The sequence below is a fragment of the Enterobacter sp. MF024 genome (genome assembly GCF_005843915.1).
Classification (GTDB): Bacteria; Pseudomonadota; Gammaproteobacteria; order Enterobacterales; family Enterobacteriaceae; genus Enterobacter; species Enterobacter barmai.
Window position 1 is genome coordinate 1 of sequence record NZ_VCBB01000014.1, and the last position, 46,785, is coordinate 46,785.

Annotated in this window: 38 protein-coding genes, 2 tRNA genes and 2 pseudogenes; 12 read left to right on the plus strand and 30 right to left on the minus strand. The window is 54.7% G+C overall.

The features are described 5' to 3' along the window. The 4 genes from FFB58_RS18735 to FFB58_RS18750 form a co-directional block, all read right to left on the minus strand. On the minus strand, positions 1-2,125 hold a 2,125-nt coding region (locus FFB58_RS18735; RefSeq protein ID WP_138370679.1), incomplete at its 3' end, for a cadherin repeat domain-containing protein. Positions 2,126-2,185: 60 nt separating this feature from the next. Next, positions 2,186-3,436 (minus strand): HlyD family efflux transporter periplasmic adaptor subunit, encoded by a 1,251-nt coding sequence (locus FFB58_RS18740; RefSeq protein ID WP_138370680.1) that lies wholly within the window; start codon positions 3,434-3,436, stop codon positions 2,186-2,188. Continuing rightward, complete coding sequence (locus FFB58_RS18745; protein ID WP_138370681.1) at positions 3,426-5,651, minus strand: ATP-binding cassette domain-containing protein; 2,226 nt, start codon at positions 5,649-5,651, stop codon at positions 3,426-3,428. The genes FFB58_RS18740 and FFB58_RS18745 overlap by 11 nt, the downstream gene beginning before the upstream one ends. Beyond that, on the minus strand, positions 5,651-6,838 hold the full coding sequence (locus FFB58_RS18750; protein WP_171029978.1) for a TolC family protein: 1,188 nt from the start codon (positions 6,836-6,838) through the stop codon (positions 5,651-5,653). Before FFB58_RS18750 ends, FFB58_RS18745 begins: the two co-directional genes overlap by 1 nt. Before the next feature lie 883 nt (positions 6,839-7,721). Here FFB58_RS18750 and FFB58_RS18755 point away from each other — a divergent pair. Further along, positions 7,722-8,275, plus strand: a pseudogene (locus FFB58_RS18755) (phage polarity suppression protein). A 352-nt stretch (positions 8,276-8,627) separates the two neighbouring features. Here FFB58_RS18755 and FFB58_RS18760 read toward each other — a convergent pair. The 4 genes and pseudogenes from FFB58_RS18760 to FFB58_RS18775 all read right to left on the minus strand — a co-directional run bounded on the left by FFB58_RS18760 (position 8,628) and on the right by FFB58_RS18775 (position 11,988). After that, positions 8,628-9,287: an HNH endonuclease gene (locus FFB58_RS18760; RefSeq protein WP_138370683.1), complete on the minus strand. Its 660-nt coding sequence runs from the start codon at positions 9,285-9,287 to the stop codon at positions 8,628-8,630. Then, positions 9,271-10,593: an ATP-binding protein gene (locus FFB58_RS18765; RefSeq protein WP_171029979.1), complete on the minus strand. Its 1,323-nt coding sequence runs from the start codon at positions 10,591-10,593 to the stop codon at positions 9,271-9,273. The genes FFB58_RS18760 and FFB58_RS18765 overlap by 17 nt, the downstream gene beginning before the upstream one ends. After that, positions 10,586-11,762: pseudogene (locus FFB58_RS18770) on the minus strand (integrase arm-type DNA-binding domain-containing protein). The gene FFB58_RS18765 and the pseudogene FFB58_RS18770 overlap by 8 nt, the downstream one beginning before the upstream one ends. Positions 11,763-11,912: 150 nt before the next feature. Further along, a tRNA-Thr gene (locus FFB58_RS18775) sits at positions 11,913-11,988 on the minus strand. A 307-nt stretch (positions 11,989-12,295) separates the two neighbouring features. Here FFB58_RS18775 and FFB58_RS18780 point away from each other — a divergent pair. Beyond that, positions 12,296-14,929 (plus strand): EAL domain-containing protein, encoded by a 2,634-nt coding sequence (locus FFB58_RS18780; RefSeq protein WP_286172802.1) that lies wholly within the window; start codon positions 12,296-12,298, stop codon positions 14,927-14,929. 34 nt (positions 14,930-14,963) lie between these two features. On the opposite strand, the gene proA is transcribed toward FFB58_RS18780, so the two are convergent. Together proA and proB are read right to left on the minus strand one after the other, a co-directional pair. Continuing rightward, complete coding sequence (proA, locus tag FFB58_RS18785; protein ID WP_138370685.1) at positions 14,964-16,217, minus strand: glutamate-5-semialdehyde dehydrogenase; 1,254 nt, start codon at positions 16,215-16,217, stop codon at positions 14,964-14,966. A gap of 10 nt (positions 16,218-16,227) precedes the next feature. Beyond that, positions 16,228-17,331: a glutamate 5-kinase gene (proB, locus tag FFB58_RS18790; protein ID WP_039032096.1), complete on the minus strand. Its 1,104-nt coding sequence runs from the start codon at positions 17,329-17,331 to the stop codon at positions 16,228-16,230. Positions 17,332-17,634: 303 nt separating this feature from the next. Here proB and phoE point away from each other — a divergent pair, with 303 nt between their 5' ends. Beyond that, on the plus strand, positions 17,635-18,687 hold the full coding sequence (gene phoE, locus FFB58_RS18795) for a phosphoporin PhoE (RefSeq protein WP_039032095.1): 1,053 nt from the start codon (positions 17,635-17,637) through the stop codon (positions 18,685-18,687). A gap of 66 nt (positions 18,688-18,753) precedes the next feature. Here the strand turns inward: phoE and crl are convergent, their stop codons facing one another. From crl to gpt, 3 genes are all read right to left on the minus strand, one after another. After that, a complete protein-coding gene (gene crl / locus FFB58_RS18800) occupies positions 18,754-19,155 on the minus strand; it encodes a sigma factor-binding protein Crl (RefSeq protein WP_138370686.1) in 402 nt (133 codons plus the stop codon). Between the two features lie 57 nt (positions 19,156-19,212). After that, positions 19,213-20,457 (minus strand): esterase FrsA, encoded by a 1,245-nt coding sequence (gene frsA / locus FFB58_RS18805; protein WP_138370687.1) that lies wholly within the window; start codon positions 20,455-20,457, stop codon positions 19,213-19,215. A 99-nt stretch (positions 20,458-20,556) separates the two neighbouring features. After that, a complete protein-coding gene (gpt, locus tag FFB58_RS18810) occupies positions 20,557-21,015 on the minus strand; it encodes a xanthine phosphoribosyltransferase (protein ID WP_032616685.1) in 459 nt (152 codons plus the stop codon). Positions 21,016-21,275: 260 nt separating this feature from the next. Between gpt and pepD the strand changes: the two genes are divergently transcribed. Further along, positions 21,276-22,733: a cytosol nonspecific dipeptidase gene (gene pepD, locus FFB58_RS18815; RefSeq protein ID WP_138370688.1), complete on the plus strand. Its 1,458-nt coding sequence runs from the start codon at positions 21,276-21,278 to the stop codon at positions 22,731-22,733. 146 nt (positions 22,734-22,879) lie between these two features. Here pepD and dinB read toward each other — a convergent pair whose 3' ends face one another. Then, entirely contained in the window at positions 22,880-23,938 is a 1,059-nt protein-coding gene (gene dinB, locus FFB58_RS18820) for a DNA polymerase IV (RefSeq protein WP_138370689.1), read from the minus strand. Positions 23,939-24,097: 159 nt separating this feature from the next. Here dinB and FFB58_RS18825 point away from each other — a divergent pair, with 159 nt between their 5' ends. Continuing rightward, a complete protein-coding gene (locus FFB58_RS18825; RefSeq protein ID WP_138370690.1) occupies positions 24,098-24,943 on the plus strand; it encodes a glycerophosphodiester phosphodiesterase family protein in 846 nt (281 codons plus the stop codon). A 33-nt stretch (positions 24,944-24,976) separates the two neighbouring features. Here the strand turns inward: FFB58_RS18825 and nqrM are convergent, their stop codons facing one another. The 7 genes from nqrM to FFB58_RS18860 are packed head-to-tail and all read right to left on the minus strand — an operon-like array spanning position 24,977 to position 31,033. Continuing rightward, positions 24,977-25,192 (minus strand): (Na+)-NQR maturation NqrM, encoded by a 216-nt coding sequence (gene nqrM, locus FFB58_RS18830; RefSeq protein ID WP_171029980.1) that lies wholly within the window; start codon positions 25,190-25,192, stop codon positions 24,977-24,979. Beyond that, positions 25,192-26,415, minus strand: coding sequence for an NADH:ubiquinone reductase (Na(+)-transporting) subunit F (gene nqrF / locus FFB58_RS18835; RefSeq protein ID WP_138370692.1), 1,224 nt, complete (start codon positions 26,413-26,415; stop codon positions 25,192-25,194). The genes nqrM and nqrF overlap by 1 nt, the downstream gene beginning before the upstream one ends. An 11-nt stretch (positions 26,416-26,426) precedes the next feature. Further along, positions 26,427-27,023, minus strand: coding sequence for an NADH:ubiquinone reductase (Na(+)-transporting) subunit E (gene nqrE / locus FFB58_RS18840; RefSeq protein WP_039032088.1), 597 nt, complete (start codon positions 27,021-27,023; stop codon positions 26,427-26,429). 6 nt (positions 27,024-27,029) lie between these two features. Next, the gene (locus FFB58_RS18845) at positions 27,030-27,668 is read right to left on the minus strand and encodes an NADH:ubiquinone reductase (Na(+)-transporting) subunit D (RefSeq protein ID WP_032616678.1); all 639 of its coding nucleotides are present in this window, start codon (positions 27,666-27,668) and stop codon (positions 27,030-27,032) included. Then, on the minus strand, positions 27,661-28,455 hold the full coding sequence (locus FFB58_RS18850; protein ID WP_138370693.1) for a Na(+)-translocating NADH-quinone reductase subunit C: 795 nt from the start codon (positions 28,453-28,455) through the stop codon (positions 27,661-27,663). Before FFB58_RS18850 ends, FFB58_RS18845 begins: the two co-directional genes overlap by 8 nt. Then, the gene (locus FFB58_RS18855) at positions 28,448-29,686 is read right to left on the minus strand and encodes an NADH:ubiquinone reductase (Na(+)-transporting) subunit B (protein WP_138370694.1); all 1,239 of its coding nucleotides are present in this window, start codon (positions 29,684-29,686) and stop codon (positions 28,448-28,450) included. The genes FFB58_RS18850 and FFB58_RS18855 overlap by 8 nt, the downstream gene beginning before the upstream one ends. Before the next feature lie 3 nt (positions 29,687-29,689). Further along, positions 29,690-31,033 (minus strand): Na(+)-translocating NADH-quinone reductase subunit A, encoded by a 1,344-nt coding sequence (locus tag FFB58_RS18860; RefSeq protein WP_138370695.1) that lies wholly within the window; start codon positions 31,031-31,033, stop codon positions 29,690-29,692. A 424-nt stretch (positions 31,034-31,457) separates the two neighbouring features. Here FFB58_RS18860 and dpaA point away from each other — a divergent pair, with 424 nt between their 5' ends. Beyond that, positions 31,458-32,198, plus strand: a complete 741-nt coding sequence (gene dpaA, locus FFB58_RS18865; RefSeq protein ID WP_039032084.1) for a peptidoglycan meso-diaminopimelic acid protein amidase — start codon at positions 31,458-31,460, stop codon at positions 32,196-32,198. Here dpaA and FFB58_RS18870 read toward each other — a convergent pair. Both FFB58_RS18870 and lpcA read right to left on the minus strand, forming a co-directional pair. Next, complete coding sequence (locus FFB58_RS18870; protein WP_039032083.1) at positions 32,169-32,936, minus strand: class II glutamine amidotransferase; 768 nt, start codon at positions 32,934-32,936, stop codon at positions 32,169-32,171. The genes dpaA and FFB58_RS18870 overlap by 30 nt on opposite strands. A gap of 45 nt (positions 32,937-32,981) precedes the next feature. After that, positions 32,982-33,560, minus strand: coding sequence for a D-sedoheptulose 7-phosphate isomerase (gene lpcA, locus FFB58_RS18875; RefSeq protein ID WP_039032082.1), 579 nt, complete (start codon positions 33,558-33,560; stop codon positions 32,982-32,984). Positions 33,561-33,798: 238 nt separating this feature from the next. On the opposite strand from lpcA, the gene fadE reads away from it, so the two are divergent. Both fadE and FFB58_RS18885 read left to right on the plus strand, forming a co-directional pair. Further along, the gene (fadE, locus tag FFB58_RS18880) at positions 33,799-36,243 is read left to right on the plus strand and encodes an acyl-CoA dehydrogenase FadE (protein ID WP_039032081.1); all 2,445 of its coding nucleotides are present in this window, start codon (positions 33,799-33,801) and stop codon (positions 36,241-36,243) included. A gap of 111 nt (positions 36,244-36,354) precedes the next feature. Further along, a complete protein-coding gene (locus FFB58_RS18885; protein WP_039032080.1) occupies positions 36,355-37,125 on the plus strand; it encodes an amidohydrolase in 771 nt (256 codons plus the stop codon). A gap of 97 nt (positions 37,126-37,222) precedes the next feature. On the opposite strand, the gene FFB58_RS18890 is transcribed toward FFB58_RS18885, so the two are convergent. Together FFB58_RS18890 and dnaQ are read right to left on the minus strand one after the other, a co-directional pair. Further along, positions 37,223-37,299: transfer RNA gene (locus FFB58_RS18890), tRNA-Asp, on the minus strand. A 130-nt stretch (positions 37,300-37,429) separates the two neighbouring features. Next, a complete protein-coding gene (gene dnaQ, locus FFB58_RS18895; RefSeq protein ID WP_138370696.1) occupies positions 37,430-38,173 on the minus strand; it encodes a DNA polymerase III subunit epsilon in 744 nt (247 codons plus the stop codon). A 145-nt stretch (positions 38,174-38,318) separates the two neighbouring features. On the opposite strand from dnaQ, the gene rnhA reads away from it, so the two are divergent. Then, a complete protein-coding gene (gene rnhA, locus FFB58_RS18900; protein WP_039032078.1) occupies positions 38,319-38,786 on the plus strand; it encodes a ribonuclease HI in 468 nt (155 codons plus the stop codon). Here the strand turns inward: rnhA and FFB58_RS18905 are convergent, their stop codons facing one another. Next, positions 38,787-39,503: a class I SAM-dependent methyltransferase gene (locus FFB58_RS18905; protein ID WP_039032077.1), complete on the minus strand. Its 717-nt coding sequence runs from the start codon at positions 39,501-39,503 to the stop codon at positions 38,787-38,789. Between the two features lie 32 nt (positions 39,504-39,535). Here FFB58_RS18905 and gloB point away from each other — a divergent pair, with 32 nt between their 5' ends. Together gloB and mltD are read left to right on the plus strand one after the other, a co-directional pair. Then, complete coding sequence (gene gloB / locus FFB58_RS18910; protein ID WP_039032076.1) at positions 39,536-40,291, plus strand: hydroxyacylglutathione hydrolase; 756 nt, start codon at positions 39,536-39,538, stop codon at positions 40,289-40,291. A gap of 71 nt (positions 40,292-40,362) precedes the next feature. Next, a complete protein-coding gene (mltD, locus tag FFB58_RS18915; protein WP_039032075.1) occupies positions 40,363-41,730 on the plus strand; it encodes a murein transglycosylase D in 1,368 nt (455 codons plus the stop codon). Between the two features lie 53 nt (positions 41,731-41,783). Here the strand turns inward: mltD and FFB58_RS18920 are convergent, their stop codons facing one another. From FFB58_RS18920 to FFB58_RS18930, 3 genes are all read right to left on the minus strand, one after another. Then, positions 41,784-42,554, minus strand: a complete 771-nt coding sequence (locus tag FFB58_RS18920; protein ID WP_138370697.1) for a class I SAM-dependent methyltransferase — start codon at positions 42,552-42,554, stop codon at positions 41,784-41,786. A gap of 76 nt (positions 42,555-42,630) precedes the next feature. Continuing rightward, a complete protein-coding gene (locus FFB58_RS18925) occupies positions 42,631-43,431 on the minus strand; it encodes an endonuclease/exonuclease/phosphatase family protein (protein ID WP_039032074.1) in 801 nt (266 codons plus the stop codon). Between the two features lie 139 nt (positions 43,432-43,570). Continuing rightward, the gene (locus tag FFB58_RS18930) at positions 43,571-44,746 is read right to left on the minus strand and encodes an MFS transporter (RefSeq protein ID WP_138370698.1); all 1,176 of its coding nucleotides are present in this window, start codon (positions 44,744-44,746) and stop codon (positions 43,571-43,573) included. 104 nt (positions 44,747-44,850) lie between these two features. On the opposite strand from FFB58_RS18930, the gene yafC reads away from it, so the two are divergent. Next, entirely contained in the window at positions 44,851-45,753 is a 903-nt protein-coding gene (gene yafC / locus FFB58_RS18935) for a DNA-binding transcriptional regulator YafC (RefSeq protein ID WP_039032072.1), read from the plus strand. 30 nt (positions 45,754-45,783) lie between these two features. Here the strand turns inward: yafC and dkgB are convergent, their stop codons facing one another. After that, on the minus strand, positions 45,784-46,587 hold the full coding sequence (gene dkgB, locus FFB58_RS18940; protein WP_138370699.1) for a 2,5-didehydrogluconate reductase DkgB: 804 nt from the start codon (positions 46,585-46,587) through the stop codon (positions 45,784-45,786). Between the last annotated feature and the right edge of the window lie 198 nt (positions 46,588-46,785).

Genomic DNA, 46,785 nt, shown 5'->3' on the forward strand with positions numbered 1-46,785 from the left:
ATTTGCTCTCAAAGTCCGGATTGCCGGTCAGGGTGACCGCGCCGGTGGTCGCATCAATCGTTAGCCCTGCGTCGCTGCCCGCTTTCAGTGAGAAGGTGACGCCATTGCTGATATCCGCCGTGTCGGTGGCGGTCGCGGTGTAGATCACCTGCCCTGCACCGCTGTTTTCGTTAATCGCGGTGGCGGTTGTGCCGCTGGTGATCATCGGGGCGACTTCGTCGAGGTTGTTGATATCCAGCGTCACGGTCTGATCGCTGGCGTTGCCCGCCGCATCGGTAGCCACAACGGTGAAGCTGTAGCTGGCTTTGCTCTCAAAATCCGGATTACCGGTCAGGGTGACCGCCCCGGTGGTCGGGTCGATGGTCAGCCCCGCGTCGCTACCCGCTTTCAGTGAGAAAGTCACGCCCCCGCTGATATCGCCGGTGTCGGTGGCCGTGGCAGTGTAGATCACCTGCCCTGCGCCGCTGTTTTCGTTGATCGCCGTGGCGGTGGTACCGCTGGTGATCGTCGGGGCGGAATCGTCGAGGTTGTTAACAGCCAGCGTGACCGTCTGGCTGCTGGCGTTGCCTGCGGCATCGGTGGCGACAACGGTGAAGCTGTAGCTGGCTTTGCTCTCATAATCCGGATTGCCGATCAGGGTAACCGCGCCGGTGGAGGCATTGATGCTGAACAACGCGCTATCACCGGCGGTGCTCAGGCTGTAGCTAAACTGGCTCGGGTCGGTTGCGACCGCAGTCCAGACCACCTTGCCTGCCCCGATGTTCTCATCCACGCTGGCCGCAGTGGCGCTGGTGAAGACAGGAGCATGGGTGTCAATAATAAGGCTGAGGCCGCCGGAGGTGTCGGTGGCGGCGGCTGCGCCTTTAATCAGCAACGACTGCGCCTCATCGGACAGACTGATGGTGCTGCCGAGTGTGATCCCGGCAGTGACGGCGTCAAGGATGGTCTGGGTGGATGCACTGGCGTTGGCTTCCGCGCCGGAGAATGCCGCCAGCAGGAGACCATATTTTTCACCGGCACTCAGGCCGTCGGTCGCGTTATAACTGCCACCGTTGGTTGCGACGACCGTGGTGTTCAGAATGTTATCCACGCCAAACAGGCTGCCGATAGCGGCGGAGGTGTCGGCCACCTGCGTCGCACTCAGGGTGGCTGGGCTGTCAGCCGTGCCGCCGAGGGCTTCCTGCGCCTTGTTATAGGCGAGCGTGGTCAACACGTTAATATTGAGAACGAGGGTACTGTTGTCTCCGTAGATAACACCCATGCTCCAGAGCTGGGCAGAGAGGTCTTTACCCGCGCCCGTCGCTTCGTCCAGGTAGTCAGCAGCGCTGCCGCTGTTGACGAGCTTAACAATCACCACGCCGCTGTAGCTGCCCGCAGACAGGGTTACCGAGCCGTTGGGCCCCAGCGTCCCCGTGCCAATCAGCGTTTTGCCATCGGCCTGATAGATCTCCACGTTCAAATCGTTGCTGCTGAGCGCCGGGCCGCCGACAAAATTAAGCTCGACGGCGTTTTCTACAGCGGGTACTTCCCCACCGTTATCGTGCTTGCCGCCGTTGTCGCCCCCACTATGGCCACTCGCCGCGGCAACCCCGACCACGCCCCCCAGTCCGAGGGCGCCCGCGAGGTAGCCCACGTATGAGTGCGATTGAGGAAGGTAGGTTACCGGATGGCCAGACACCACTGACCCATTCTGCACGCCAGCTAAGATATTCTCTAACCCCGGGTGGCCTGAGGTCATGCTGGCCAGCGCATCCGCAGAACCGTGCGCATAGAAAACATGGCTGCCGTCGGCCAGCGCCGCCCCTTCGGTGCTGTCGGGGGTCATCACCTGGGTAGAGGTGCCATCAGCAGGCAGGGTTACGCTGGTATCGCTTTGCGTAAACCAGTCCTGCAGGGTCAGCGTGGTGCCATCGGCATAGTCCAGCTGCAAATCTTGTCCGTGACGCGAAGCGACGACGTCGTCGGCCAGCGTGTCCTGGTCCTTTTCGCCCTGGCGCTTGAGAACCCGGTAAGTTTCACCCGGCGCGGCCTTGTGAATGTTGGTCTGCCCGGCCTGCAGAGTGATACGGTTTTTACCGGTATTGAGCGTGTATTGGCTTGGCTTCATCTGGGTCTCGGAGTTCATTGTGTGTTGGTTCCATTTGGGGCGAACAGGAAAATCGGGTTGCAACGACCACCTGCGGTGTCATCGCTCCTGGAATGATTCACTGAGTGTTTTACGCAAAGGTTTTAGTAAGAAGTCCATCAGCGTGCGATCGCCGGTACGGATGTCGAGCTGCGATGTCATGCCCGGCAGGATGTCCAGCCGACGCCCTGTCGTACTGCGCACAAACTGCCCCTCTTCCTGAGGGTCTGAAAGGTCTTCTGCATGGCTTTTCAGACGAACATGGACGCGGTAGTAGATCTCCTCGCCACGTGGGGTGTTTTCTTTGAGGGTGTCAGCCGACACATAGATCACCTCCCCCTGAAGTGCGCCATAAATGGTGTAATCGAAGGGATCAAGGCGTACAGTGGCCGGCAAGCCAACCTGAACGCGGGCAATATCCGCAGGCAGAACCTTGGCCTCAATAATGAGGGCATCATCTGACGGGACGATCTGCATGATCTCGTCCCCGGCACGTAATACCCCACCCAGGGTGGTGACGCGGACGTTTTTGACTATCCCCGGCCCCATGGCCGTAAAGACCGTATCGTGCACCTGCTGGCGACGGCCGGCCATCTGCTGCAGCGTCTGGCCCAGGTCATCTTCGGCTTTGGTGAGATCGGCGCGTGCGTCATCCAAAAACTTATTGCGCCGACCCAGCAGGCGTGCACGGGCTTCATTGAGATCGCGCTGGGCGTTAAGCCGCTCGCTGGTGCTGACATCGCCAGAACGTTCAAGCCCGTTGACCAGGTTGAGCTTCTGACTGGCTAAATTCACGGCGGTTTGCAGTGCGCTGATATCTTCCTGCAGGCTCTGACGACGTTGCACAAACAGGGCGCGCTCAATGTCTGCCTGCTCGCGCAATGCCGGGGCGGGATCGGAAGGGAAACGGGGAGTTGACTGTCCCGTTGATTCCGCGCGAAGTCGGGCAATACGCGCCCGGAGACCGACGATGCGCGCGTCCACTTCACCCGCCGCTGCCTCAACGCGGGTTGGGTCGAGGCGAGCCAGAACCTGCCCGGCCTTAACATGGTCACCCTCTTTGACATGCAGCTCGGAAAGTACGCCACCGTCCACGGTCTGGATTATCTGCACCCGGCTGCTGGCGATAACTTCACCGTGTGCCCGGGCGACTTCATCAATGTGAAAATACATAGCCCATATGACAAAACCCAGCACCAGGGCGACGCTGCTCCAGATCAGCCCGGCTGAGAGTCGGCTACGGTGGTAGTTTTCCAGCCGTTGCACGCGAGCGGCGTCAGCGACCTCGTCGTCAAACAGTTCAACGGCCATTTATGACTCCTGCTGTATTGGATGCTTCTGGCATACGGGGTTTGACATTCATGACTTCAACGGTAGGCCGCGAGCCTGCGGCGCGGGCCATCATTCCTGGCAGCAGCTTGTCTGGCGTACCATCACGCACGATGGTGCCTTCCTGCACGACCAGTACGCGGGTGGCTAAGTTAATAGCCGCCATCGGACGGTGAGTGGCGACGATGAGAATATCTTCTGGCTGTAGCCGGGCCTGTAATGCTTTCCAGACACGGGCCTCAGCTTCGCCATCCAGCGAGGCCGTCGGTTCATCCAGTAGCCAGATACGGGGACGAGACATCAGCACACGCGCCAGGCCGACCAGCTGGCGCTGACCGCCAGAAAGACCCGAGCCACCTTCACTGATAGCCATATCCATACCCAGCGGATTACCGGCAGCCACCTGATCCAGCGCCAGATCGCGGGTGACGTCCGCAAGCGTGGTGTCACTGACGGCACCGGCGAGCATAAGATTGCTTCGCAGCGTACCTTTGAAGAGCTGCACCGCCTGGGGCAGATAGCCAACCTGAGCGCTGACCAGCTGGGGATCAATCTCCCACAGATCGACATCGCCCAGGCGCACGCGTCCCTCACCGGGGCGATAGAGCCCGGCCAGGATCTTCAGCAGCGTCGATTTACCGCCGCCAACGGGCCCTAACAGCAGGACGCGTTCACCGGCGTTAAAGCGGAGTGCGGGAATATTGAGTTGTTGCACCGGAGACTGCGGAAAGGCGAAGCGCAGCTTTTCCACACTGATATGTTCTGGCAGGCGATCGGGCAACAACAGCGTCTGCCCAGGGCGGCGCTCCGTCGGTTTGCGCAGCAGGTTGTTCACCATATCCAGCGCTTCTCTGACCTGCTGCCACTGCATCAGGTACTGAACGCCCTGACTCACCGGCCCGATAACACGTCCCCCCAGAATACTGCAGGCGACCATGCCCCCGGTGGTCAAATATCCGGCCTCGACGCCCCAGACGCCCACCACGATCCCCATGACATACGCCAGCGTCGACAGACTGCCGGTGGTGTTAGTACAGAACTGGCTGAGCGATTTTTGCTGAATACTGTAGCCGGCGATGGAATTGCTGAGCGTCTGCCAGTCTTGTGCAAAACGCCAGCCCGCATGGCTGGCCCGCAGCGTCTCGGCGCCGCGAATGCTGTCCACCAGCAGGCCCAGACGCTCATTGCTGCGAAGCATCTGCTGGCGCGTAAGACGGCGTAAGCGCAGACGGGTGAACAGGCCAAGCGCCAGCGCGACAGGCAGCATTCCGAGGTAAACCCAGCCGACGGGCCCGCCGATCAAACCAATCAGCCCGATAAACAGAAAGGCAAACGGCAGATCCACGATACCGAAAACCAGACCGGCAGAGACAACCTGTCGCACCGAATCCAGGGCTCCCACCTGTGCGGCCAGCGTGCCCAGACTGCCGGGCTGCTGGTCGAGCTGCAGGTGCAGCAGGTGTTCATAGACATGCTGGGAAAGGCGTTTATCCACGCTGCTGGCAACGCTGTCCATGACGCGGGCACGCAGTGTTTTGAGCAGCCAGTCCAGCCCCACAACCAGCACCATCCCCACCACCAGGGTGGTCAGTGTGGCCCAGGCCAGGGTGGGAACCACGCGATCGTAGACCTGCATCGCGAAGAGCGATGTGGGAATGGCCAGCAGGTTCACCAGCAGCGTGGCGGCAACGACCCGAAATACCCAGCGGCGGTCGCGCAACAGTTCTCGCCAGACCAGGCGCATGGCCGGGTTTTCGCTATCAGCGAGGTTTTCTGACTTTACCGGTGACGCCAGGCTGAACCAGAGTACAGCCGTTTCGTCACCCGCAGCCGCACCCGGCGCACCGGTCACGATGTCGTCTGGCGTCAGCGTTCGGGACTCGGCACCTTCATGGCTCAGCGTAAGGGTATCGGTATTCCCTCCCTCACTGTGCCGCTCGGCCAGCCACCATGACTGTTCGTGCCACATCAGGGCCGGGAGCTGGCGGGGATCAAAACGCCGCCAGGGAAGCAACGCCAGCCGGACATCTTTCATCCCCGCGTCCGACAGTAAATTACGCACATGATCCTGGGGGCGATCGGTCAACGGAGGAGCGGCCTGCGCACGCGCCCAGGCTTGGGTTAAAGCCGCTTTATTCACCGGGGCGTGTAGCTTGTCCAGCAGGGCCAGTAATGCAGAGAGGGTTACAGGTGTCATCAGGGTTGGCTCGCAGACGTGTTAGCTAATTGTGTGCCCGTGGGCAGGGCGCCAGAGGTGTCGTCCATACGACCCGTGCGTGCGGCGAGGCGCAGGCAGTCAACCCGCCATGCCGATCGCACCGCTACCAGCGCTTGTTGTTGTTCGGTTAATTCGCGCACGGCGTTGAGGACATCCAGCCAGCTCTTGTAGCCCGATTCGTACTGGCGGCGGAAGGATGCCAGCGTGTCGCTGAGTTCAATGACGGACTGCTCATAACCCGCCATCAGCATCTGATTAGCATCACGCTGATCGAGTAGCTGGCGCGTCTGAATGTCTTCGCTGTGGCGTTGTTGGGCCAGATCCTGACGTGCGGACTCCACGCGTTCCAGAGCGGCGTTTTTAAGGCCGCGGTTCACCAGCCCCAGCCCTTCCATCGTGCCGGTGACCACCACATTGATCGTGTTGTCATTTCTCTGGTTGGGGATGCCGGAGTAGTCGTTGCGAGAGGCCTGCAGGGAGACGGTCGGCATGGTTGAGGTGCGCTGGCGTTCCACATCCGTTTCGGCAAGGGTGACCCCCGCTTCGCGGGCACGCACGGTGGCACTCTGCGCAAGAATTTGTTCCTGTACAGACCGATCGGCAGGCAACTGGAGGATGCTGCCGGGAACCGGCAGGTCGCTGGCGATCGGCTCCTGGGTCAGGGATAACAGCGTGGATTCGGCGGTAAGCAGGTCCGATTTGGCCTGTTCGAACGAGGAGCGTGCCTGTAACAACCGGGCCTTCGCCAGGCTGACATCAGCGGAAGACGCCAGTCCCCCCTGCGCACGGCGCTGAATTTGTTCCTGCAATGCCTGATGGTTGGTCACATTCGATTGTGCAACGGCAAGACGCTCGCGAACACCCTGCACATTTGCATAGGCCACTGCGGTCTCTTCCAGCAGTTCACGACGCGTAGCCCAGGCCGTAGCTTGCTGGGCAAGGGTGTCACTGTCGGCGTAGTCAATGGCGCTGTCGATACGCCCAAAAGCCCATAACGGCTGTGATACGCTCAGCGTGGTCGAGCTGGAATCATTGTAACCCGAAATTTGCCCCGCTCCCGCGCTGGCCCCAAGCGTAGGCAGACGTGCCGCGCGTGCGCTGTCGGCGCTGGCCTCTTTGGAACGCACAAGCGCCTGCTGACTGGCCAGACCGGGGTGATGGAGCATTGTGCTGCGCAGTGCGGCAAACAAACCGCCTGCCGGGGTGTCGTCAGAAACAGAGTGCGAGGAGGACGAAAGGTCCCTCGCCTGAGTCGTCGTCACAGAAATGACAAAGGGTAAAGAAAGTATGATTGCAGGAAGGATGTTGCAACCGCGTCGACCTGGAAAAATCCCCATCGTCTGAAGAGCCCTGTATTGAAGAAAGAGTAAATGGCCCACCGATCACGATTTTTCTCAGGTTATCCCGACATAACAATGATTTGATAAATGGCACGGCCGGAATAACGAGTAAGAAATAAGAATATGCTTATTGTTTTACGCAATAATTACCGATCGGCAACATTAGTGTCAATATGTGTAATCGTGTAATAAAAGCTGTAAAAGAGGGCTATTTGAGAAGATAAGTTCACTTAAGCCAAATATATCCTGCATTAACAGAAACATTATTAAATAAATATATGATAAGGCAGTGGATAATTTTGCTTAACCAAAAAGCAGGAGCGGGAGGTGTTGATTGTTTGGTTGCGAAAGAGAATGTTGCTGGTCGTGAGAGGGGGCGGCGATTCAGGGCAACGCAAGGAGGTTATAACCCGTTATCTGATGGATTATCTGTTCGCCCCGCACATGAATACGAACAGGACATCCATCCCGACGGCCCGATACAACTTCCATCAGGAGATGCGCGAGCGAGAGTTAGACCTGAAAGCGTGGGGACTGCTGTCATGATGCGCTGTCTGCTCGGCCGCCTTTCCCACGCAGGAATCCCTCGACAAGGTGATAAGCCCTCCGGCAGAGAAAGAGGAGGAGATACCGGTTCAGGTAAACCTCGCAGTAACACCTCGGATTGCAGACCGTGCACGCTCGCCCGTGCGCCAGTGAGGAAAACATGATAAGTGAGATAATACTGGCGCAGGCTTATGAGGTCTGCCATAAAAACAAAAGCACTTGGCTCGCCCGTAAAAGTTAACTGGCGGAAGCTAAGCGGGAATATCAGGAAATATTTGCGACCGGGAATGACAGTCTTTCCCGGTCACTGCAACTGCTGCGCGATATCATTGATGTGAAGAAATGAGAGGTGAACCAGAGCGCCGGGCGCTATATCCGATATGCAGCGCATCAGTATCGTAACCGGCTGGATGATTTTACGATGTCGCACGGTGACGAACTGGCCGCCACGCTGGCACCTGAGCTCATGGGTTATAACGGGCAGCACAGCGCCGTAAAACAACGCGTCATGCAGCATACTGTTCAGTATCTGCGTGAAGCCCTCGTGGCTTGGTTGGCCAGAGGCGAAAAATTAATTATTCAGGACAGGACATTGAATTATTACCGGCTGCCGGATTAAGGCCTGACGCGGCTTCGCGGGCTAATAATCGTGATAAATTCACCACTGCGCAAAATCATAATTACGTGATTAAACGCGCTGACCTGGCCGCCCGGTAATTTACAAAAAATAACCAAAAATCCCGCCATTTTTTCATTGAATAGCCATACACACATCAGGCGCATGATTTTGCATGCATTTTTGCCCCCTCAAAATTCTCTCCTGCGCCAGCCCTGCTGCGGGCTGAACCCGCTAATGCACCTGCATTAAAAGCTCCCCATTAAGCGGGCAGGCGTGGCGGGGAGAGCATTGCGCGCAAAGGATTTAAAGAATATATTTGATATTTATCATATAAACCATAATAGATAAGAAAATCTTAACCATATGAATCGAGCTTAAACATAAAAATCAAAATAAAAATAAACAACCAACAAAACCCTATCAATAACATATTGTTATTGATAGGAGGGGTTAAAAATTATTTAACAAACTTCTAATGCCATTAAGGATGGTGTTTTTTTTCAACACATCACCTTCATTTAAATACTTACTCATAAGCTCTGTAAGGTCTGCCTCATTTACATATACATCATCTATATCAAACTCATGAAAAAATCTATTCAACTTACATACATGAATCGTATAACTTCCTTTTTTTGTACGATCTACATATATTTTATTAAATTTCTTTATATGCCTATCCCATTTGTCATAATGAGGATGATAGATCAAAAACCGTTCAGATGCCCCCGGGTATTTTACAGCTTTCCCTTTAACTACCTTCGGTATTTCACCTACAATTTCTTGAGCCCTTTTTATTTCATTACAATCAGCGCAAAGAACGCATAAATTCTTTGGTTCGAACATGAAGCTTATATTACCAGATTTATGTATTAAATGTTCTATATCACAATTTCTAGCTGATTGCAATGAAAGGGGAGCTTTACAGAAAGCACATGCCCCTTTTTGTACTTCACGATAATACTTCCTAATATTTTTACGCAGATTTAAAAGTTCATTGCTTGACCAAATATCATGATCAAAATCAGGGCGACTTTTCAATTCATCAATAAAAGCCAACTCTTCCTTTGAAAACTCATATGGCACGTTGATATCAGGAATAGAAGTCATACATTTCCTCCAATGAGGTTATCAACTCATATACAGGGTCCTCTTTTTCTAAATAGACTTTAAATTCTTTCAGTTTATTAATAGCAATAACATCGTCATGATCAAATATTTTTTTTGATTTCACTTTTGCAAAAACATTTAAAGCAACCCTAGTGATGTATTCATTTTTGTATCCCGGACTATCAAAAATCTCAGCTAGCAAGAAATCTGAAGATTTCTTCACGAAATGCTCTGCATTAAATAGTTTATTGAGATGCAGAGATAGTACATAACTGTTTTTAGATTTTAAGCGAGAAATGATTTGGGGGGAATGCGAAGCTATTATAAAATGACACCCTTGATAATGAGAAAATACCTCAGATAATATTTCAATATATTTCTCCTGCCATTCTGGATGAAGGCTTATTTCTGGTTCATCAATGACAACTAATGCACCATCTTTGATGCTTCCAGCAATTGAAAACAATGTAGAGAACATGCACTGCTCGCCTGAACTCGCTCGCTTCAATGAAACACTACCTATTTTTTTCTTTAAGATGTTCACATCGAAAATTGATACGATATTTAGATTAACAAGTTTGAGCAATTTAGTTAGGATAACATCCTCAACTTCAACTCCTTTAACGCTGCATTTTTTCTTAGAGTTATCAAAGTCTAATATCCACCGAATGTCGCTTCTCTTTTCGAAGACATCTGAAAATAAAAAATAATTAGATATTTCTTCCAAGCAAACGATCATCTCCTCTGCTTCTTTCCTTGACCAAACTAATTCTACCAGGCCACCAAGCCTAATTACCTCATCATTATTTTCATTTAACTGCTCCATTAAATTTTTAATACGATAATGATGTATTCTGAATGCCAAGCTAAATTCATCTTTGAACTCTAAAAAATTAAATATCTGTGCAGTATTTTCCCTATCAGTTTCGATACTATTTAGGAAATTATTTACCAGCGCTCCTCCGACACTATTTATGAGTTTCATGACACCACTGCCAAATTGACTCCTTACGCCACTATAAACATAAAAATGATTCGAGATGGAAGTTGATGCGCGTGGTCTATTAAGTAACGGGAAACGATCAAATACACTCGTCGACACGGCAATTATTTTTGTTGGGAATGCTGACTTTACACTTTCTTTCTTGTTACTTAAATGGGCATTAATAACGTCATTTAATAATCGGGATTTCCCAACACCATTCTTACCGACAATAATAGTAAATGCGTTGTTATTATCATTTTCATTGTCCATTATAAACTGAAATTCTTTACCTAAAGAGTCAGAGTAAAAATTACTAATCATTATCATCTCCAAGAATTATATTACTGTAAAATTGCATTATATCTCTACGATTGTCAATATAACTTGCATGATTATATGTTCCATGAGTGATATTTTTATCAATGTGAGCTAGTTGCATTTCAATCCACGTACTTTCAAAAGCATGCTCATGTAACATTGTTGATAATGTATGTCTGAATCCATGACCAGTTAACCGTCCCGCATAACCTATTCGCTTGATAACCTGATTTACGCTCGCTTCACTCATACACTTATTCGGATCATTCCGCCCCGGAAAAACATAGCGATCATTCCCTGTCATAACTTTGAGTTCATGGAGTAAATCTAACGCTTGAGTTGATAATGGCACAAGATGTGGCCTGGGCATTTTCATTCTTTCAGCAGGAATTTCCCAAATAGCGTTAACCAGATCAAATTCTTGTCATAATGCCGCGCGTAATTCGATGGTTCGTACGCCTGTAATCATCAGTAATTTCGTGGCTATCTGGACAAGCTTACTCTCGGGTAACCCTCCAAGGCACGCAGAAAATCAGGTATCTCATCAGATTTGAGGAACGGGAAGTGATGAGATTGATGTACTTCGAGGACACTGGAGAGATCAGCCGCAGGATTGTACTCCGCCCTACCCGTTGCAATTGCGTAGCGAAACACTTCGGAGCAACGTTGCCTCACTTTGCACATTTTCTCCAACGCACCACACTTCTTAATATTACGCAGCATATTGAGCAGTTCTAGCGGTTTGATTTCACCTACTTGTCTCATACCCTTATTTGGAAAAATGTCGTTCTTAACGCTTCCATAACGTCTGAGGCATGTCTTGCTGACTATTTGCAAGATTTAAGTTGATGCCACACTCTGGCTATATTTGCGAAGGCCTGCTCTGATTCTGTTTGCATAGCCAGCTTTTCCTCTTTTCGAACCTCACTAGGGTTATTTCCTTCGAAGACCAGTTTTAGGGCATCGTCACGACGAGAACGGGCATCTGTAAGTGTGATCGTAGGATACACATCAAGCGAGATCATTTTGGTTTTACCGGCAAAACGATAACGGAACCGCCAGCTCTTGCTCCCATTAGGTTCTATTAGCAATGACAGTCCTTACCCATCTCCAAGCGTATAGGCTTTAGCTTCAGGCTTAGCGCGGCGAATTTGCATATCATTTAAAGGCATATGCATAGGAATCCAAGACCGAACAGGGACATATACATATTCAGTGTCGGATTTTACTGGATGGTTACGGACAACAATGGATTGAAAAGCATTAAAATCGATACTAATCAGTAAGTTAGGGATTAATACTCACGTTTGGAGAAGTTGAAATGGTGCCGATAATAGGAGTCGAACCTACGACCTTCGCATTACGAATGCGCTGCTCTACCAACTGAGCTATATCGGCTTTCAGGAGGGGTGCTTCGGTGTAAAAGGGTAAGAAAAAGCGCCCACCCCGTCAAGCCTTCGCCTTTTGGTTGTTGTTTTTTGCAGCACCATGAACAAAATCAACACAAACCGAAGGGTTACTGCCCTCTTTTGGCTTTTTCAACCGCTTCGCTGGCGACTATTTACCCACACTGCCTGCCCCCTCTCCCCGCATCTTTCCAGGATCGTCTATCTTCAGTTTTAACTTATTAAAATCAAGCCCCGCCAGAACAGGTCGATACTTACAGAGACCGGAACGAAGAAAAGCCTGAGAGAGTGGGTGAATAATGCATAAATTTTTTGTCTCCGATGACGTAGCCGGCACGGACCTTGAGCCGAAAAGAACCGCCAGCTTTATCAAACGCGCCCTGCTGGTGATGGTGTCTCTGCTGGCGATGCTGTTTATCATCGCCATCATCGCGTTGCTGACCATCGTGCGCAATATCAACGAAGACAGCGATAAGCACAGCGCCATGCTGCTGCAAAAGGCGATCTATAACCGTGTCGATACGCTCACGACCCACATCAAAGACTATGCCTGGTGGGGCGAGGCCTACCAGCATCTTCACCCCAGGGTGGACACTGACTGGGCCTATACCCGCCAGAATATGGGCGCTTCGCTGTGGCGCGATTTTGAGTACGAAGGGGTGTTCGTGCTCGACGGTAGCGGGCAGACTCGCTACAGCGTGATTAACGGCAAGCTGGTGGCGCACTCCCTGCAATCCTGGCTGGGTGACGATCCCTTGCCCGATCTGACGCAAAAAATAGATAAGCCTGACGCCATGCCAGTGGCGAGTACGGTGGTGATGAAGGATGGCCATCCGGCACTGGTGGCGGCAGCGCGCATCACCACGGGTGATGACTCAAGCATTAATGTTGCTCCTGGTTCCGCCTCGGTGCTGGTGTTTGTGGACGTGCTGGATGCGCGTAAGCTCATCGCGCTGGGTGAGGAGTACGGAATCGCCGAGACACGCGTGCAGCATAAGGGCGCGCCGAAGCTGGCAGGTCGGCGCGGGACGGCGACGCTCCCGGTTGATGGTCAGCAGGTCACTTTTGAGTGGAAAAGTGAGGATCCGGGGCGGGAGCTGATGCGCTATATCCTGCCGCTGCTGATCCTGCTCGCGCTCTGCACCGCTGTTCCCGGCGTGATACTGGGGCGCAACGCGCTGAAAAAGGCACGTATGTATGACGAAAATACCTGGCTGCTGGCGCAGAACCGTCTGGCGCTGACCGCCAGCGAAAGACGTTTTCGTGACGTCGCCGAGGCCACCACGGACTGGATCTGGGAGACGGACACCGAACTGCGTTTCACCTGGCTTTCTGAGCGTTTTCCGGGGATCACGGGGCACAGTATCTCGTCCTGGATCGGCCGCCCGCTCAGCGAATTTATGGAGGCAGAAAACCAGTCGCTGGCGGAGTGGATCACCCTGCCCGGCCAGACGGGCCATCGCCGCCTGCTGCACTGCCGCTATCTGTCGGCGATGGGCCACCAGCGCTACTGCCATATTGCGATCAAACCCGTTGTCGCGCCGGAGGGGATCACCGGCTACCGCGGCACCGCCACGGATGTCACCCTCGAAGTCGAGGCCCAGGCGCGCGTGGAGTACCTCTCCCGACACGACGATCTCACCGGGCTGCCCAACCGGGTGCGCATGCGCGAGTTTCTGGAGGGCAAGCTGCGGGCACAGCCTACCCAGATGCACCCGCTGGCGATGCTGAGTCTCGATCTCGATAAGTTTAAGCCGGTCAACGATCTGTTCGGCCACGGTGCCGGTGATAGCGTGCTGCATGAGGTCTCGGCCCGGTTACGGGCCTGCATCCGGGATTACGATCTGGTGGCGCGCCAGGGCGGGGACGAGTTTATTCTGATCATCTCCGACATTCACGACCGGCGCTACATTGAGACCCTGTGCGAACGCATCATCACCGAGCTGACGCGCCCTTTCCTGATCAACGGAAATGAGATCGTGATTGGGGCCAGCATCGGGATCGCCATGGCACCGCATGATGCCGTCGACGCGGGCGAGCTGCTGCGGTTCTCCGACATTGCGCTGTACCGGGCCAAAACCACCGGGCGTAACAGGTGGATGTTCTACACCCCGGAAATGGCAGAGCAGATTGTGCAGCGCCGGGAGATGGAAGAGAGCCTGCGCGAGGGCATCAAAAAAGAGCAGTTCAGTCTTGTATACCAGCCGCGCTATGGCCACAACTCATCACGGATCATCGCCGTGGAGGCACTCATCCGCTGGCATCATCCCGAACTTGGTCTGATCATGCCGGATCAGTTTATCTCCCTCGCCGAAGAGACCGGGCTGATTATCCCGCTCAGCGACTGGGTGCTGAAAACCGCCTGCCGGGATGCGCAGCAGACGCTGCATGGCCTCTCGGTATCGGTGAACATCTCTGCGGTCGAGTTCCGATCCTGGCAGGTGGTGGATCGCATCAGGGAGGCGCTGCAGGAGTCGCAGCTGGATCCGGCCCGGCTGGAGATCGAAGTGACCGAGAATGCCACGCTGTGGAACCCGGAGAACAGCCTCGAAATCATGCTGGCGCTGAAGAAACTGGGCGTGAAGCTGCTGATGGACGATTTCGGCACCGGTTACTCCTCCCTGAGCTACCTGCGCAATTTCCCGTTCGATGGCATCAAGCTGGATAAATCCTTTATCGACGGCATGCCGGGGAGCGACAGCGCCAACACCATCGTCGAAAATATTATCGGCCTCGGCAAAGCGTTCTCGCTGAGCATTACCGCAGAAGGGGTGGAAACCGAAGAGCAGCTGCAAAAGCTGATGATGATGGAGTGCGATGAAACCCAGGGGTATTTAATCAGCAGGCCGCTTAGCCTGACGGCACTGAAGGAGCAAATCGCCGCGCTGGACTCGGCGGCACAGGAACGGGCAAGCCAGAATAATCAGGGATAGCGCGGGCAACAGCGGTTGCTGCCCGCGCAGGGGATTACGCGCGAATAGTATCGTCGCCGAAGCCGATCCACTTGTAGGTGGTGAGCGCTTCAAGCCCCATCGGGCCGCGGGCGTGGAGCTTCTGGGTGCTTACCGCCACTTCGGCGCCCAGGCCAAACTGGCCGCCGTCGGTGAAGCGGGTAGAAGCGTTGACGTAAACCGCAGAAGAGTCCACTTCGTTGATAAAGCGATTCGCATTGCTCAGGGTGCGGGTGAGGATCGCATCGGAATGCTGGGTGCCGTGTTCACGAATGTGGGCGATGGCGTCGTCGAGATCGGCAACCACCTTCACGTTCAGATCCAGCGACAGGAACTCGTCGTCGTACTGCTCCGCTTTCACCGCTTCAACCTTCGCCGGACCGCTCTGCAGCTGTGTCAGCGCGTTGGCATCGGCATGCAGGGTGACGCCGCTTTCCGCCATCTGCTTGCTGAGCGCTGGCAGGAAGGTGTCGGCGATGTCCTGATGCACCAGCACCGTCTCCACCGAGTTACAGGCACTTGGACGCTGGATTTTGGCGTTGACGATGACCTTAAGGGCCGGGTCGACGTCGGCGGTGTCATCCACAAAGATATGGCATACGCCGATACCGCCGGTGATCACCGGGATCGTCGACTGCTCGCGGCACAGCTTGTGCAGGCCTGCGCCACCGCGCGGGATCAGCATGTCGATGTATTTGTCCATACGCAGCATTTCGTTGACCAGGGCACGATCCGGGTTTTCAATCGCCTGAATCGCCCCGGCCGGCAGGCCGCACTCTTCCAGCGCCTGCTGGATCACTTTTACCGTGGCGGCATTGGTGCGCCAGGTCTCTTTCCCGCCACGCAGGATGGCGGCGTTACCGGTTTTCAGGCACAGCGAGGCAACGTCCACGGTCACGTTGGGACGGGCTTCGTAGATCACGCCGATCACCCCCAGCGGCACGCGGCGACGTTCGATGCGCAGGCCGCTGTCCAGCAGTCCGCCGTCAATCACCTGCCCTACCGGATCGGCGAGGCTGCATACCTGACGCACGTCGTCGGCAATGCTTTTCAGGCGCGCGGGGTTTAATGCCAGACGATCGAGTAGCGCCTCGCTCAGGCCATTGCGGCGGGCTTCCAGCAGATCCTGCTCGTTAGCGAGCAAAATCTCGTGGGACTGGGCTTCCAGATACTCTGCGATTTTTTCCAGCACGCGGTTTTTCTCGCGGCTGGAAAGGAGCGCCAGTTTGTACGAGGCGGCTTTGGCAGCGGCGCCCATTTGTTCCAGCATGTCCTGCTCCTTAACGGGTGATCATGTCGTCGCGATGGACAGCAACCGGGCCGTACTCATAGCCGAGAATGGCATCGATCTGCTGTGAATGGTGGCCTGCAATGCGGCGCAGCGCGTCGCTGTTGTAGCGGCAGACGCCGTGGGCAATGTCGCGCCCTTCCTGATTGCAGATACGAATCACTTCACCACGGGAGAAGTTACCTGTCACGCTTTTAATTCCTTTTGGAAGCAATGAGCTGCCTCTTTCCAGAATCGCAGCGGTCGCGCCTTCATCCACAATAAGCTCGCCGGCTGGCGGCGCGCCGAAGATCCAGCGTTTGCGGTTTTCCAGCGGGGTGGCTTCGGCATGGAAACGGGTGCCTACCGAAATGCCTTCCACCACGTCGCCGATGACGCCCGGACGGCTGCCTGCGGCAATGATGGTGTCGATCCCGGCGCGGCAGGCCACGTCGGCCGCCTGCAGCTTGGTGCCCATGCCGCCGGTGCCGAGGCCAGAGACGCTGTCGCCTGCAATGGCGCGCAGCGCGTCGTCGATGCCTTTCACATCGGTGATCAGCTCAGCCTGCGGGTTGGTGCGCGGGTCGGCGGTGAACAGACCCTGCTGATCGGTCAGCAGCAGCAGTTTATCCGCGCCTGCCAGAATGGCGGCCAGCGCGGAGAGGTTATCGTTGTCGCCGACTTTAATTTCTGCGGTGGCGACCGCATCGTTTTCGTTAATCACCGGAACGATGTTGTTATCCAGCAGCGCGCGCAGGGTGTCGCGGGCGTTGAGGAAACGCTCCCGGTCTTCCATATCGGCGCGGGTCAGCAGCATCTGCCCGACGTGAATGCCATAGATAGAGAACAGCTGTTCCCAGAGCTGGATCAGGCGGCTTTGCCCTACCGCCGCCAGCAGCTGCTTGGAGGCGATGGTGGCGGGAAGTTCGGGGTAGCCCAGGTGCTCACGCCCGGCGGCGATCGCCCCGGAGGTGACAATCACAATACGGTGCCCTGCGGCGTGCAACTGCGCGCACTGGCGCACAAGCTCAACAATGTGGGCGCGATTAAGGCGGCGCGATCCGCCTGTTAACACACTGGTACCGAGTTTTACCACCAGCGTCTGGCTGTCACTCATGATTCTCTGCCGTTCAAAATAGGGGAAATGATATCAATCAGACTTTTTATCAGGACTGGGGCCTGTTGCCAACCGCCTTAGCACTAAGGCCACCACTTTGTTGCGCGGGATCAGGAAGCGTAGCGGCAAACTTTGACACTTTTATTACTGAAACAGAAAAATACATTTATTTAAAATTATTCTGAGATTGTCATAAAACGTTCATTACAGAAAGTTAAAACCCTTCCTGTTTTTTCACGGAACATAAGCATCAGCTGACTGTTCAGCGAATATTAGCGCGTATATATAAAACCAGGATTGAAAATGAAAAAGAGTACTCTGGCATTAGTGGTAATGAGCGTTGTGGCAACTTCATCTGTACAGGCAGCCGAAGTATTTAATAAAAACGGCAATAAACTGGACGTGTACGGTAAAGTAAAAGCCATGCGTTATATCAGCGATGATGATGCTAAAGATGGTGACCAGACTTACGTGCGTTTCGGCTTTAAAGGCGAAACGCAGATCAACGAACAGCTGACCGGCTATGGCCGCTGGGAAGCAGAATTCTCCGGCAATAAAGCCGAAAGCGACGCAACGCAGAAAACCCGTCTGGCCTTCGCCGGTATTAAGCTGAAGGACTTTGGTTCAATCGATTACGGTCGTAACCTGGGCGCGCTGTATGACGTTGAAGCCTGGACCGATATGTTCCCGGAATTCGGCGGTGACTCTTCCGCGCAGACCGACAACTTCATGACCAAACGCGCCAGCGGTCTGGCAACCTACCGTAATACCGACTTCTTCGGCGCCATTGATGGCCTGGATCTGACCCTGCAATATCAGGGTAAAAACGAAGGCCGCGAAGCCAAAAAACAGAACGGCGACGGCTTTGGTACTGCGCTGACCTATGATTTCGGCGGCAGCGATTTCGCTATCAGCGGCGCTTACACCAACTCTGACCGCACCAATGCCCAGAATCTGCTGGCACGCGGCGAAGGTGAAAAAGCAGAAGCCTGGGGCACCGGTCTGAAATATGACGCGAACAACGTTTACCTGGCAGCCATGTACACCGAAACGCGTAATATGACGCCAATCTCTGGTGGTTTCGCTAATAAAGCGCAAAACTTCGAAGCCGTTGCGCAATATCAATTTGACTTTGGTCTGCGTCCATCCCTGGGTTATGTCCAGTCTAAAGGTAAGGATATTGAAGGTATCGGTGATGAAGATATCGTGAAATATATCGACGTCGGCGCGACCTATTATTTCAACAAAAATATGTCGGCGTTTGTTGATTATAAAATCAACCAGATTGACGACGATAATAAACTGGGCGTGAGCAGCGATGATATCGTTGCGCTGGGTGTGACCTACCAGTTCTGATTTATGCAAATAAAAAAAACCCGGCTCGGTGCCGGGTTTTTTATTGTCTGTTTTTCGCGCCAGACGTTATGCCGTTAATTTCACCGGCTCGTTGGTGAAATCATCAGCAGGCTCGAGTTTAAGATCGAACGTTGCCAGCAGCGCACGGGCTTTTTCATGGAATTCACGCAGGGTGTGCTCAAGGCGCTGGACCACTTCCGGATCCTTAATGGCCGTCGCCTGCCAGTGACCCTCTTTATCGAACAGGCCAAACTGGTAGTTATAAGTGAAGCGTGACTCTTCGGCTTCCATTTCCATCCACCATCCCCAGAATTCGCGCTTCTCCGGCGCTGGCTTTACGTTAACGCACACGGCCAGGCAATCGAAAAAGAAACGATTCTCTTCGCACTGCTCTTCGCGGATGTAGGGGCCAAGAGCCATAAACTTCTTGATCATTCTACTTTTCGGATGTCCACTCGGTAACGTCATTGCGATCTCCTTTTGTGAAGCCACTGTTTTACCAAACCTCAAAAAATTAGCAATCTCTTAACTCAATCTCTGATGGATCCAGCGCGTGATCTGCTGCAAGGCTTTGTCAAAATTCTCATACACCGGGCTGAACGGCACCTCCAGCAGCTTGCCATCCACAGATGATGAGGTGATTAAGCGGGACTCCTCTTCCGGGCTGAACGGATCGTTTTTCCAGAAACCAGAGAGCATTGGCGTAGGGCAACGGCGGCCCAGCAGCCCCTGCATTTTCAGGGAGTAGCGATTGAGCTCCACGCGCAGCGCCTCGTCCGAGGCATCGTGCATACCCAGTCGGCTGGCCAGCACATCGAGATACATCTCCGGGACGCTGCCCTGACGGGCGGGTTCACTTAACAGGGCGTGAACCACCGGCCCCAGACAGGCCACCGCCTTCAGGCGTGATGATTCCAGATAGGCCAGACGAACGGCGACATTGGCGCCAAAGCGGAAGCCAAACGCCGCCACCCGGGTGTGATCCACCCACGGATTCTGTTCCAGCGCTTTCAGGGCATGCTGGTGGAGCAAGCTGGAATCCTGCGTCAGTTTCCATTTTGACGAGAAGCCAATCGACGGCATGTCGAGGGTCAGCATCGCCAGCCCTTTCGGCGCCAGGTAGCGCTCATACAGGCTGTAAAAATCGGTTTGCAGGGAGTCGAGGCCGCCGCACATCATCACCGTCGGGAAAGGGCCGTCGCCTGGGGGCATATGCAGGAAGCCGGTCACCGCCGGGCCGCCGGGGATGGTAAAGCTGATTTCGCGCATCCGGCCAGGCAGGTGCTGGGCCGCTTCCTGGTAGGCGCGGTTCGCCAGGGCCTGGGCCTGCTCCGCCAGTTCATCGCCTTTCAGGTGCGGGTATGCCGCGATGCTGTAGAGGTTACAGGCGTGCAGCCAGTGCTGGCCGCTAAGCAGAGGATCTTCCTCCTGGCTGGCCTTCTGCTGCCAGAGCATCGCCTGTTTTGCCCATTCGTAAATCCAGTTGCCGCCGCGATAGCCTACCACCGTATCGTACAGATCCTCGTCGGTACGTTCGGCCTGGCTCATGACGATACGCGCCTGCACGTCGAGAATTTCACGGGGATCGATGCCGCGCCAGATCCACATCAGACGGTTCACCATGCGGTACCAGTGCGGGATGTTTTTGCCATCCAGCGCCGATTGCACTGAGGGTTGTACGCCGCTGTTAAAACGACGAACCAGCGTCGAGGTTTCCGGGTGCTTGAATTTGGGCTTGAAGAGAATTTCGCTGAGATTCGCCTGGGACATTGCGCGCTGCCTCTATAGATACGTCAGAGGGCATCATTGTAACGCGACAGAGGCGAAAAAAATAACGCCCGGCATCACCGGGCGTTAAAAATGTATTTATTAGCGGCCTGAAATAGGTGGGACGAATACGACGCCCATATCCCATGGCTGTTCGATCCAGGTATCCTGCGGGATATCAATGACATAATCGTCAACCAGCGGCTTACCGGCCGGTTTAGCGAAGATGGTAACGAAATGCGCTTTTGGATACATTTCGCGGATAGCGACTGCCGTACCGCCGGTATCAACCAGATCGTCAATCACGATGAAACCTTCACCATCGCCTTCAGCGCGTTTCAGCACTTTCAGCTCACGCTGGTTGTCGTGGTCGTAGCTGGAGATGCACACGGTATCGACATGACGAATACCCAGCTCACGTGCCAGCAGCGCCCCTGGTACCAGACCGCCGCGGCTGACAGCGATAATGCCTTTCCACTGTTCGGATGGCATCAGGCGTGCAGCCAGTTTACGTGCATGAATCTGCAACATGTCCCAGGTGACGATGTATTTTTCGCTCATGTGAATTGTCCCAGCCTGTGTTTATACGGCTTAAAAAGTGTTCGAGGGGGAAAATGGTTGCGCGAGATTATAGAGATCTGAAGCACTAAAAACCAGTGCTAAGCGGTTACAGCGGGAGTTTTTACTTGCTTACCCCTACCAGCCGACAGAGAAAGTGGTATTCTCAAACCCACCTCGCAAGTCTGACTTGTGGTAACTCTTAACCTGCTAACCCCGTGACCTGCAAGATTGTCTGCAGGAGATCGACAAGGAGACTTACTGTGTCTGAACTGTCTCAACTATCACCACAACCGCTGTGGGATATTTTTGCCAAAATCTGCTCCATTCCTCATCCGTCCTATCACGAAGAACAGCTTGCCGAACACATTATGGGCTGGGCGAAGGAAAAAGGGCTGCACGCCGAACGCGACCAGGTTGGCAACATTCTGATCCGTAAGCCTGCTACCGCAGGCATGGAAAACCGTAAACCTGTTGTGCTGCAGGCTCACCTGGACATGGTGCCACAGAAGAACAACGACACCGTTCACGATTTCACCAAAGACCCGATTCAGCCGTACATCGACGGCGACTGGGTTAAAGCCCGCGGCACCACCCTGGGTGCGGATAACGGCATCGGTATGGCCTCTGCGCTGGCGGTGCTGGCTGACGACCGCGTTGAGCATGGCCCGCTGGAAGTGCTGCTGACCATGACCGAAGAAGCCGGTATGGATGGCGCATTTGGTCTGCAGGCGAACTGGCTGCAGGCGGATATCCTGATCAATACCGATTCCGAAGAGGAAGGCGAAATCTACATGGGTTGCGCGGGCGGTATCGACTTTATCTCCACGCTGCCACTGACCCGTGAAGCGATCCCGGCAGGGTTCCAGACCTTCAAGCTGACGCTGAAAGGGCTGAAAGGCGGCCACTCCGGCGCTGACATTCACTTAGGTTTGGGCAATGCCAACAAGCTGCTGGCCCGTTTCCTGGCCGGTCATGCTGCGGAACTGGATCTGCGTCTGGTGGATTTCAACGGTGGTACGCTGCGTAACGCTATCCCGCGTGAAGCCTTCGCGACCCTGGCCGTTGCCGCAGACAAAGCCGATGCGCTGAAAAAGCTCTCCTCCGTTTATGTGGATATCCTGAAAAACGAACTGGAAGCTAAAGAGAAGAACCTGACCATAGTTCTGGAAGCAATCGCCAGCGATAAAGCGGCGCTGACTGAACAGTCACGCGATCGTTTTGTTCAGCTGCTGAACGCCACGCCAAACGGCGTGATCCGCAACTCCGACGTGGCGAAAGGCGTGGTGGAGACCTCCCTGAACGTCGGCGTGGTGACCATGGGTGACGACAGCGCAGAGATCATCTGCCTGATCCGCTCCCTGATCGACAGCGGTAAAGACTACGTGGTGAGCACGCTGGAATCTCTGGGCAAACTGTCTGGCGCGAAAACCGTCGCCAAGGGCAGCTACCCGGGCTGGCAGCCGGATGCAAGCTCTCCGGTGATGGCGCTGGTGCGTGAAACTTATCAGCGTCTGTTCAACAGCACGCCGAACATCCAGATTATTCACGCAGGTCTGGAATGTGGTCTGTTCAAAAAGCCGTACCCGGACATGGACATGGTGTCCATCGGGCCAACCATTACCGGTCCGCACTCTCCGGATGAGCAGGTTCATATCGAAAGCGTGGGTAATTACTGGACCCTGCTGACCGAACTGCTGAAAGCGATTCCGGCTAAGTAAGGTGCGGTCTGATGCCCGGCGGCACTGCGTTTGCCGGGCCTACGGACAGTGCCATACGGATTAATGACCTTTGTAGGCCCGGTAAGCTTCAGCGCCACCGGGCAGTAGTTTGTAGGCCCGGTAAGCGTCAGCGCCACCGGGCTTTTTTACAGCCCCAGCACCAGCTGTCGTTCCAGCTGCGGATCCAGCAGCGTGACGTGTAACCCCACCAGCCGAACCCCGCGCCCTGCCCGACGCTCTTCCCAGGTTTTCTTCGCGGTCGCAATCAGATCCTCTTTGTTGAGACGCGGCCAGACGTGTTCCTGCGTGGTTTGCTGAAAGTCGTTAAACTTCAGCTTCACTCCCTGGCGGGCGATCAGCAGATCCGGTTTGACCTTCGTAAGCCGCCGCTCCAGTTCAGGATAAAGCTGTTCAACAATGATGGCTTCGCAGGCGGCCCACTCGTGGATATCCTCGGCCAGCGTCCGTTCCACACCAACCGATTTACGCAGCCGCTCGCTGTTAACGTTGCGCTCGTCAATGCCCTGGCTGCGCTCCCACAGCACGCGGCCAAACTTACCAAAGCGCTTGAGCAGCATCGCCAGATCGCTTTTTTGCACATCTTCGCAGGTGCGCAGCCCCATGCTCTCCAGCCGGGAGGCGGAGACTTTACCCACGCCCGGGATCTTGCCGAGCGGCAGCGTTTTGATAAACGCCGGAACCTCGTCAGGGGTGATCACATACTGGCCGTCGGGCTTATTGAGGTCCGAGGCAATTTTGGCGAGAAATTTTACCGGCGCGACGCCCGCCGAAGCAGTGAGCTGCAGTTCATTGAAAATCGTCTGGCGGATCTCCTGAGCCATCAGCGTGGCGGAGCCGTGACAGTGCAGGCTATCGGTAACGTCCAGATAGGCTTCGTCCAGCGACAGGGGTTCAATCAGGGAGGTGTAGCGGGAAAAGATTTCGCGGATATGGTGAGACGCTTCTTTATAGGCATCAAAGCGCCCCGGCAAGAGGGTAAGATGGGGGCAAAGTTTTAACGCCATCGCGGTTGGCATGGCGCTGCGCACGCCAAACTTGCGCGCCGGATAGTTAGCTGTACTGATCACGCCACGCCGTTCGCGACTGCCGCCAATGGCAATGGGGATATCCCGCAGCGCCGGGTTGTCCCGCATCTCCACCGCAGCAAAAAAACAGTCCATATCGACATGGATGATTTTGCGCATCGTCTTCACCATACCTGTAATTACATCCAGTATAACAAAGTACAAAAAATGCGTCAGCAGTTTTACTGTCTCAATTCTGTCACTAAATCGTGGTACAAGATCCCGTCAATAAATCGTTAAAATTCATTAAGTTAAAATATTTTAAATGGAAAATTATTCATGAAAAAGATGATTATTGCTTCACTGCTGATCGCCACTCACGCCTGGGCGGACCCACAGATTATCGCCCACCGTGGTGGAACCGCAGACGCACCAGAGAATACCCTTCCGGCGATCGCGCTGGCGCTGGAAAACCACGCTCAGGCTATCTGGATTACCGTACAGCTCAGCCGTGACGGCGTGCCTGTCCTGTATCGTCCCAGCGATTTAAGTGCGTTAACCACGGCGCAGGGAAAAGTGTCCCGGTATACCCAGGCGGAACTCGCGACATTTAATGCAGGCGCGAAATGGAAAGAGAATGTCGCCGGTGCCACGATCCCGACGCTGAAAGCCGTGCTTGAACGCTGGCCTGAGACTCCGTTCTACATTGATATCAAATCCCCTGACGCGGACCCGGCAGAAATGGGCAAACAGCTGCTTACCGTGCTGAAAGAGACCAATAGCCTGAAACGCGTGCGCGTGTACTCAACGGAAGATCGCTATCTGGATGCTCTGCCAGCTGAAATTTCACGCTTTGTCACCCGGAGTGAAACCCGTACCCGGCTGGCAAATATCTCGCTGAACCACGTGTGCCAGACGCCAGCAAAGAAAATGGAGGCGTACTGGTACGGGCTGGAGCTGAACCGCAAGGTGGAAGTGGTGGAAAAGTTTACCCTTGGCGAGGGGGTCTCTCCGGCAACCCTGACCTGGGATAAAGAGGCGATGGACTGTTTCCGCTCTCAGGGTAATGGACACATTATCCTGCTGGGAGTGAATTCCGCAGAGGATTACCAGAAAGCAAAAGCCCTGGGAGCAGACGGCGTGATGGTCGATTCTCCCGCTCAGGCGCGAGAGTGGCTGAAGTAAAAAAATCAGGCCGCTATTTGCGGCCTGTTTATTTCAGAGGATCCTGTTTTGCTGGCGCTGTGCATCTCGCTCCATGCGCTTTTTGCGCGCATCGCACGGCTCAGGACAATCGCAGACTTTCTCCATCCCCAGGGAGGAGATGCCGCCGCAGCTGCCCTGAATGCTTTTGCGCTTAATCAGCCAGCCGAGGGACATGCCAAATATCACCAGCACGAAGATGGCAAAGGTCAGCACGAAGGTCATCATCATCAGCCTCCAAAATCATCCAGCATGATGTTCTCATCTTCCACGCCCAGATCCTGCAGCATTTTAATGACTGCGGCGTTCATCATTGGCGGACCGCACATGTAGAACTCGCAGTCTTCCGGTGCGGCGTGGTGCTTCAGATAGTTTTCATACAGGACGTTATGAATGAAGCCGGTATAGCCGGTCCAGTTGTCTTCCGGCTGCGGATCGGAAAGCGCAATGTGGAAGCTAAAGTTCGGGTTATCCCGCGCCAGCTGCTCAAACTCCTCCTGATAGAACATCTCGCGCAGGGAGCGGGCGCCGTACCAGAAGCTGATTTTACGCTGGCTGCCGAGACGCTTAAGCTGGTCGAAAATGTGCGAGCGCATCGGCGCCATTCCGGCTCCGCCACCGATAAAGACCATTTCGGCGTCGGTCTCTTTGGCAAAGAACTCACCAAACGGCCCGGAGATGGTGACTTTATCCCCCGCTTTCAGCGACCAGATATAGGAAGACATGATCCCCGGTGGTGCATCCGGCACGCCTGGCGGCGGCGTAGCGATACGCACGTTAAGCATAATGATGCCCTTCTCTTCCGGGTAGTTAGCCATGGAGTAGGCGCGAAGCGTCGGCTCTTTGACCTCAGAGACAAAGCGGAACAGGTTGAATCTGTCCCAGTCGCCGCGGTACTGCTCAGGCACATCAAAATCTTTATAGGCGACAGTATGTTCCGGGCACTCGATCTGAATGTAGCCGCCCGCACGGAACGGCACGTCTTCGCCATCGGGCACGCGCAGCTTCAGCTCTTTAATAAAGGTGGCTTTGTTATCGTTGGAGATAACCTCGCACTCCCACTTCTTCACGCCGAAGATCTCCTCCGGCAGTTCGATCTTCATGTTCTGGCGCACCGCCACCTGGCACGCCAGACGACAGCCCTCTTTCGCCTCACGCTTGCTGATGTGCGACAGCTCGGTCGGCAGGATATCGCCACCGCCCTCTTTAACAGTGACCCGGCATTGTCCGCACGAGCCGCCGCCGCCACAGGCAGAGGAGATAAAAATGCCGTTGCCAGAGAGCGTGTTCAGCAGTTTGTCGCCCGCAGGCGTCCGGATCTGCTTGTCTGACTCATCGTTAATCTCAATGATCACATCGCCGGAATTGACCAGCTTTGATCGCGCTACCAGAATCAGCCCCGAGAGCACCAGCACGATCAGCGTGAACATCACCACGCCAAGAATAATTTCCATACAATTTGCCCTTACAGCTGCACACCGGAGAAGGACATAAAGCCCAGCGCCATCAGACCGGTGGTGATAAAGGTGATCCCTAAGCCGCGCAACCCGGCCGGCACGTTGGCATACTTCATTTTTTCGCGCAGACCCGCCATCGCCACGATAGCCAGCATCCAGCCAATACCGGAGCCGAAGCCGTACACCACCGACTCGGTAAAGTTATAATCACGCTGCACCATGAACGACACGCCACCGAAGATGGCGCAGTTCACCGCAATCAGCGGCAGGAAGATGCCCAGCGCGGTATACAGGGACGGGAAGTACTTATCGAGGATCATCTCGAGGATCTGCACCAGCGCGGCAATCACCCCAATGAAGGTAATGAAGTTGAGAAAGCTCAGATCAACGCCCTCAACCAGCGCGCTGTCGCGCAGCACCAGATTAAAGACCAGGTTATTGATCGGCACCGCCAGACCCAGCACTACCGTAACGGCAACGCCCAGGCCAAAGGCCGTCGACACCTTTTTCGACACCGCGAGGAAGGTACACATCCCGAGGAAAAACGCGAGCGCCATGTTTTCGACAAACACCGCGCGCACAAACAGACTAATGTAATGAGCCATTGTCGGTTACTCCTTTTCCTGCTGTTCAGGACGCCAGGTTCTCACCGCCCAGATCAGCAAACCGATAATGAAGAACGCGCTGGGCGCCAGCAGGAACAAGCCGTTTGGCAGATACCAGCCACCGTTCTGTACGGTGTCCAGCACGGTGATACCAAACAGTTTGCCGCTGCCGATAAGCTCGCGCAGGAAACCGACCGTCAGCAGGATCACGCCATAGCCAAGACCGTTGCCGATCCCGTCCATAAAGCTGGCCAGCGGCGGCATTTTCATCGCATAGGCTTCTGCACGCCCCATCACGATGCAGTTGGTGATGATCAGGCCCACAAAGACCGACAGCTGTTTTGAGGTTTCGTAGGCAAACGCCCGCAGCAGCTGATCCACCACGATCACCAGCGAAGCGATGATCGCCATCTGCACGATAATGCGCACGCTGTTCGGGATATGGTGGCGGATCATCGAGATAAACATGCTGGAAAACGCCGTCACCAGCGTCACCGCCAGGGTCATCACCACCGCGGTTTCCAGTTTTGTCGTGACCGCCAGCGCCGAACAGACACCCAGCACCTGCAGGGTAATCGGGTTATTGGCGATGAGCGGCCCGATAAGAACCCGTTTAACTTCTTTCAGTTCGCCCGCATCAGCCATTGTTCAGCTCTCCTTCACGTACCTTCTTAAGAAAAGGACCAAAACCCATCTCGCCCATCCAGAAATCAAAGCTGTGCTGCACGCCGTTTGAGGTCAGCGTGGCGCCCGACAGGCCGTCGACAGCGTACTCATCACCCTGACGCGCTCCACCTTTCACCACTTTCAGCGCTGGCTGTCCGTTGTCATCCAGCACTTTTTTGCCGATAAACTGCGCGCGCCAGGCCGGGTTTTCCACTTCACCGCCCAGCCCCGGGGTTTCGCCCTGATCGTAGTAGGTGATGCCCTTAACGGTGCGGCCATCGGTATTCAGGGCCACAAAGGCATACATCATCGACCACAGGCCGTTGCCGTAGATCGGCAGGACCAGCTCCTGAACGCGCTGTTGTTCATCGCGCACCAGATAGATCTCCGCCGTATTGCTGCGGCGTTTGATACCTGCCGGATCCTGGCTGGCATCCAGTTCGGTGCTGCGCTGCGGATCTTTCAGGGCCTTAGCCTGGTTATAGCCAGACGGGTCGGTCTCGAGCAGTTCGCCGGTATTGAGATCCACCAGACGCGACGTGATGCGTGAGGCAAAGGTCTGCGCCACGTCTTCAGCGCTCATTTCACCGTTCATCAGCCCCGCTACGGCCAGGATGTTCCGTTGTTTATCGAGGGCGCGTTGCTCTTGCTGACGGGACTTAAGTCCCACCGCAGATCCTGCCACCACAATGGAGCAGACCAGGCAAAGCACCACCACCACCATCAGCGTCTTGCCGATGCTGTCATTATTTTTAATCTCAGCCACGCGCCTTCCTCCGCTTGATGTTGGCACGCACCACCAGGTAATCGAACAGCGGCGCAAACAGGTTGGCGAACAGGATCGCCAGCATCATCCCTTCCGGATAGGCCGGGTTAACGACACGGATCAGCACGCACATCGCGCCAATCAGCGCCCCGTAATACCATTTTCCTTTATTGGTAAAGGACGCCGAAACCGGGTCGGTAGCCATAAACATCATGCCGAAGGCGAAACCGCCCAGCACCAGATGCCAGTACCACGGCATGGCAAACATTGGATTTGTCGCCGAGCCAATCAGGTTAAACAGCGTTGCGGTGAGGACCATGCCGAGCATGACGCCCGCCACGATGCGCCAGGAGGCGACGCGGCCAAACAGAATGATGGCCCCGCCAATCAGGATCATCAGCGTGGAGACTTCACCTATTGAGCCTGGAATGTTGCCGATAAAGGCATCGAACCAGCTGACCGGCTGTCCGGTGGCGTTATTGACCAGCGCTTCCCCGCCGCGGGCAGCCCACTGGGACAGAGGCGTCGCGCCGGAAAAACCGTCCGCGGCCGTCCAGACCAGATCGCCGGAGATCTGCGCCGGATAAGCAAAGAACAGGAACGCGCGTCCGGCAAGAGCCGGGTTAAGGAAGTTGCGCCCGGTGCCACCGAAGATTTCCTTCGCAATCACCACGCCAAAGCTGATCCCCATCGCCGCCTGCCATAGCGGTAACGTCGGCGGCACAATCAGGGCGAACAAAATCGAGGTAACAAAGAAGCCTTCGTTGATCTCGTGCTTGCGCACGATGGCGAACAGCACTTCCCAGAAGCCGCCGACCAGAAATACCGTCATGTAGATGGGCAGGAAGTAGACTGCCCCCAGCGTCATCATGCTGATCCAACCGGCATCCGCGGCAAAGCTGACGCCCAACATCTGCGCCACCCGGTAGTGCCAGTCGCCCGCGATGATCTGCTGCAGCTGCTGTGCATCATAAAGATGGTTCAGCGCCGGAATGGTTTGCAGCCCGACGTTGTACATGCCCCAGAACATTGCCGGGAACACGGCGAACCAGACGAGGATCATCATGCGCTTGAGGTCAATGGCATCACGCACGTGCGCGGCGCCTTTGGTAACCTGCCCTGGCGTATAGAGGAGCGTCGCCGTCGCTTCAAACAGCGGGTAGTACTTTTCCAGCTTGCCGCCGTGGGTAAAGTGCGGCTCTATTTTTTCAATGAGATGTTTCAGGCCCATCAGTTATCCTTCCTGCTCAATGCGGGTTAACACCTCGCGCAATACGGGTCCGTATTCGTATTTTCCGGGGCAAACGTAGGTGCAGAGCGCCAGGTCTTCTTCATCCAGCTCCAGGCAGCCCAGCGCCTGTGCGCTATCGGTATCACCCGCCAGCAGATCGCGCAGCAGCATGGTCGGCAGAATATCGAGAGGCATCACCCGCTCGTAGTTGCCGATAGGCACCATCGCCCGCTCGCCACCGTTGGTATCCGTTGAGAAGTTAAACAGCTTGTTGCGCAGGAAATGGCCCAGCGTCGTGCGGGTCACGGAGAACTTCTCTTTGCCCGGCATCACCCAGCCAAACAGCTCTTTCTCACGCCCCTCTTTCACCACGCTGACCTGCAAATGGAAGCGCCCGAGATATGCCTGGGTGCCCACCGCATGCCTGCCGCTCAGCACAGAGCCCGAAATATGACGGTTTTCACCCTCGAGGGTTTCGTCCACCAGCAGCTCGTTGATGTCGGCGCCCATACAGGTGCGCACCAGACGCGGATTGCGCATCTGCGGGCCGCCCAGGGCGATCACCCGCTCGGTACAAAGCTGGCCGGTGGTGAACAGCTTGCCGATGGCGATAGCGTCCTGGTAGTTCAGATGCCATACCTGTTTGGTCAGGCTGACCGCCTCCAGGAAATGGATGTGGGTGCCTGGAAGGCCTGCCGGATGCGGCCCGGCAAAGGTGTTGAAGGTCACTTGCCCCTGCGGATGCCCGCCCAGTTTGCCGCCGCTCGCCTGGCAGACATGCACCTTGCCCTCCGTCAGGCGCGTAAGCACGGTCAGCCCGGCATCAAAAGCCTGACGCTCGGCCAGAATGATGGGCTGTGGGTCGGCGCTGAGCGGGTTGGTGTCTATGGCGGTGACAAAGATAGCCGCCGGGACGGTGTCGGGCACCGGGGTTTTGCTGAAGGGGCGGGTACGAAATGCCGTCCACAGCCCCGATTCCAGCAGTTGCGACTGTACGGCCTGGCGGGTGAGCGTGGCGAGATCCAAAGATTCGTGGCGGGTAAACTCGCGCTCACCCTCCCCTTCAGTCCGGATCACTACCGACTGCAATATCCGGCGCTCGCCACGGTTGATGGCGACCACCGTCCCGCTGGCGGGCGCAGTAAAGAGGACCCCAGGATTTTTTTTATCCTCGAATAACGCCTGCCCCTTGATGACGCTGTCGCCTTCCTGAACCAGCATAGTGGGACGCATGCCCACGTAATCATCCCCCAGAATCGCAACGTGGCGGGGCGGCGCGCAGGGAGAAATCTGCTGTTCTGGAATGCCGGAAATCGGCAAATCAAGTCCTTTTCTGATTCTAATCATAGTGTTAATTGATATCCATGAATAACCGTTCCGGCCAGCAAGCCGGACAAGTCAGAAGTCGTTGCACAGGAAAAGAAAGGTGGCGAGAAGTCGCTGATGTGACCAGCAGGATCGCGGATGATCCTGAAAAAGCTCCCTTTCTTGACCTTCGGTCGTAAGACGCGCGCAGTGTACCATTTTCCACCATCATGAGGCAGAGATAACGCAGCGGCGGGTGCTAAAATGCGACCGGTTACGCAAAGTTCTCAATGCCAGCGGAGTCAATCCAGGTTATAAGGTAAAACTATTTTGTAAACCCACGCGCCGACGCTTGCGAAAAAATGCAGTGGTGCTAATGTGAGCGCTCCTAATACAGATAATTCTGAGTTCGGGTCTCTTTTGCCGTCCTGGCAAGTTGGTTAGGTTTTATCAAGGAACATGTAGTATGCGTAAAATCGCATTGTTCATTGCGATGCTTCTTATTCCGTGCGTTTCGTTTGCCGGGCTGCTCAGCAGCAACAGCTCAACAACGCCGATTAGCAAAGAATACAAACAGCAGTTGATGGGCTCTCCGGTCTATATCCAGATCTATAAGGAAGAGCGCACGTTAGACCTGTTCGTGAAGATGGGTGAGACGTATCAGCTGCTCGACAGCTATAAAATCTGTAACTACTCCGGCGGCCTCGGCCCGAAACAGCGTCAGGGCGATTTCAAAAGCCCGGAGGGGTTCTACAGCGTTCAGCGTAGCCAGCTAAAACCCGACAGCCGCTTCTATAAAGCCATCAACATTGGTTTCCCGAATGCCTTTGACCGTGCGCATGGCTATGACGGGAAATACCTGATGATCCACGGTGCCTGCGTGTCGGTGGGTTGCTACGCGATGACGGACAGCGGTATTGATGAGATCTTCCAGTTTGTGACCGGCGCGCTGGTGTTTGGCCAGTCTGCCGTGCAGGTGAGCATCTATCCGTTCCGCATGACCGATGCCAATATGCAGCGTCACAAGAGCTCATACTACGCCGATTTCTGGAAACAGCTGAAGCCGGGTTATGACTACTTCCAGCAGACGCATAAGCCGCCGACCGTTTCGGTGGTGGATGGACGTTACGTGGTCAGCAAGCCGCTGAGCCACGAGGTCGTCCAGCCACAGCTGGCGTCAAACTACTCTCTCCCCGAGACAAAATAAGATCCACTCGCCTGGCATGATTTTTTGCCAGGCTTCATTGCCCGTCAGCGGCTGAGTAGCGATAACCGTGACCACATCGTTGGGTGTGGTTTCGGTCTGAAAATCAATTTCCACATCCTGATCCAGCAGTTTTGCCACACCAAAGGGCGCCCGCCGGGTGATCCAGAACAGGTTCGTCGAGCAGAACGCCATCACATAACGCCCGTCCGACAGCAGCATATTAAAGACACCTTTCTCCCGCAGCTCCGCCGCCAGCGAGGCGATGTATTTAAAGACCGCGGTCATGTTGCCCGGCGTGCGCGGATAGCGTTCGGTCAGCTTGTGTAGCAGCCAGCAGAAGGCCTTTTCGCTGTCGGTTTCCCCCACCGGACGGAAGTTGCCCGTCTCCAGTGATTTATAACCGCTCAGCTGGCCGTTATGGGCGTAGGTCCAGTTGCGTCCCCACAGCTCGCGGGTAAACGGGTGGGTGTTTTCCAGCGCCACTTCACCCCGGTTGGCCTGGCGAATATGCGCCACCACCGAGCAAGATTTAATGGGATAGTCCTGCACCAGTCTGGCAATGGGGGAGTTGAAGCTGGGTTGTGGATCCTTGAACGTGCGACAGCCTTTTCCTTCGTAGAAGGTGATACCCCAGCCGTCTTTATGCGGCCCGGTTCCTCCACCGCGCTGCACCAGCCCGGTGAAACTAAAGCAGATATCGGTTGGCACATTGGCGCTCATCCCGAGCAGTTCGCACATACATCACCTCCACAACAGCGGGGGCATATTGCCCCCAGCGAAGTCTTACTTAACCATCTCTTTTTCGATCAGTTGAATCAGGATATGAATCACTTTGATGTGAATTTCCTGAACACGGTCAGCGTAACCGAAATGCGGCACGCGGATTTCGATATCCGCAGAACCGGCCATTTTGCCGCCATCTTTACCGGTCAGGGTGATCACTTTCATCCCTTTTTCACGTGCAGCTTCGATCGCTTTGATCACGTTGGCGGAGTTGCCTGAGGTGGAAATCCCCAGCAGAACATCCCCTTCACGGCCCACGGCTTCAACATAACGCGAAAAGATGTGATCGTAACCGAAGTCATTGCCCACGCAGGAGATGTGGCTGACGTCAGAGATCGCAATCGCCGGGTAGCCCGGACGGTTTTCGCGATAACGGCCGGTCAGCTCTTCGGCAAAGTGCATGGCATCGCAATGCGAACCGCCATTGCCGCAGGAGAGGACTTTACCGCCCGCTTTGAAGCTGTCGGCCAGCAGGACCGCCGCGCGCTGAATAGCGTGGATATTGGCTTCATCTTTCAGAAAGTTGGCCAGCGTTTCCGCCGCTTCGTTCAGTTCGTTACGAATAAGATCCTGGTACATGAGGATAATCCTTCAGTATTGATGAAATAACAGAGCAAGTTTACCGGATAGCGGTAAAAGCGAGAAGCTAAAGCCGCGCGAATCGTCGGGCGTTTTGCTTTTTTGTGCCGGGTAAAACCTGAACAATGTGAACCAGGTTGTAATTATTTTGTGAATGCATTGCTAAAAGAAATAACATCCACTACAACCATATCATCACAAGTGGTCAGACCTCCTACAAGACAGGGAGCAATTCTTTATGATGATTTTAAGTATTCTCTTAACCGTTGTTCTGCTCGGGGTGTTGTTCTATCACCGGGTCAGCTTAATTCTGAGCAGCCTTATCTTACTGGCCTGGACCGCTGCGCTGGGCGTAACCGGCATCTGGAACACCTGGGTGCTGGTTCCGCTGGCGATTATTCTGGTGCCGTTCAACGTCACTTCCATGCGTAAATCGCTGATTTCAGCACCGGTATTCCGTGGCTTTCGCAAAGTGATGCCGCCGATGTCGCGTACCGAAAAAGAGGCGATTGACGCGGGCACCACCTGGTGGGAAGGCGAGCTGTTCCAGGGCAACCCAGACTGGAAAAAGCTGCATAACTACCCGCAGCCGCGCCTTACTGCTGAAGAACAGGCGTTTATTGACGGCCCGGTTGAAGAAGCCTGCCGCATGGCGAATGACTTCCAGATCACCCATGAGATGGCCGATCTGCCGCCGGAACTGTGGGCATTTTTAAAAGAGCATCGCTTCTTCGCGATGATCATCAAGAAAGAGTACGGTGGGCTGGAGTTCTCTGCTTACGCCCAGGCTCGCGTGCTGCAAAAACTGTCTGGCGTCTCCGGGATCCTGGCGATCACCGTCGGCGTGCCTAACTCCTTAGGCCCGGGTGAACTGCTGCAACATTACGGTACCGAAGAGCAAAAAAATCACTACCTGCCGCGTCTGGCGCGTGGCCTCGAGATCCCTTGCTTTGCACTCACCAGCCCGGAAGCGGGTTCCGATGCGGGCGCTATTCCGGATACCGGCGTGGTCTGCATGGGCGAGTGGCAGGGCGAGCAGGTTCTGGGTATGCGTCTGACCTGGAACAAGCGTTACATTACGCTGGCACCCATTGCCACCGTGCTGGGCCTGGCGTTTAAACTCTCTGACCCGGACAAACTGTTAGGCGGCGAAGAGGATCTGGGCATCACCTGTGCGCTGATCCCAACCAGCACCCCTGGCGTTGAGATTGGTCGTCGTCACTTCCCGCTGAATGTGCCGTTCCAGAACGGCCCTACCCGCGGTCAGGATATCTTTGTGCCGATTGATTACATCATCGGTGGCCCGAAAATGGCCGGTCAGGGCTGGCGCATGCTGGTGGAATGTCTGTCCGTTGGCCGCGGCATTACCCTGCCGTCGAACTCCACGGGCGGTCTGAAATCGGTAGCAATGGGGATTGGCGCTTACGCTCACATCCGCCGTCAGTTCAGAATCTCTATCGGTAAGATGGAAGGGATCGAGGAGCCGCTGGCCCGTATCGCAGGCAACGCCTACGTGATGGATGCCGCCGCTTCCTTAATTACCTACGGCATCATGCTGGGCGAAAAACCGGCCGTGCTGTCCGCTATTGTGAAGTACCACTGTACCCACCGTGCACAGCAGTCCATCATCGATGCGATGGATATTGCCGGCGGTAAAGGCATTATGCTGGGTGAAGGCAACTTCCTGGCGCGTGGCTACCAGGGCGCACCGATTGCCATCACCGTTGAAGGGGCGAACATTCTGACCCGCAGCATGATGATCTTCGGCCAGGGCGCAATTCGCTGCCATCCCTACGTGCTGGAAGAGATGGCTGCCGCCCAGAACAACGATGTTGATGCGTTCGATAAGCTGCTGTTTAAACATATCGGTCACGTCGGCAGCAACAAAATGCGCAGCCTGTGGCTGGGTCTGACCCGCGGCCTGACCAGCGCCACGCCAACCGGCGATGCGACCCGTCGTTACTACCAGCATCTGAACCGTCTGAGTGCCAACCTTGCGCTGCTCTCTGACGTGTCGATGGCGGTACTGGGCGGTAGCCTGAAGCGTCGGGAGCGTATTTCTGCCCGTCTGGGTGATGTGCTGAGCCAGATCTTCCTCGCCTCGGCAGTGCTGAAGCGCTATGACGATGAAGGCCGTCATGAAGCGGATCTGCCGCTGGTGCACTGGGGCGTGCAGGATGCGCTGTATCAGGCGGAACAGGCTATCGACGATCTGCTGGTGAACTTCCCGAACCGCTTTGTGGCGGGCGCCCTGCGCGTGGTGATCTTCCCGACCGGCCGTCACTATCTGGCACCGTCCGATAAGCTGGATCATAAAGTTGCGAAGATCCTGCAGGTTCCGAGCGCCACCCGCTCACGTATCGGGCGCGGTCAGTATCTGGCCCCGACCGAGCATAACCCGGTCGGTCTGCTGGAAGAGGCGCTGCTGGACGTGATGGCTGCCGATCCGATTCATCAGAAGATCTGCAAACAGCTGGGTAAAAACCTGCCGTTCACCCGTCTGAACGAACTGGCTAAAGAAGCCCTGGCGGGCGGCATCATTACTAAAGATGAAGCAGACCTGCTGATCAAAGCGGAAGAGAGCCGTCTGCGCAGTATTAACGTTGATGATTTTGACGCTGAAGAGCTGGCGACGCAGCCGGTAAAGCTGAAAGAGATAGTGCGTAAACCTGAAGCCGCCTAACCCGTTTCAGTACGCAAAAAACCCCGCCTAGTGCGGGGTTTTTTATTGCCACCCGTTTCTGTGATTGTCGTGCTACAGTGTCAAAATGGGGTTATTCGAGGAGTCTTAACTGTGCCTGGTTTGAAGATTACGCTTTTGCAACAACCGCTGGTGTGGATGGATGGTCCGGCCAACCTGCGCCATTTTGATCGTCAACTGGAAGAGATCGCCGGACGCGACGTCATTATCCTGCCGGAAATGTTCACCACCGGGTTTGCCATGGAAGCGGCTAAACAGTCCCTGCCACAGGACGAGCTGATCGCCTGGATGCAGGCCAGAGCGCAGCAAACCCAGGCATTAATTGCTGGCAGCGCCGCGCTGCAGACCGAGCGCGGGCCGGTTAACCGTTTTCTGCTGGTAGAGCCCGAAGGCAAGGTGCATTTCTACGACAAGCGCCACCTGTTCCGCATGGCGGACGAGCACCAGCATTACGAAGCGGGTAACGAGCGCGTCGTATTTGAGTGGCGCGGCTGGCGCATCCTGCCGTTGGTCTGTTACGACCTGCGCTTCCCGGTGTGGTCGCGTAACCGTAACGATTATGATCTGGCCCTGTATGTCGCTAACTGGCCTGCCCCACGCTCGCTGCACTGGCAGGCGCTGCTGACGGCACGGGCGATTGAAAACCAGGCCTATGTCGCTGGCTGCAATCGGGTTGGTACCGACGGCAATGGTCATCACTACCGTGGCGACAGCCGGGTGATTAGTCCGCAGGGCGAGATTATTGCCTCCGCTGAGCCGCATCACGCCACACGTATTGATGCCGAGCTGTCGCTGACCGCGTTGCGAGAGTACCGGGAGAAGTTTCCTGCATGGCAGGATGCCGATCCGTTCAGTATCGGTTAACTGTGTACCGGGTGGCCTTGAGGTTGCCCGGCAAATTTTACCTGGCGAATAAAATGAGAAAGGCCTGAGTCATTGCTGACTCAGGCCTTCTGAATAGTGGCGGAACGGACGGGACTCGAACCCGCGACCCCCTGCGTGACAGGCAGGTATTCTAACCGACTGAACTACCGCTCCGCTGTGTTCCCTTGGGAACGAGGCAGATATTACGGTTTGCCCTCGATCCCGTCAATGCTTTTTCTCAGTTTTTGAATCGCTTGCTGCAAAAACGATCCGAACGGTCATTTTACCAGCGTTTCAGCCACTTTTATCCGCGCCAGAGGCAGCTTCCGCCCTTCTTCTGCACCAGATCGAGACGGGATTCATGCGCCATTAACTCCTCATCGCTGGCAAGTATGACGCGCAGCGCACTGGACTGACGAATAACGCGCTGAATTTCGCTTTCGCCGGACTGCTGCTGTGCATCGCTATCGGAACTAAATGCCAGGGCGGTCTGGCCGCCCGTCATGATCAGATAGACGTCTGCCAGGATCTGGGCATCGAGCAGTGCCCCGTGTAGCGTTCGTTTGCTGTTGTCTATTTCATAGCGTGAGCACAATGCATCAAGGCTGTTCCGCTTGCCGGGGAACATCTTCCTTGCCATCGCCAGGCTATCGGTGACCTTGCAGAAGGTGTCTGTCTTCGGCAGGCCTCGGTTGAGCTTGCTGAATTCATAATCCATAAAGCCGATATCGAACGAGGCATTATGAATGACCAGCTCGCCGCCTTTGATATAGTCGATGAATTCATCGGCGACGTCAGCAAAGGTGGGTTTATCCAGCAGAAATTCATCGGCAATCCCGTGAACCCCAAAGGCTTCCGGGTCCACCAGCCGGTCTGGCTTCAGGTAAACGTGAAAGTTATTGCCGGTAAGACGGCGGTTAACCACCTCCACCGCACCGATCTCAATGATCTTATGCCCTTCATAATGGGCACCGATCTGGTTCATACCGGTGGTTTCGGTATCGAGGACAATGATCCTGTCGGCGTTATGTGTGTCTGCAATACTCATTCTGTCAGCCTGTTCGTTTTAACGACGACATTGTAAACAACCTGACCAGGCGTTCAAAGGCTAATTCACAGGGACTTTATTTTGCAGTGCTGATGGCGACCATTTATGTCAGACTTACCGTTTTGATTACAGGATGTCTGCCAGGATGCGTAAACAGGTAGAGATTTACACCGACGGATCGTGCCTCGGCAACCCGGGGCCGGGCGGCTACGGTGCGATTTTGCGTTATCGTGAACACGAAAAAACCTTCAACGAAGGTTTTCGCCTGACGACCAACAACCGTATGGAGTTGATGGCCGCGATTGTGGCTCTCGAGGCGCTGAAAGAGCACTGTGATATCGTGCTGAGCACCGATAGCCAGTATGTACGCCAGGGGATCACCCAGTGGATCCATAACTGGAAAAAACGCGGCTGGAAAACCGCAGATAAAAAACCGGTCAAGAATGTCGATCTCTGGCAACGCCTGGATGCGGCGCTTAGCCAGCATAAAATCCAGTGGGAATGGGTGAAAGGCCACGCCGGACATCCTGAAAACGAACGTTGCGACGAACTGGCGCGCGCTGCCGCAATGAATCCTCAGCATGAGGATGTAGGATACAAACCGGAAGCCTGATCAGGGCTTTCGGTACTGTCGCGTGGCGCCGACGGCGGCACGCAACCGCGTTTTTGCCTTGCTTTGCTTCATGGGATTTAGCGTCAGAGGGATCGTTCTCTTACGTGCCACAATCAGTTGCATACAGCCCAGCGCCGGAAAATGGGTGCTGAGCATCTTCCCCCCCTGCCGCGTCCAGGGTATCACCTGAAAACCGCTCTGGTACATCACCTCATAATTGAGCAGCGAGAGCCAGTCCAGTTGGCGCATCAGGGTAAACATGCGGCTGTTATACGGCGGGGTGCGGCGCAGCACCGGCACCAGCTTTCGGAGCCCCATCAGGCTCATCGGGTTAAATCCGCTGATCACGAGCCAGCCGTCGTCAATCAGCACCCGATCGGCTTCCCGCAGCAACCGGTGCGGATCATCGCACCAGGGCAGCGAATGCGCCAGCAGGCAGGCATCAACGGATTTCTCAGCAAACGGCAGCTGTAACGGGTTGGCCTTCACCTGAACGGGCTCACCGCCCAGAGAAACATTGACCTGATGCGAAATCGCGCAGCTTTCAGAGTTGATTTCCGCGCTCAGATTGCCAATCTTAAGCAGGTGAAAACCATACATTTTCGCAAACCATGGCTTAAGCTGCTGCTCAAGCGCTTCACGATAGTATTCACCCCAGGGCAACTCCGCCCAGTGTTTCGGTGCGGTAACAATCTGAGGTATCCTTGCCGGTTTCATCAAAACACCCGCCACGCTATGAGAGGTAATGTATGAATCTTAACAGTATTTCTGCTTTTCAGGACAATTACATCTGGGTTTTGAGCAATGATGATGGTCGTTGTGTGATTGTCGATCCTGGCGAGGCTGAGCCGGTGTTGAAAGCCATTGAGCAAAACCAGTGGCAGCCGGAAGCGATTTTGCTGACGCACCACCATCATGACCACGTTGGCGGCGTGGCGGCTATCTGCGCAAAATTTCCGCATCTTGTGGTATACGGTCCCGCAGAGACACAAAATAAGGGAACAACGCGCGTAGTCAAAGATGGCGAAAAGATCCTCATTCTTGGGTTGGAATTTTCTGTAATTGCCACACCTGGTCACACTTCCGGACATATTTCGTACTTCAGTTTTCCTTATCTTTTCTGTGGGGACACAATGTTCTCTGGCGGCTGCGGAAGGCTGTTCGAAGGCACGCCATCCCAGATGTATCAGTCCTTTAAGAAAATTGACGCCCTGCCCGAAGATACTCTGATTTGTTGCGCACATGAATACACTTTAGCGAATATGAAGTTTGCGATGCACATCCTGCCAGAGGATACAGCGATTCAGGAATATTATCGCAAAGTGAATGAGTTACGCGCAAAAAACCAAAAAACACTCCCCGTAACTCTGAAAAATGAACGTAAAATTAATTTATTTCTCAGAACAGATGATGTTGATTTAGTTAAAAAAATTAAAGAAGAAACAAATATGTTACAACCTGAGGATTGTTTTGCATGGTTAAGGTCAAAGAAAGATGACTTCTGACAATTGCGGGTTGCCTTTTTAATTATTCGTCGTTATCATCGCTCGTCTTTTAAGCAACTATTGACACACACATGAAGGCAAAAGCGATATTACTCGCCTCTGTCCTGCTTGTGGGTTGCCAGGCGTCTCAGAACACTGGCAACGTACAACAGCACGCACAGAGCCTTTCTGCAGCTGGTCAAGGGGAAGCAGGGAAGTTTACAAGTCAATCGCGATGGGCAGACGATGGGACGTCTTTCGCACAGGATCAAGACTTGTGGGTCTCTATTGGCGACGAGCTAAAGATGGGAATTCCGGAAAACAGCCGGATTCGCGAACAGAAACAGAAGTATTTAAGCAATAAGAGCTATCTCCACGATGTAACTTTACGGGCAGAGCCGTATATGTACTGGATAGCAGGGCAAGTTAAGAAACGTAACATGCCCATGGAACTGGTACTACTACCCATAGTGGAGAGCGCTTTTGACCCACACGCAACGTCTGGCGCCAAGGCCGCAGGTCTTTGGCAGATCATACCGAGCACAGGGCGAAATTATGGTTTAAAACAGACCCGCAACTACGATGCGCGTCGTGATGTAGTCGCTTCGACGACTGCCGCTCTCGACATGATGCAACGTCTGAACAAGATGTTCGACGGTGACTGGCTGCTGACGGTCGCTGCTTATAATAGCGGTGAGGGTCGTGTACTGAAGGCAATGAAAGCGAATAAAGCACGGGGTAAACCTACCGACTTTTGGTCGCTTCCACTGCCACGGGAAACCAAATTATACGTACCTAAAATGCTGGCTTTGAGTGAAATATTCAAAAACAGCAAACAGTACGGCGTGCAGTTGCCGACCTCAGACGAAAGTCGTGCGCTGGCGAGAGTGCGTATCAACAACCCTGTTGAACTGAGACAGGTTGCGGATATGGCAGGTATCTCGGTGACCAAACTGAAAGCCTTCAACGCAGGTGTTAAAGGCTCTACGCTTGGTAACAGCGGACCGAAGTACGTTCTGGTGCCGCAGAAACACGCTGAACAGTTACGGGTATCTCTGGCGGCGGGTGAAATTGAAGCGGTTCAGTCTACGCTGATTGCGGATAACACACCGCTTAACAGCCGTAGCTATCAGGTACGTACAGGTGATACGCTTTCAGGCATCGCATCACGTCTCGGCGTGAGCACTAAAGATCTGCAGCAGTGGAACAAGCTGCGCGGCTCTAGCCTTAAAGTGGGCCAGAACCTGACGATTGGCGCAGGTAACAGCGCGCAGCGTCTCGCCAATAACAGCGATAGCATTACCTATCGCGTACAAAAAGGTGATTCGCTTTCCAGTATTGCTAAGCGTCATGGCGTGAACATCAAAGATGTGATGCGCTGGAACAGCGATACGGACAATCTGCAGCCTGGCGACCGGATAACGTTGTTTGTGAAAAATAACGCCACCCCGGACTCCTGATTTCAGAGACCAGCTGTGAAAAAGGCACCGATTCCCCTCGGTGCCTTTTTTGTTTATCCCGCCTTTTGGGCTTCCGCCAGAATGGTATCGCTGGTAAACGAGCCCTCTTCCTTCAGCTCAAAGTAGGCTTTGACCTCGGCAGAGGCGCTATCCTGATACAGGCGAATCGCCTGGCTCAGAGCCTCTGGGGTGCGCATACGGGCGATCCACGAAGAAAACTCCAGCGTCAACCGGTCAGTCTGCAACGATCGCGAGATCAGCCCCGCCTCGGTTAACATGGACAACCACTCGCCGCTGGAATAGTTGCGGACATGCGAAGTATCCCGCAGCGCTTCCACCGTCTGTAACCAGATATCACGTACCGGGTGGCCCGGCGACATGATATCCATGATGATAACCAGACCACCCGGCTTCAGTACCCTTTTAACCTCGCGCAACGCCTGGCCGACATCATGCCAGTGGTGCGCCGAATAGCGGCTAATCACAATATCAAACGTTTGATCGTCAAAGGGTAAGGATTCCGCATAGCCCTGACGGGTGGTGATATTACTTAATCCCTTCTCACTGGCCGCGACTGATACCACCTCCAGCATCTGGCTGGACAAGTCGTATGCGGTCACATGCGCCACCTGCTGCGCCGCCACGAAGCTGGCATGACCCGCCCCGCAGCCTAAATCAAGGACGCTGGCCTCAGGAAAATCGGCCAGACGTTCAGCCAGCCGCTGCAAATCGCGCCCGGATGCGTGCACCGCGCTCGTCAGATAGGCCTTAGCCTGGGAGCCAAACTGTTTTTCTACGTTGTCATGATGGGATTGTGTTGTCATTTTGCTGTCCTTCGGTTGATGAAAAATAAAGGGCAGCACCCGCGCAGGCCTGCCCCACGGCAGACCTGACGCACCTCTATCTCTCAGGTTTGCCGGGACTGAATTCAACTAGTAGCGGATTGTGATCGGACGCGCGAGTCACCAGCACAGAGGCTTCGCTCACGTTCAAACCACGATAGAAGACAAAATCGAGGGGGCGACCAAAGGCCTTGCGCCGCTGGTCATCGGTAAAGCGTACTTCGCGCAGCGACATCTCACGCGCAAAGCGATACAGCGCATTCATTCGCGGGCGGCTCCAGGCATTGAAATCACCGGCCATCACCACCGGGCCGCTGTGATGCGCAATCTGATCGCCAATAGGCAGCAACTGCTTACTGTACACATCCACGCCGAGACTGAAGTTGACCGCGTGGATATTCACCACCATCAGCAGACGGGTATCCGGCAGCGGATAGACGGTGACGAGGGCGGATTTCGCCAGGCGCAGAAGCGGTTCGCGTTCGCGCAATGGGCAGCAATAAACGGGATGCGCAGCAGAAAGCGTCATTACTCCTGATGGATGCTGGGGTAAGACAAACGCCGGAACCTGGTCGGCAGCGAGATAGTTGGTGGTTGCAAACCTGACCAGTTCAGGCGTGGTTTGCGCCTCCTGCAACAGCACCAGATGAGCATCTTTGCCAAAATTCTGCAGGACAGATAACCATTCAGCACGTTGCTGTTTGAAGATATTCCATACCAGCACGCGAATTTTTTCGTCGCTGCTTAAAGGCGCCCCCGCAGGTAATGCCTGGCCAATGCTCGCAAACGACCCCGGAGGTAAGATCCTCTCCGCGGGTTGTCCGGCAACATAACGCATGGCATAGGTATTTTTTCGCACGGTGTGAAACGACCTCTATCAACAAGAACCCGTCCAGAATCAGGAGCGGGTTCTAATGTTATAGGGTTTTCAGCTCACACTTTCAACGCAATTACTAAGAAACTCCTGAGTAGTTTTGTCAGTAAGTACTTACATTAAGCTATCCCAGAGCGACGCGAGCAGGCTTATCCAGGCGGCCACTAAGACCAATCAACAGAAAGGCGACCAGCACAATTATCGCCCCAATCCACGGTGTTTGTGACAGACCGAAATGCTCTACCGTCTGCCCACCGATAATCGAACCCAGCGCGATACCGACGTTAAACGCGGCGATATTCAAACCGGAGGCCACATCCACAGCGTTGGGCGTATACAGCTCGGCTTTCTGCACAACGTACACCTGGAGACCCGGTACGTTGCCGAAGGCGAAGATCCCCATCACCAGTACCGTCGCCAGCGCGGCATACTGCATGGAAGCGGTAAACTGGAAGACCATGAGCAGCACAACCAGGGCGGCAAAGATAATTTTCAATGCCGGGACTGCACCATGCTTATCCGCCAGCTTGCCACCCCAGATATTGCCAATCGCCACCGAAACACCATAGCCCAGCAGGATCCAGCTGACGGCGCTCGGTGAGAACCCGGCCAGGTCCTGCATCATGGGTGCCAGGAAGGTAAACGCGGTAAAGACCCCGCCGTAACCCAATGCCGTAATAGCATAGATCATCAGCAAACGAGGATGTGTCAGTACCTTCAGTTGATCGCGCAACGTCGCTGCCGCACGCCCCGGAATATTGGACGGGATCAGTACCAGACTGCTAATCAGCGCAATCACGCCCAGCAGTGAGACCGCAAGAAAAGTTTCGCGCCAGCCAAAATGCTGCCCAATAAAGGTGCCTAGCGGAACCCCTGTGACCAGCGCGACGGTTAAACCACCAAACATAATGGCGATGGCGGAGGCGGCCTTCTCTTTCGGCACCAGACTTGTGGCAATTGTTGAGCCGATAGAGAAGAAGACGCCATGAGCAAGACCCGTCAGCAGGCGGGCAATGACCAGCGTCGTATAATCCGGTGCCTGCCAGGCAAGAATGTTGCCCGCGGTGAACAGCACCATCAATGCCATCAGCAGCTGCTTACGCGGTAGACGGCCTGTAAGCGCGGTCAGCACCGGCGCGCCGATTGCCACGCCAAGAGCATAGATAGAAACCAGTAGACCCGCTGAAGGCAGCGAGATAGCAAGTTGGTCAGCAATCGTTGGAACCAGACCTACAATAACAAATTCAGTCGTGCCGATTGCAAAGGCACTGATCGTCAGGGCAAGTAGCGCCAGAGGCATAAAAAACTCCGTCTCATCAGGATTAAGATGACACGAAGTATGCGCCAGTGTTTAAATAACAAAAATGCTCAAAGTATCAATAAAATTTTGCGGATAAAGCAACAATGAAAGCAACCTCTGAGGAGCTGGCGATATTCGTCGCCGTCGTTGAGAGCGGCAGTTTTAGCCGTGCGGCTGAACAGCTGGGACAGGCCAATTCTGCCGTCAGCCGCTCGGTCAAAAAGCTGGAGATGAAGCTGGGCGTCAGCCTGCTGAACCGGACAACCCGCCAGCTCAGCCTGACAGAAGAAGGTGAACGCTATTTCCGGCGCGTACAGTCCATCCTGCAGGAGATGGCCGCCGCCGAAACAGAGATCATGGAAACGCGCAGCACACCGCGAGGACTATTACGTATCGATGCAGCGACCCCCGTTGTGCTGCATTTCCTGATGCCTCTTATTAAGCCTTTCCGCGAACGTTATCCGGAAATGACGCTCTCACTGGTCTCCTCAGAAACCTTTATCAATCTGATCGAGCGCAAGGTGGATGTCGCGATCCGCGCCGGGACATTAACGGATTCCAGTCTGCGGGCTCGTCCTCTGTTTACCAGCTATCGCAAAATTATCGCCTCTCCGGACTATATTGCCCGCTTCGGCAAGCCTGAGACGATTGATGAGCTGAAGCAGCATCTGTGCCTAGGCTTCACGGAGCCGGTATCGCTAAATACCTGGCCCGTTGCCTGCCACGATGGCCAGCTGCATGAAGTGGTCTGCGGTTTATCATCGAACAGCGGCGAGACGCTCAAACAGTTATGCCTGGAAGGAAATGGGATTGCTTGCCTGTCGGATTATATGATTGATAAAGAGATCGCGCGGGGTGAATTAGTCGAGCTGATGGCGGATAAGCGCCTGCCGGTTCAGATGCCCTTCAGCGCGGTCTATTACAGCGACAGAGCGGTGAGTACCCGGATCCGGGCCTTTATTGATTTTCTGAGCGAGCATGTAAAACAGCTCCCGAAGGAGCTGTAAGAGGGTTTGGAGTACAGAGGGTGGGTTAACTTAATCCCAGTTCGGTGCCAGGCCTTCTGGGCTAACCAGACGATCGTTGCAATTGAGCTCAGCGATCGCTTTTTTGTCATCCTGATCCAGCTTCAGATCCCGCGCCAGCAGGTTGCTCGCCAGGTTTTCACGTTTAGTTGAAGACGGGATCACCGCATAACCTTCGCCCATCGCCCATGCCAGAATCACCTGTGCTGCGGTTGCATTATGCTTAGCAGCAATGCGCAGAATGGTTTCATCTTTCAGCGCCTTGCCGTAAGCCAGCGTCATATAAGAGGTGATATGGATGCCGTGCTGCTTCGCCCACTCCACCACCTGACGGTTTTGCAGATAAGGTGAAAGTTCGATCTGATTAGTAGCGATATTTTCTGCGCCAACGGCGGCAATCGCTCTTTCCATCAATGGGATAGTGAAGTTGGAGATACCAATTTCACGCGTCAGCCCCTGGGCTTTGGCTTCCAGTAATGCCTGCATAAATTCTTCAACGGAGACGGCATCGTTCGGTGATGGCCAGTGGATCAGCGTCAGATCAACATACTCCGTACGCAGTTTCTTCAGGCTCTCTTTAAGGCTTGGGATTAATTTCTCTTTACTGAGGTTCTCAGTCCAGATCTTGGTCGTGATAAAAAGTTCGTCACGCGATACACCGCTTTCTGCGATGGCCTGACCAACAGCTGCTTCGTTGTCGTAGATCTGGGCGGTATCAACTGCACGATAGCCCAATTCAAGGGCGGTTTTAACGGATGCGATAACAACGTCGTCTTTCAGGCGGAAAGTGCCAAGACCGAATGCAGGGATAGTCATGAATTCCTCTTTTCTTCATCATGTTTGTTAATGAAGAGGATTATCGCTATCGGTGCTATGTGAAAAAAGAGCGTATTAAGCAGAGGATTTTTGCGTTAGAAGCAATAATCAAACGACAGGCAAGAAAAAAGCCCTGAGCGTTAGCTCAGGGCTTCTTATAAGTGGCGGAACGGACGGGACTCGAACCCGCGACCCCCT

Bases quoted from the DNA above. Each gene is read 5' to 3' on its own strand.
- FFB58_RS18740 (WP_138370680.1), bottom strand. From the start codon at position 3,436: ATGGCCGTTGAACTGTTTGACGACGAGGTCGCTGACGCCGCTCGCGTG.
- FFB58_RS18745 (WP_138370681.1), bottom strand. From the start codon at position 5,651: ATGACACCTGTAACCCTCTCTGCATTACTGGCCCTGCTGGACAAGCTA.
- FFB58_RS18750 (WP_171029978.1), bottom strand. From the start codon at position 6,838: ATGCTCCATCACCCCGGTCTGGCCAGTCAGCAGGCGCTTGTGCGTTCC.
- FFB58_RS18760 (WP_138370683.1), bottom strand. From the start codon at position 9,287: ATGACTTCTATTCCTGATATCAACGTGCCATATGAGTTTTCAAAGGAA.
- FFB58_RS18765 (WP_171029979.1), bottom strand. From the start codon at position 10,593: ATGATTAGTAATTTTTACTCTGACTCTTTAGGTAAAGAATTTCAGTTT.
- FFB58_RS18780 (WP_286172802.1), top strand. From the start codon at position 12,296: ATGCATAAATTTTTTGTCTCCGATGACGTAGCCGGCACGGACCTTGAG.
- proA (WP_138370685.1), bottom strand. From the start codon at position 16,217: ATGCTGGAACAAATGGGCGCCGCTGCCAAAGCCGCCTCGTACAAACTG.
- proB (WP_039032096.1), bottom strand. From the start codon at position 17,331: ATGAGTGACAGCCAGACGCTGGTGGTAAAACTCGGTACCAGTGTGTTA.
- phoE (WP_039032095.1), top strand. From the start codon at position 17,635: ATGAAAAAGAGTACTCTGGCATTAGTGGTAATGAGCGTTGTGGCAACT.
- crl (WP_138370686.1), bottom strand. From the start codon at position 19,155: ATGACGTTACCGAGTGGACATCCGAAAAGTAGAATGATCAAGAAGTTT.
- frsA (WP_138370687.1), bottom strand. From the start codon at position 20,457: ATGTCCCAGGCGAATCTCAGCGAAATTCTCTTCAAGCCCAAATTCAAG.
- gpt (WP_032616685.1), bottom strand. From the start codon at position 21,015: ATGAGCGAAAAATACATCGTCACCTGGGACATGTTGCAGATTCATGCA.
- dinB (WP_138370689.1), bottom strand. From the start codon at position 23,938: ATGCGCAAAATCATCCATGTCGATATGGACTGTTTTTTTGCTGCGGTG.
- FFB58_RS18825 (WP_138370690.1), top strand. From the start codon at position 24,098: ATGAAAAAGATGATTATTGCTTCACTGCTGATCGCCACTCACGCCTGG.
- nqrM (WP_171029980.1), bottom strand. From the start codon at position 25,192: ATGATGATGACCTTCGTGCTGACCTTTGCCATCTTCGTGCTGGTGATA.
- nqrF (WP_138370692.1), bottom strand. From the start codon at position 26,415: ATGGAAATTATTCTTGGCGTGGTGATGTTCACGCTGATCGTGCTGGTG.
- nqrE (WP_039032088.1), bottom strand. From the start codon at position 27,023: ATGGCTCATTACATTAGTCTGTTTGTGCGCGCGGTGTTTGTCGAAAAC.
- FFB58_RS18845 (WP_032616678.1), bottom strand. From the start codon at position 27,668: ATGGCTGATGCGGGCGAACTGAAAGAAGTTAAACGGGTTCTTATCGGG.
- FFB58_RS18855 (WP_138370694.1), bottom strand. From the start codon at position 29,686: ATGGGCCTGAAACATCTCATTGAAAAAATAGAGCCGCACTTTACCCAC.
- FFB58_RS18860 (WP_138370695.1), bottom strand. From the start codon at position 31,033: ATGATTAGAATCAGAAAAGGACTTGATTTGCCGATTTCCGGCATTCCA.
- dpaA (WP_039032084.1), top strand. From the start codon at position 31,458: ATGCGTAAAATCGCATTGTTCATTGCGATGCTTCTTATTCCGTGCGTT.
- FFB58_RS18870 (WP_039032083.1), bottom strand. From the start codon at position 32,936: ATGTGCGAACTGCTCGGGATGAGCGCCAATGTGCCAACCGATATCTGC.
- lpcA (WP_039032082.1), bottom strand. From the start codon at position 33,560: ATGTACCAGGATCTTATTCGTAACGAACTGAACGAAGCGGCGGAAACG.
- fadE (WP_039032081.1), top strand. From the start codon at position 33,799: ATGATGATTTTAAGTATTCTCTTAACCGTTGTTCTGCTCGGGGTGTTG.
- dnaQ (WP_138370696.1), bottom strand. From the start codon at position 38,173: ATGAGTATTGCAGACACACATAACGCCGACAGGATCATTGTCCTCGAT.
- rnhA (WP_039032078.1), top strand. From the start codon at position 38,319: ATGCGTAAACAGGTAGAGATTTACACCGACGGATCGTGCCTCGGCAAC.
- FFB58_RS18905 (WP_039032077.1), bottom strand. From the start codon at position 39,503: ATGAAACCGGCAAGGATACCTCAGATTGTTACCGCACCGAAACACTGG.
- gloB (WP_039032076.1), top strand. From the start codon at position 39,536: ATGAATCTTAACAGTATTTCTGCTTTTCAGGACAATTACATCTGGGTT.
- mltD (WP_039032075.1), top strand. From the start codon at position 40,363: ATGAAGGCAAAAGCGATATTACTCGCCTCTGTCCTGCTTGTGGGTTGC.
- FFB58_RS18920 (WP_138370697.1), bottom strand. From the start codon at position 42,554: ATGACAACACAATCCCATCATGACAACGTAGAAAAACAGTTTGGCTCC.
- FFB58_RS18930 (WP_138370698.1), bottom strand. From the start codon at position 44,746: ATGCCTCTGGCGCTACTTGCCCTGACGATCAGTGCCTTTGCAATCGGC.
- yafC (WP_039032072.1), top strand. From the start codon at position 44,851: ATGAAAGCAACCTCTGAGGAGCTGGCGATATTCGTCGCCGTCGTTGAG.
- dkgB (WP_138370699.1), bottom strand. From the start codon at position 46,587: ATGACTATCCCTGCATTCGGTCTTGGCACTTTCCGCCTGAAAGACGAC.